General features: G+C 60.6%; 52 protein-coding genes (2 of these 52 cut by a window edge). 13 read left to right on the top strand and 39 right to left on the bottom strand.

Annotated elements, in window-relative coordinates; translation table 11 throughout:
- On the bottom strand, window positions 1–923 hold the 5' portion of the coding sequence (locus tag WNE31_RS15375; RefSeq protein ID WP_349980832.1) for an NADH:ubiquinone reductase (Na(+)-transporting) subunit B. Its footprint begins 286 nt before the window's first position; the window shows 923 of its 1,209 coding nt (coding positions 1–923); its start codon is at window positions 921–923; its stop codon lies beyond the left edge, outside the window.
- A 3-nt stretch (window positions 924–926) separates the two neighbouring features.
- Window positions 927–2,261, bottom strand: a complete 1,335-nt coding sequence (locus tag WNE31_RS15380; RefSeq protein WP_349980833.1) for a Na(+)-translocating NADH-quinone reductase subunit A — start codon at window positions 2,259–2,261, stop codon at window positions 927–929.
- Window positions 2,262–3,247: 986 nt separating this feature from the next.
- Here WNE31_RS15380 and WNE31_RS15385 point away from each other — a divergent pair.
- Window positions 3,248–4,459: a threonine ammonia-lyase gene (locus tag WNE31_RS15385; RefSeq protein ID WP_349980834.1), complete on the top strand. Its 1,212-nt coding sequence runs from the start codon at window positions 3,248–3,250 to the stop codon at window positions 4,457–4,459.
- On the opposite strand, the gene WNE31_RS15390 is transcribed toward WNE31_RS15385, so the two are convergent.
- The 7 genes from WNE31_RS15390 to WNE31_RS15420 form a co-directional block, all read right to left on the bottom strand.
- Window positions 4,456–5,694, bottom strand: coding sequence for an NAD(P)/FAD-dependent oxidoreductase (locus WNE31_RS15390; RefSeq protein WP_349980835.1), 1,239 nt, complete (start codon window positions 5,692–5,694; stop codon window positions 4,456–4,458). The two genes, WNE31_RS15385 and WNE31_RS15390, sit on opposite strands and share 4 nt — an antisense overlap.
- 10 nt (window positions 5,695–5,704) lie before the next feature.
- A complete protein-coding gene (locus WNE31_RS15395) occupies window positions 5,705–6,718 on the bottom strand; it encodes an Ldh family oxidoreductase (RefSeq protein WP_349980836.1) in 1,014 nt (337 codons plus the stop codon).
- A gap of 211 nt (window positions 6,719–6,929) precedes the next feature.
- Window positions 6,930–8,396: an aldehyde dehydrogenase gene (locus WNE31_RS15400; RefSeq protein WP_349980837.1), complete on the bottom strand. Its 1,467-nt coding sequence runs from the start codon at window positions 8,394–8,396 to the stop codon at window positions 6,930–6,932.
- Between the two features lie 9 nt (window positions 8,397–8,405).
- Window positions 8,406–9,443, bottom strand: coding sequence for an LLM class flavin-dependent oxidoreductase (locus tag WNE31_RS15405; protein WP_349980838.1), 1,038 nt, complete (start codon window positions 9,441–9,443; stop codon window positions 8,406–8,408).
- 3 nt (window positions 9,444–9,446) lie between these two features.
- Window positions 9,447–10,367 (bottom strand): flavin reductase family protein, encoded by a 921-nt coding sequence (locus WNE31_RS15410; RefSeq protein WP_349980839.1) that lies wholly within the window; start codon window positions 10,365–10,367, stop codon window positions 9,447–9,449.
- A complete protein-coding gene (locus WNE31_RS15415; RefSeq protein WP_349980840.1) occupies window positions 10,364–11,176 on the bottom strand; it encodes an alpha/beta fold hydrolase in 813 nt (270 codons plus the stop codon). Before WNE31_RS15415 ends, WNE31_RS15410 begins: the two co-directional genes overlap by 4 nt.
- A complete protein-coding gene (locus tag WNE31_RS15420; protein WP_349980841.1) occupies window positions 11,148–11,750 on the bottom strand; it encodes an amino acid synthesis family protein in 603 nt (200 codons plus the stop codon). Before WNE31_RS15420 ends, WNE31_RS15415 begins: the two co-directional genes overlap by 29 nt.
- Before the next feature lie 106 nt (window positions 11,751–11,856).
- On the opposite strand from WNE31_RS15420, the gene WNE31_RS15425 reads away from it, so the two are divergent.
- Entirely contained in the window at window positions 11,857–12,546 is a 690-nt protein-coding gene (locus WNE31_RS15425; RefSeq protein ID WP_349980842.1) for a GntR family transcriptional regulator, read from the top strand.
- Between the two features lie 18 nt (window positions 12,547–12,564).
- On the opposite strand, the gene WNE31_RS15430 is transcribed toward WNE31_RS15425, so the two are convergent.
- Genes WNE31_RS15430 through WNE31_RS15460 form a run of 7 tightly spaced genes read right to left on the bottom strand, consistent with a single transcriptional unit; the run spans window position 12,565 to window position 19,951 of the window.
- Window positions 12,565–14,415, bottom strand: coding sequence for a V-type ATP synthase subunit A (locus tag WNE31_RS15430; RefSeq protein WP_349980843.1), 1,851 nt, complete (start codon window positions 14,413–14,415; stop codon window positions 12,565–12,567).
- The gene (locus WNE31_RS15435; protein WP_349980844.1) at window positions 14,412–15,104 is read right to left on the bottom strand and encodes a hypothetical protein; all 693 of its coding nucleotides are present in this window, start codon (window positions 15,102–15,104) and stop codon (window positions 14,412–14,414) included. Before WNE31_RS15435 ends, WNE31_RS15430 begins: the two co-directional genes overlap by 4 nt.
- 1 nt (window position 15,105) lies before the next feature.
- Window positions 15,106–15,783: a hypothetical protein gene (locus tag WNE31_RS15440; RefSeq protein ID WP_349980845.1), complete on the bottom strand. Its 678-nt coding sequence runs from the start codon at window positions 15,781–15,783 to the stop codon at window positions 15,106–15,108.
- Entirely contained in the window at window positions 15,783–16,226 is a 444-nt protein-coding gene (locus WNE31_RS15445; RefSeq protein ID WP_349980846.1) for an ATP synthase subunit C, read from the bottom strand. The genes WNE31_RS15440 and WNE31_RS15445 overlap by 1 nt, the downstream gene beginning before the upstream one ends.
- Complete coding sequence (locus tag WNE31_RS15450; RefSeq protein WP_349980847.1) at window positions 16,223–18,019, bottom strand: V-type ATP synthase subunit I; 1,797 nt, start codon at window positions 18,017–18,019, stop codon at window positions 16,223–16,225. Before WNE31_RS15450 ends, WNE31_RS15445 begins: the two co-directional genes overlap by 4 nt.
- Window positions 18,016–18,612, bottom strand: coding sequence for a V-type ATP synthase subunit D (locus WNE31_RS15455; protein WP_349980848.1), 597 nt, complete (start codon window positions 18,610–18,612; stop codon window positions 18,016–18,018). The genes WNE31_RS15450 and WNE31_RS15455 overlap by 4 nt, the downstream gene beginning before the upstream one ends.
- Window positions 18,590–19,951 (bottom strand): V-type ATP synthase subunit B, encoded by a 1,362-nt coding sequence (locus WNE31_RS15460; protein ID WP_349980849.1) that lies wholly within the window; start codon window positions 19,949–19,951, stop codon window positions 18,590–18,592. The genes WNE31_RS15455 and WNE31_RS15460 overlap by 23 nt, the downstream gene beginning before the upstream one ends.
- A 235-nt stretch (window positions 19,952–20,186) precedes the next feature.
- On the opposite strand from WNE31_RS15460, the gene speB reads away from it, so the two are divergent.
- Together speB and WNE31_RS15470 are read left to right on the top strand one after the other, a co-directional pair.
- The gene (gene speB, locus WNE31_RS15465; RefSeq protein ID WP_349980850.1) at window positions 20,187–21,134 is read left to right on the top strand and encodes an agmatinase; all 948 of its coding nucleotides are present in this window, start codon (window positions 20,187–20,189) and stop codon (window positions 21,132–21,134) included.
- A gap of 116 nt (window positions 21,135–21,250) precedes the next feature.
- On the top strand, window positions 21,251–23,221 hold the full coding sequence (locus WNE31_RS15470; RefSeq protein ID WP_349980851.1) for an elongation factor G: 1,971 nt from the start codon (window positions 21,251–21,253) through the stop codon (window positions 23,219–23,221).
- A 13-nt stretch (window positions 23,222–23,234) separates the two neighbouring features.
- On the opposite strand, the gene WNE31_RS15475 is transcribed toward WNE31_RS15470, so the two are convergent.
- Genes WNE31_RS15475 through WNE31_RS15495 form a run of 5 tightly spaced genes read right to left on the bottom strand, consistent with a single transcriptional unit; the run spans window position 23,235 to window position 28,919 of the window.
- Entirely contained in the window at window positions 23,235–24,239 is a 1,005-nt protein-coding gene (locus WNE31_RS15475) for an Ldh family oxidoreductase (protein ID WP_349980852.1), read from the bottom strand.
- Window positions 24,240–24,254: 15 nt separating this feature from the next.
- Complete coding sequence (locus WNE31_RS15480) at window positions 24,255–24,830, bottom strand: DUF3726 domain-containing protein (protein ID WP_349980853.1); 576 nt, start codon at window positions 24,828–24,830, stop codon at window positions 24,255–24,257.
- Window positions 24,827–26,494 (bottom strand): hypothetical protein, encoded by a 1,668-nt coding sequence (locus tag WNE31_RS15485; protein ID WP_349980854.1) that lies wholly within the window; start codon window positions 26,492–26,494, stop codon window positions 24,827–24,829. The genes WNE31_RS15480 and WNE31_RS15485 overlap by 4 nt, the downstream gene beginning before the upstream one ends.
- A complete protein-coding gene (locus tag WNE31_RS15490; RefSeq protein ID WP_349980855.1) occupies window positions 26,491–27,474 on the bottom strand; it encodes a membrane dipeptidase in 984 nt (327 codons plus the stop codon). The genes WNE31_RS15485 and WNE31_RS15490 overlap by 4 nt, the downstream gene beginning before the upstream one ends.
- Window positions 27,474–28,919, bottom strand: a complete 1,446-nt coding sequence (locus WNE31_RS15495) for an aldehyde dehydrogenase family protein (RefSeq protein ID WP_349980856.1) — start codon at window positions 28,917–28,919, stop codon at window positions 27,474–27,476. The genes WNE31_RS15490 and WNE31_RS15495 overlap by 1 nt, the downstream gene beginning before the upstream one ends.
- Window positions 28,920–29,019: 100 nt before the next feature.
- Between WNE31_RS15495 and WNE31_RS15500 the strand changes: the two genes are divergently transcribed.
- Window positions 29,020–29,904: a LysR family transcriptional regulator gene (locus WNE31_RS15500; RefSeq protein ID WP_349980857.1), complete on the top strand. Its 885-nt coding sequence runs from the start codon at window positions 29,020–29,022 to the stop codon at window positions 29,902–29,904.
- Here WNE31_RS15500 and WNE31_RS15505 read toward each other — a convergent pair.
- Complete coding sequence (locus WNE31_RS15505) at window positions 29,901–30,554, bottom strand: TetR/AcrR family transcriptional regulator (protein ID WP_349980858.1); 654 nt, start codon at window positions 30,552–30,554, stop codon at window positions 29,901–29,903. The two genes, WNE31_RS15500 and WNE31_RS15505, sit on opposite strands and share 4 nt — an antisense overlap.
- Window positions 30,555–30,632: 78 nt before the next feature.
- On the opposite strand from WNE31_RS15505, the gene WNE31_RS15510 reads away from it, so the two are divergent.
- Entirely contained in the window at window positions 30,633–32,303 is a 1,671-nt protein-coding gene (locus WNE31_RS15510; protein WP_349980859.1) for an FAD-binding dehydrogenase, read from the top strand.
- Window positions 32,304–32,326: 23 nt separating this feature from the next.
- On the opposite strand, the gene WNE31_RS15515 is transcribed toward WNE31_RS15510, so the two are convergent.
- The 10 genes from WNE31_RS15515 to WNE31_RS15560 all read right to left on the bottom strand — a co-directional run bounded on the left by WNE31_RS15515 (window position 32,327) and on the right by WNE31_RS15560 (window position 39,956).
- Window positions 32,327–32,821, bottom strand: a complete 495-nt coding sequence (locus WNE31_RS15515) for a DUF2478 domain-containing protein (protein WP_349980860.1) — start codon at window positions 32,819–32,821, stop codon at window positions 32,327–32,329.
- Window positions 32,822–32,945: 124 nt separating this feature from the next.
- Window positions 32,946–33,203 (bottom strand): hypothetical protein, encoded by a 258-nt coding sequence (locus WNE31_RS15520; RefSeq protein WP_349980861.1) that lies wholly within the window; start codon window positions 33,201–33,203, stop codon window positions 32,946–32,948.
- A gap of 4 nt (window positions 33,204–33,207) precedes the next feature.
- Window positions 33,208–33,918 (bottom strand): NapC/NirT family cytochrome c, encoded by a 711-nt coding sequence (locus WNE31_RS15525; protein WP_349980862.1) that lies wholly within the window; start codon window positions 33,916–33,918, stop codon window positions 33,208–33,210.
- Window positions 33,919–33,950: 32 nt separating this feature from the next.
- Window positions 33,951–34,391, bottom strand: coding sequence for a nitrate reductase cytochrome c-type subunit (locus WNE31_RS15530; RefSeq protein ID WP_349980863.1), 441 nt, complete (start codon window positions 34,389–34,391; stop codon window positions 33,951–33,953).
- A 22-nt stretch (window positions 34,392–34,413) separates the two neighbouring features.
- Window positions 34,414–35,337, bottom strand: coding sequence for a quinol dehydrogenase ferredoxin subunit NapH (gene napH, locus WNE31_RS15535; protein WP_349980864.1), 924 nt, complete (start codon window positions 35,335–35,337; stop codon window positions 34,414–34,416).
- Window positions 35,337–36,197 (bottom strand): ferredoxin-type protein NapG, encoded by an 861-nt coding sequence (gene napG / locus WNE31_RS15540; protein ID WP_349980865.1) that lies wholly within the window; start codon window positions 36,195–36,197, stop codon window positions 35,337–35,339. Before napG ends, napH begins: the two co-directional genes overlap by 1 nt.
- A gap of 61 nt (window positions 36,198–36,258) precedes the next feature.
- Entirely contained in the window at window positions 36,259–38,760 is a 2,502-nt protein-coding gene (gene napA, locus WNE31_RS15545; RefSeq protein WP_349980866.1) for a nitrate reductase catalytic subunit NapA, read from the bottom strand.
- 16 nt (window positions 38,761–38,776) lie between these two features.
- Window positions 38,777–39,046: a chaperone NapD gene (locus tag WNE31_RS15550; protein ID WP_349980867.1), complete on the bottom strand. Its 270-nt coding sequence runs from the start codon at window positions 39,044–39,046 to the stop codon at window positions 38,777–38,779.
- The gene (gene napF / locus WNE31_RS15555; RefSeq protein WP_349980868.1) at window positions 39,040–39,543 is read right to left on the bottom strand and encodes a ferredoxin-type protein NapF; all 504 of its coding nucleotides are present in this window, start codon (window positions 39,541–39,543) and stop codon (window positions 39,040–39,042) included. Before napF ends, WNE31_RS15550 begins: the two co-directional genes overlap by 7 nt.
- Entirely contained in the window at window positions 39,540–39,956 is a 417-nt protein-coding gene (locus WNE31_RS15560; RefSeq protein ID WP_349980869.1) for a hypothetical protein, read from the bottom strand. The genes napF and WNE31_RS15560 overlap by 4 nt, the downstream gene beginning before the upstream one ends.
- A 181-nt stretch (window positions 39,957–40,137) precedes the next feature.
- On the opposite strand from WNE31_RS15560, the gene WNE31_RS15565 reads away from it, so the two are divergent.
- On the top strand, window positions 40,138–40,833 hold the full coding sequence (locus tag WNE31_RS15565; RefSeq protein ID WP_349980870.1) for a Crp/Fnr family transcriptional regulator: 696 nt from the start codon (window positions 40,138–40,140) through the stop codon (window positions 40,831–40,833).
- A 95-nt stretch (window positions 40,834–40,928) separates the two neighbouring features.
- On the top strand, window positions 40,929–41,720 hold the full coding sequence (locus tag WNE31_RS15570) for an enoyl-CoA hydratase/isomerase family protein (protein ID WP_349980871.1): 792 nt from the start codon (window positions 40,929–40,931) through the stop codon (window positions 41,718–41,720).
- Between the two features lie 16 nt (window positions 41,721–41,736).
- Here the strand turns inward: WNE31_RS15570 and WNE31_RS15575 are convergent, their stop codons facing one another.
- From WNE31_RS15575 to WNE31_RS15595, 5 genes are all read right to left on the bottom strand, one after another.
- A complete protein-coding gene (locus WNE31_RS15575; RefSeq protein WP_349980872.1) occupies window positions 41,737–43,173 on the bottom strand; it encodes a coniferyl aldehyde dehydrogenase in 1,437 nt (478 codons plus the stop codon).
- A 53-nt stretch (window positions 43,174–43,226) separates the two neighbouring features.
- The gene (locus WNE31_RS15580; protein ID WP_349980873.1) at window positions 43,227–43,661 is read right to left on the bottom strand and encodes a universal stress protein; all 435 of its coding nucleotides are present in this window, start codon (window positions 43,659–43,661) and stop codon (window positions 43,227–43,229) included.
- The gene (locus WNE31_RS15585) at window positions 43,658–46,255 is read right to left on the bottom strand and encodes a TRAP transporter permease (protein ID WP_349980874.1); all 2,598 of its coding nucleotides are present in this window, start codon (window positions 46,253–46,255) and stop codon (window positions 43,658–43,660) included. Before WNE31_RS15585 ends, WNE31_RS15580 begins: the two co-directional genes overlap by 4 nt.
- Window positions 46,256–46,352: 97 nt before the next feature.
- A complete protein-coding gene (locus WNE31_RS15590; protein ID WP_349980875.1) occupies window positions 46,353–47,324 on the bottom strand; it encodes a TAXI family TRAP transporter solute-binding subunit in 972 nt (323 codons plus the stop codon).
- Window positions 47,325–47,412: 88 nt separating this feature from the next.
- Window positions 47,413–48,303 carry a MurR/RpiR family transcriptional regulator gene (locus tag WNE31_RS15595; protein ID WP_349980876.1) on the bottom strand — a complete coding sequence of 297 codons (891 nt, stop codon included), beginning with the start codon at window positions 48,301–48,303 and terminating at the stop codon, window positions 47,413–47,415.
- Between the two features lie 138 nt (window positions 48,304–48,441).
- Between WNE31_RS15595 and WNE31_RS15600 the strand changes: the two genes are divergently transcribed.
- From WNE31_RS15600 to WNE31_RS15610, 3 genes are read left to right on the top strand one after another with little or no spacing between them, the layout of a single operon-like run.
- The gene (locus WNE31_RS15600) at window positions 48,442–50,835 is read left to right on the top strand and encodes a GcvT family protein (protein ID WP_349980877.1); all 2,394 of its coding nucleotides are present in this window, start codon (window positions 48,442–48,444) and stop codon (window positions 50,833–50,835) included.
- Between the two features lie 3 nt (window positions 50,836–50,838).
- The gene (locus WNE31_RS15605; protein WP_349980878.1) at window positions 50,839–51,597 is read left to right on the top strand and encodes a beta-keto acid cleavage family enzyme; all 759 of its coding nucleotides are present in this window, start codon (window positions 50,839–50,841) and stop codon (window positions 51,595–51,597) included.
- Entirely contained in the window at window positions 51,594–52,919 is a 1,326-nt protein-coding gene (locus tag WNE31_RS15610) for an aspartate aminotransferase family protein (RefSeq protein WP_349980879.1), read from the top strand. The genes WNE31_RS15605 and WNE31_RS15610 overlap by 4 nt, the downstream gene beginning before the upstream one ends.
- 51 nt (window positions 52,920–52,970) lie before the next feature.
- Here WNE31_RS15610 and dmdD read toward each other — a convergent pair whose 3' ends face one another.
- Both dmdD and WNE31_RS15620 read right to left on the bottom strand, forming a co-directional pair.
- The gene (gene dmdD, locus WNE31_RS15615) at window positions 52,971–53,783 is read right to left on the bottom strand and encodes a methylthioacryloyl-CoA hydratase (RefSeq protein WP_349980880.1); all 813 of its coding nucleotides are present in this window, start codon (window positions 53,781–53,783) and stop codon (window positions 52,971–52,973) included.
- Between the two features lie 53 nt (window positions 53,784–53,836).
- The gene (locus WNE31_RS15620) at window positions 53,837–55,609 is read right to left on the bottom strand and encodes an acyl-CoA dehydrogenase (protein WP_349980881.1); all 1,773 of its coding nucleotides are present in this window, start codon (window positions 55,607–55,609) and stop codon (window positions 53,837–53,839) included.
- Window positions 55,610–55,712: 103 nt separating this feature from the next.
- Here WNE31_RS15620 and WNE31_RS15625 point away from each other — a divergent pair, with 103 nt between their 5' ends.
- Window positions 55,713–56,747, top strand: coding sequence for an AraC family transcriptional regulator (locus WNE31_RS15625; RefSeq protein WP_349980882.1), 1,035 nt, complete (start codon window positions 55,713–55,715; stop codon window positions 56,745–56,747).
- A 77-nt stretch (window positions 56,748–56,824) separates the two neighbouring features.
- Window positions 56,825–57,671: the 5' portion of a GlxA family transcriptional regulator gene (locus WNE31_RS15630; protein WP_349980883.1), read on the top strand. It continues 140 nt past the right edge of the window; the window shows 847 of its 987 coding nt (coding positions 1–847); its start codon is at window positions 56,825–56,827; the stop codon falls past the right edge of the window.

Genomic DNA, 57,671 nt, shown 5'->3' on the forward strand with positions numbered 1-57,671 from the left:
CTATCCGACCCGATCAGGTTCAGCAGCAGCGAAAAGCCGATCATGCCGCCAAGGCAGCCCACGATCAGGCGGAAGTTGGCAATGCGTGTGGCAAGCAGGAAAGCCAGGCCAATCAAACAGGCCAGGGTCGAGGTTTCACCGAACGATCCCTGGACCGTCCCAATGAACGCATCCATCCAGGTGATGCCCTCGGCAGCCAGCGCCTGCACACCGTTTGCGGCGGTCACACCCAGCGCAGTTGCACCCGAGAAGCCGTCTACCGGTGTCCAGATCGAGTCACCCGACATATAGGCGGGATAGGCGAAATACAGGAACGCCCGCCCGGTCAGTGCCGGGTTGAGGAAGTTTTTACCGGTGCCGCCAAAGACCTCTTTCCCGATCACGACACCAAAGGCGATGCCCAGCCCTACCTGCCAAAGCGGGGTGCTGGCCGGGACGATCAAAACATAAAGCATCGAGGTCACAAGGAAGCCCTCGTTGACCTCGTGGCCGCGAACGGTTGCAAAGATCACCTCGATGATGCCGCCCACGACCAGAGTCGTGATGTAGATCGGCAGGAAGTACAGGAACCCGTGGAACAGGTTTCCGAACACGCCGCCCGGATCCATCGAGAACCCAAGCGCCTGCATGATCGCGATGCGCCAGCCGGTTGCGGCCTCGGGGCCCATCGCAGCCAGTGCGCTGTGCACCTGAAGGCCGGTGTTGAACATACCCCACAGGATACAGGGGATCGTCGCGATCACCACATAGGTCATGATCCGCTTCATATCCACGAAGGACCGCGCGTGCGGGGCGACCGTGGTTACCGTTTTCGGGGTATATAGCAGGCTTTCCACCATCTCGTAGATGGGGAAGTATTTCTCGTACTTGCCGCCCTTGGTGAAATGCGGCTCGACGTTGTCAAAGAAGTTGCGCAATCCCATGCATCAACCCTCCTTCTCGATCTTGGTCAGGCTGTCGCGCAGCGCCATACCGTACTCGTACTTGGCCGGGCAGGCGAACCCGCAAAGGCCAAGGTCTTCCTCGTCCAGTTCCAGTGCGCCCAACTGCTGGGCCTGATCCGTGTCCATGACCAGAAGTGCGCGCAAAAGCTGGGTCGGCAGGTAATCCTGCGGCATCAACGTCTCAAAAGTGCCGGTCGGCACCATCGCGCGGCGCCCACCGTTCAGGTTCGAGGTCAGCGGATGAAGCTTGTTGGCCAGTGCGGAAATCAGCACGGGCTGAACTGCGTATTTGTCGGGACGCGGGCGGATCCAGCCGAACACGGTCTGATCACGGTCCTCGCGGATGATCGACACCTGCCGGGCAAAGCGGCCCAGATAGGCAAATGGCCCTGTGGCGTGACGCCCTGACAGGATCGATCCCGAGATGACGCGCGGTGTCCCGGTTTCGATTTCTCCGGCGGTCAGTTCCTCGGTCGAAGCTCCCATCACGGTGCGCACAAGGCGCGGGTTGCGGGCCTCGGGGCCGGCAATCGCGACAACCATCGACGGGTCGAGGTGCCCGGTCTGCATCAGGCGACCGATGGCAATCACGTCCTGATAGCCGATGGTCCAGACTTGGTCTTCGCCCTGAAGCGGGTGCAGGAAGTGGATGTGCGTGCCTGCCAGACCCGCGGGATGCGGGCCTTCAAAGGTCGCAACCTCGACACCCGGCACATCGGCCAACGCGGCGCCGGGCGCCTGACAGAGCCATGTTGTGCCTTCGGTCAGCCGCGCCACCGTGGCAAGGCCTGCCGCGAACGCCTCGGAGGCGTCATTGATGATGACGGCGGCATCGGGCGATAGCGGGTCAGTTTCCATCGCCGTGACAAAGATCGCCTGTGGCGCCGTGCCCGGAACAGGCATCTTCGAATAGGGACGTGTGCGGAAACTGGTCCAGAGACCGGCCGCACATAGTTTTTCAGTGATGCCTTCGGCGGTATCGCCATTGCCGACACCACTGAAATCAACACCGGTGTCGGCTGCGTCGCTGACTTCAATGACAACGCTTTGCAACACGCGACGTGCGCCACGATTGACGGCGACCACCTTACCGGTGGCCGGCGCCACCATCTGGGCCGCCTCGGCATCCTTGTGGCAGAACAGGGGCTGGCCCCGTTTTACCTCGTCCCCTTCCTTGACGGCCATACGGGGCTTGAGCCCGATATAGTCGCCGCCCAGAACCGCGACATGTGCGATCGCGGGACCGTCACCTATCACCTGCTCCGGGGCACCTTCGACCGGAAGATCCAGTCCTTTTTTGAGTTTAAAGTTTTGCATTTCGCTTCGTTCTTCTCAGCCCGGCTACCTTTGCTAAGCGCCGACCCGGTACCGTCGGCGGCGCAGAATGTTCCGTCCGGGCATGGCAAAAGGCAGACCTTCGCGCCCGACGTCAGAATCTGAGGGTCTTTTAGGGGGGAATGGGGGGCGTTGCCAAGGGTATTCGGTGGTCAATTTACATTTGTGATCACTCAAAAAACGCACCCCGCCAGACTGGTGTTTTTTTCGAATTTCCGTGCGTAATTTTGGGAAACATCTCGAAACCGGCGTGTCGTTGCATGGACAAGATTTCCCCAATCTGGCGCAATTGAGGGGCAGCAAAAGGATGGGCGCATGTTGTGTGCGAAGCGATGCGTGCTGGCAGACAAGTGACGCGACGTCCTTTCAGTGCACCCATGGCCATGGCCCGTATTCCAGCCATCACTTGGCTTCCGAAAGAGGAAAGAACACTCTCAGCGGCAGTCCCACACAACTTTCTAACCCCCCTAAACTCATGGATTCTTCGCATTCGGCGCTATGCGTGCGACGACATGCAGAAAATTCAAACGCTCCTTTATTTTTGTGATCACAAAAAAACACAAACCTCACCAACCCTTTTGACACGTTTTTTTAAAGGCAACTATTTGCCCGGTCCGGAAGCAAACGTCATACGTCCTGACACCCATTTGAGGACCACAACCAGATGCAAGCCGATTACCCTTCACGTTCCCCGACCTTTGCTTCGATTTTCATTCGTGACTTTTCGCCGCTGTGAACCGCCCCAACAGCACTGCGGTTGCTGCAAGAGCGAGGTGATATGTCGCAGCCACAAAACTGTGCAAATTCAATCACATGCAAATCATAGAATGTAACACCCGCGCCACACTGCTGCGATGCAGCATTGTTTCCCAACCCCTCCAAAGATTGACATGTCCATCCGATCCTTGCAGGACTCTCCCACTGGCGCATGGGCGGCAGCGCAAATTCTCTCAGACAGGCACGCTTGCATGGTTTTGACACCTGACCTGATCCGCACCACCTATGATGCCATTCGTGACGCCACCATCCGCACCCCGATGGTCAAGGCCACACGCCTTTCATTGCATCTGGGCATTGAGCTGTATCTAAAGCTGGAAAACCTGCAGCACACCAACGCGTTCAAGGCCCGCGGCGCGCTGGCCAAGCTTTTGACCCTGAGCGATGACGAAAAGGAAAACGGCGTGATCGCCTGCAGCGCGGGCAACCATGCGCAGGGCGTGGCCTACCATGCGACCCGACTTGGCATTCCATCGGTCATCGTGATGCCCGAGGGCACCCCATTCAACAAGGTGAAGCGTACCGAGGATTTCGGGGCCGAGGTCGTGCTGCACGGGCATGGCTTTGACGAAAGCGTACAGTTCACCATGGACATGGCGCGGGATCGCAACCTGACCTTCATCCACCCCTTCGACGACGAGATCGTGGCCGCCGGACAGGGCACGGTTGCCATAGAGATGCTCGAGGACCACCCCGAACTGGATGTTGTCGTCGTGCCGATCGGCGGCGGCGGATTGATCGCGGGCATGGCAGTGGCTGCAAAGGATCTCAAACCCGAGATCGAAATCATTGGCGCACAGGCGGAATTGTTCGATGCCGCCAAGGCCCAGTTTGACATGGGCGCCACGAATTTTGGCGGGGCCACACTTGCCGAAGGCATCGCCGTGCGTGAACCGTCCCAGACCAATATGCAGATCATCGCGAAATACGTGGACCGGATCGACAGCGCCACGGAAAGCGAAATCGAAAAGGCGGTATTCGACCTGATCAGTCACGAAAAACTAGTTGCCGAAGGCGCGCCGGGCGCGGGTCTGGCCGTCATCGAGAAACACCTTGGACATTACAAGGGCAAGAAGGTGGGACTTGTGATTTGCGGAGGCAATATTGACTCGCGCCTTTTATCGACGCTGATCCTGCGCGGGCTGGTCAGCGATGGGCGCATCACGCGCTTGACCTTCGAAATCGACGATACACCCGGCCAGTTGTCAGATATCTCGCGGATCATCGGCGAAGGCGGGGCCAACGTGATCGAAGTGATCCACCAACGCATGATGCAGACCGTGGCCCTGAAACAGGCCGAACTGGAAGTGGTGATCGAGGCGCGCGACATCCATCACGTGCGCGATATCGTCACCCAGCTGCGCAATCACGGGTTCAAGGTCCGCACCGACAACGGCGTCTAGAAACGGTCCGGCCCGAACGCCGCCAGATCCATATTCGGCGCGCGCCCTGCGACCATGTCCGCGACAAGACGTCCGGTCGTGGCCCCCAGTGTGAGCCCCAACTGCCCGTGACCTGTTGCAAATGTGACGTTCGCAATTTTGTCGGACCGGCCAAGGATAGGACGGGTATCCGGGGTAAAGGGTCGACGCCCGATGCGCCGCTGCGCCCCTTCGACCTGCAATCCGGGCAAGACACGGTGCGCGCGTTTCACAAGCACATCCGCCCGTCGCCAGCGCGGGGCGGCATTTTCGCCTGCAAACTCGATGGTTCCGGCAATGGCAAGTTCGCTCTCGTAAGGTGTGATGCCAAAGCCGCCCTTGGCATAAAACACCGTGTGTTTGAGATCGACACCGGGATCGCTCAGCCCCGTGGAATACCCGATCACGCCTTCCAATTGCAGCTTGATGCCCAAATGGCGGGCCAAAGTCTTGGACTGTGTGCCCGCCGACAGCACCACCTCGTCTGCGGGCACCGTGCCGCCGTCGGAACAGGTCACGCCGGTGACGCGTCGATCTTCCCGTGTGAACCCCGTGCCCGCGACAGGTTTCACCACGCCACCACGCGCCACGAACGCGCGATGCAAATCAATGACCATGCGTCGCGGATCGGCCACAAAACTCCAGTCCCGCAGCACCGCCGCATGTTGGAAATCCGGCGCAATGGCGGGTTCCATTTCATGCGCCTCGGCGCCTGAAATCTCGTCAATGGTACAGCCCATCTCGCGCGCGAGATCAAAGGCCGCCCCCATCGTCGCCTTGTCCCGATCATCATCAAACATCTTCAGCACCGGCCGTTCGACCAGCATGTCCCGCACCTCATAGCGGCCCAACTGCGCCCGCAGATCATCCGTCGCGCGAAAGGTCAGCTTGGCCAGATCATCGGCAATGGCGCGCATCCGGAACGGGGTGGAATTCAGCGTGAACTGCGTGAACCAGGGCAGCAGGCGCAGGACGCTGGACGGGCGAAGCGAGAGAGGGGCCTCGGGATCCAGCAGCCAGCCCGGCACTTTCAGCAGCATACCCGGCTGCGACAGGGGCACGACCTCTCCTGCGGCAATGCAGCCGCAAGAGGCCCAACTGGCCCCCTCGCCCACCGCCCCCGGATCGAGAACGGTCACAGCATGTCCGTCCTCAAGCAGCGACAGCGCGCAGGAAATGCCCACGATCCCGCCTCCGATTACGACAACCTGTTTCATGCCCCAGTCCTCAGTTGTAATAGTCCAGCTCTTCCAACAAGGCTCTCGCCACGGTGACGCCGCCTTCCTGCGCCGTGGCGCGTTTGCCAAGACGCCCATCGCCGGGAACACGTGCCGTGCCATTCCCTTCGATCTCGGCGCAGATGCGCGCAATATACCCCGCAAACTGCGCATTGCCGAACCTGTCGGGGTCAATCGCGATCAGGGTGGCGCCACCTTTGACGTTAAGGGCACCATGCGCCTCACGCTCGGCATTGTCGACTGACAGGGTGCCGCCCGCAAGCGCCGCGCCCAGAACCTCGACCAGCATGGCAATCGCTGCGCCTTTGTGATCACCGAAGGGCAGCAGGCTGCGCGTTTCCAGAATGGCGTTCGGATCGGTGGTCGGCGCGCCGCTTGGGTCGAGCCCGCCGGGGCGCGGCAGGTCGTGGCCTTCGGCGGCTGCCATTTTGATATCCATCAGCGCCACCATGGAAGACGCCTGATCCCAGACGATCGGGGCCTTGCCGTCGCGCGGACAAGCAAAGGACATCGGGTTCGTGCCGAACGCCGGCCGCACCCCACCATGAGGCACCACCATGGACAGGGAATTCACCACCCCTAGCGCCACAAGACCGGCCTCGGCCAAAGGTTCGGTATCGAACCGCATGGCCCCAAGGTGGTGGCTGTTGGCGCAGGTAAAGGCCGCAATGCCGTTTTTCCGCGCCATTGCGATCAATTCGGCACGCGCCTTTTCCGCAGCAATCTGGAAGTAGCCGTTGTCGGCATCCCCGCGCAGCACGCCCGGGGCGATCCGGTCGATTTTCGGAGCGGCGGCAGGGTTGGCATAGCCCGAGGCAAAGCTCTGGGCATAGACGGGCAACATGCGCAGTCCGTGGCTGCGCGGCCCATCGCGTTCAGATTTCATGACGAGATCCGCCAAAACATCGCTGCCGTGATCATCCATCCCGGCCTTGATCAGCATGGACTTTGCGAAAGTCCGGATCTGATACAGAGATAGTTTTTCTGTCGGGATGTCGGTCATGGGAGCTCCAGTCCTGTTCAGGCGTGAATTGACCCGCACAAACGGGATACGTTCTTTGTGCGACGTCACGGCCCCCATGCCAAGCACCCGTGGCAAGAAAATTCTGATGGTGGGAAAGCTTGAGATCGTTCAGGATGAGGGCACTTTACGTGCCCTCATGCGAGGCTCTGCCTCGCGCTCCGAGGTATTTCTCGCAAGAAAAAGTAGGGGGTCAACGCATCACAAACGGATCAGGGATCGGGTCGTCGCTGGTGCGCAGCCAAACTGATTTGATCTTGGTGTATTCAAGCGCTGCCTCAAGCCCGCCTTCGCGCCCGTGTCCCGACAACCCGTGCCCTCCAAACGGGGCGATCGGGCTGACGGCGCGGTAGGTGTTGACCCAGACGATCCCGGCGCGGATCGCCCGGATCATGCGATGTGCGCGGGTCAGGTCTCGGGTGAACAGCCCCGAAGCAAGCCCATAGCGGGTGTCGTTCGCGATCCGGATGGCATCGGCCTCGGTCTCGAAATCGACCACCGACAGGACAGGGCCGAAAAACTCTTCGGTCACGCAGGGCGCTTCGGGCGCGTCAGAGCAATCAAGGATCGTGGGCGGGAAGTAGAACCCATCCCTGTCGGGCAAGGTACCGCCGGTGACAAGGCGTGCGCCCCTGTCGATGGATTGCGAGATCAGATCTTGTGCATGCTGGCGTTGTTTTTCGGTACAAAGCGGCCCGACTTCGGTCGCCATGTCGTCCGGCGGTCCGATCACCACGTTTTCGGCTTTTTCTTTCAGACGTTCCAGAAAAGCCGCCTTGATTGACCGCTGCACGACAAGGCGTGACCCGGCCACACAGCTTTGCCCCGTGGCCGCAAATATCCCAGACACCTGCGCGTTCACCGCGCTTTCGAGTTCGGCGTCTTCAAAGACGATGAAGGGTGACTTGCCACCAAGTTCTAGAGATGTCGACGCGAGATTCTCGGCCGAGTTACGCAGGATATGACGGGCCGTCGCGGGCCCGCCGGTAAAGGCCACATGCGCCACTTTAGGGTGGCTGGTCAGGACCGACCCGCAATCCGGACCGAACCCGGTGATGACATTCATCACCCCTTTGGGGAACCCCGCGCGGTCAAAGATACGGGCAAATTCCAAAAGCGGCGCCGGCGCTTCTTCCGAGGCTTTCAAAACCACCGTGCATCCCGCCGCCAGCGCCGGGCCGATCTTGACCGCGGACAGGAACAGTTGCGAATTCCAAGGCACCACAGCAGCCACTACCCCCAGAGGTTCGCGACGCAGCCAGACCTCCATGTCGGGTTTGTCGATGGGCAGATGCGCGCCTTCGATCTTGTCGGCCAGCCCGGCATAATACCGGTAGTATTCCGCGACATAGGCGATCTGGGCACTGGTCTCGCGGATAATCTTGCCGGTGTCGCGGGTTTCCAACTCGGCCAATCGGGGCGCGGCCTCGGCCACCAGGTCGGCCAGCCGCATCAACAGCTTGCCACGCTGGGTTGCCGTCATCGCGGCCCACTCGGGGCTGACAAAGGCCGTCTCTGCCGCGTCCACTGCGCGGTTCACATCGTCGGCACGGGCCTCGGGCATCAGCGCCCAGGCCTGCCCTGTTGCTGGATCAATGCTCTCGAAACGGGCGCTGCCATCGTCAAAAGCGCCGCCGATATATTGCTGGAACGTCTGCATGGTCGGTCCTTACTGAAACGCGGGCATCACATCACGAATAAAGCGTTCAAGCGAGGCTTTCTTCCGCTCGAAGCTCATCGAAGAGTCGATCCAGAAGGAATATTCGTCGTAACCCAGCGCCTCGTACTGTTTCAAACGCGCGATCACCGCGTCGGGTTCACCGATCACCAGATCACGCGCCATGGCCTCGGGGCTGTAGAAGGGATGGGCCGCGATTTCTTCGTCGGTGAGGGGCGCGATCAGACCCTGCTCGATCTCGCGCTTGTTCATGAACCACGCGCCGAAGTAATTGTAGAATCGGTTTAACTCTTCGGCGCCGCGCTTGGTGTCTTCGGGACTGTCGGACACGTAAGTGTGTTGCAGCAGCATGATCTTCGGGCGGGGCCGGTCGGGGAATTTTTTACAGGCCGCGTTGAATTTGTCCATAAGATCGGTGATTTCGGAGTCCCCCTTCCAAAGCGGCGTTACCTGCACATTGCAGCCATTCGCCACAGCGAAGTCATGGCTGTTGGGATCGCGCGCCGCAACCCAGATCGGGGGGCCGCCATCCTGAAAAGGCAAGGGTGCAGATGTGGTTTTCGGGAAGGACCAGAACTCGCCCTCATGCGTATAGTTGCCCGCCCAGAGGTTTTGAACCGCCGGCACCAGTTCGCGCATCCGCTGGCCTGCCTCCCAGGCATCCAGGCCGGGCAACATGCGTTCATATTCAAAGGAATAAGCCCCGCGCGCGACCCCCAGATCAAGGCGCCCACTGGTGATGATATCAGTCATCGCCGCCTCGCCCGCCAACCGGATCGGATGCCAGAACGGTGCGATCACCGTCCCGGTGCCAAGGCGGACGTTTTTGGTGTGATGCGCAAGATCAACGAGGTTCAGGAACGGGTTCGGCGCAATGGTGAAATTCATGCCATGATGCTCGCCGGTCCAGATGGCATGCATCCCACCGGCATCGGCCATTTTGCACAACGCAATGAACTCGTCATAAAGCTTCTTCTGATCCTGATCGGGCGAAATCCGCTCCATATGGGCAAACAAAGAGAATTTCATGGGTCAGTTCCTCTTGGATGCGACCGGGCGGACTTGGCCACGGGTCTGATTGCCGACATACACCCCGAAATTTCCCATCCGGCTTTCTTCGGCAAAGCGTGACAGCATGGTCTGCATGGCTGGATCTGCGATGGTGGACAGTGTGTCAGGGTCAAGATGTTTGAAGGTGCCGCAGGTTGGCGTGCCACCCTCCGATGGACAATGGAACGAAATATGCTGGTAGTCGCCCGCTTCGTCTTCATAAACGGAATAGATGAACCCGGGTTCGGCTGTCACACCACAGTCATCAATCAGCCGGGCAAGGGCGGCGGATGCGCCCCCCTTGCCGACCCGTGTTTCCGGCAGGCAGAAACCGCTCTGCCCGTCTTCGACAAGCAACACCCTGCCATTATGTTCGATCAGGGCCGAGACGGTCAGTTGCGCTGTGCCGCCCAGTGCCTCGGCCTCTGCCGCTGCAGTCACATAGGCGCCGTTGGCATATCCCAGCCCGGGCAAGGCCGCGTGATCAAACGCCTCGACCTTGCCGATCAGGATCAGGTGGTCGCCGGCCTCGACACGGTTGTGCATCGCACAGTCGAACCAGGCCGACACCCCGTCCAGCACGGGCGCGCCATGCGGTCCGTCACGCCAAACAACTTCGGCAAATCGGTCCTCTACGGGGCGGGCAAAGGTGTTGGACACCTCTTTTTGCCCTTCGGACAGGACGTTGATGGCAAACCCCGTAGCACTGGCGAAGATGGCAAAATTGCTTGATGTGTTCGCAATGCAGACCAGAACAAGCGGCGGGTCCAGCGACACCGAGGCAAAGGAGTTGGCCGTGAAGCCGACCGGCTGCCCTCCGGCATCCCGCGTCGTCACGACGGTCACACCAGTCATGAACGACCCAAAGGCATTGCGCAGGCTGCGCGGATCGAAGCGGCTCATGCGGTTTCCCTTTCGTCCTCGGATGTGGTCAGCCACGTATTCAGGGCAAGGTTCACGCGATCCGGGTGGGTCAGGTTGACCATGTGGCGCGCGTCGTCGATCACCACAGCATGCCCCCGTGGCGCGGCCCCAGCCATCGCACGGGACATCGCAGGAGTCGAATTGGGGTCCTCCGACCCTGTCAGGGCCAGCAGAGGGCATGTGATGCTGGGAAAACGGTCCGCGTAGGTCGCGTCGCCCCCGGCAAAGGCGGCATAGGCATCGCCATACCCCTTGGGGTCCACAGACGACAGCCAGCCAGCGACCAGATCGCGGCTGGCCTTGTCCTTGTCAGCATCCGTGAACCAGCGATCCAATGGGGCTTGGGTGTCGACGTCACCTGCACGAATAACCTCGGCACGGCGCTGCACCGCCGCGCGTGCCGCATCGTCGCGCCGGAACACCCCGTTCAACAGGGCGACCCGCCTGACTTGCGAGGGATAAGTGGCCGCATATCCGGCAGCGATCAACGCCCCCATCGAATGGCCCGCCAGATCGACCGGACCAGGGTCGAGCGCCTTCAGCACCGCGTGAAGCCAGGACACATAGTCGGGCAAAGCGGGCTCATCCGGCAGCGGATCGCTTCTGCCATGGCCGGGCATGTCCAATGCGATCACCCGCGCCCCCGATGACAACGCATTGATCTGTGGACCCCACGCTGCCGATTGCAAGCCGACCCCGTGCAGCAGGACCAAGGGCGCACCCTGCCCTGCGGTACGATAAGTCACGCACCCGAAGGGGTCAGACAGCTGCAGGGTTGTCAACGTCATGACCCAACTCCTTGAGATCCTGATACCGATCCCCGATCCGGTGATGCGGACGCCCGCCGACCGACGCCCCGAGGGCCACGACGATCTCGTCCGGGCCCGGCGCATCCGCCACAGACAGTTGAATCGTCAGATAGTGGCTGCGCCGTCCGCCGTCATTTTTGTCCATGAGTGGGATTTGCAACGGCGCATTCGCCGGGCCCCGCGTGTTCGTGAAGGCAAGGTAGGACTTTGCCCCGACCGCCTCGCGATAATGGTTGCCGAAACGCAGTGTGTGGATCAGAGCAGAGGCATGTTCCACCTCGCCGTTGACGCCGACAATTGCGGACTTGCCATAGCCTTCTACCTTGTCACCGCCTCCGGCTGCTTCAAGGATCATGCCTGTCAACATCGCGCCGAGGTCCGAGGCACACTCATGAATGCCGGGACGCAGGTCTTCGACAAAGCCCAGCCCCGCCCAGGGGCTCCTGATCACCGCAACGGCGGCGATCATTTTCAACGGCACCGGTGCGGGTTTGCCGCCCTCGATCAGCGTTTCTTCGACATGCAACAGGGTCTTTCGGATTTCCGCAGGCATTCGCGCACCTATGCTCAGTGATTCCAGTTGCCAGATTTATGGTATACCATAATATTGTATGTCAATAATTCTTGTTCCTGCCACGCGAGCCTGCTATCGCAAAGTTATGACCCATCCCGGCCTCAGCAAAATTCAGACCCCCCCCAAGACCCTGCGCGACATCGTGCAGGACCAGATGCGCGATGCCATCATTGCGGGGCATTTCAAGCCTGGTGAGCGACTGGTCGAGCGGCCCCTGTGCGATCAACTTGGGGTCAGCCGAACCGTGATCCGCGAGACCATCCGCTATCTCGAAGCCGAAGGGCTGGTCGACATCCTGCCCGGCAAAGGCCCGATCGTGGCCCGGATGAGCTGGGATGATGCCCGGCAGATCTATGACATCCGGCGCATGCTTGAGACCTCCGCTGCCATGACTTGTGCCCGTCAGATGACGCCGGATTTGGAAAACCGCCTCAGGGGGGCGCTGAAAGATTTGAAACAGGTGCTTGGATCCGATGCGCCCGCCGCCCTTTTTCAGGCGACCTCGGCTTTTTATCAGGTCATTTTTGATGGCGCAGGTCACAGCATTGCCTGGGAGGTCGTGCAACGTCTGAATGGCCGGATCAGCCGTCTGCGCATGATGACATTGTCCAGCACGGATCGCGACCAACCAGGCCCCGTGCATATGCAAGCGATTTGTGACGCCGTCACCTCGGGCGATGCCGAGGCAGCGCGGGCTGCCATCAACCGCCACCTTGACGACACAACCCGCATCGCCGAACATCTGCTTGCAGGGCAGGTATCCGAGAAGGCCTAAGCCTATCTCACGGCTGCTCTAGCCGTGAAACCCTGAAATACGGGACCGGCAGAGGGTGCGGATTTCCTCAAGCAGGCGTGCATATTCGGGCGTATCAAGCGCGGCATAATGAAAATTCTTCATCAACCCGGTGAGTTGCGTGAAAAACTGGCGCGCCTCGCCCTTGTCAGCGAATTTCGGGCGCGCGCTACACACTTCATAGATTAGCCCAAAGGTCAGTTTCTGCCGTTCCAGCGGCACCGTCGCATCCACATCGTCAAACGCGTCCTGCTGCAGATAGACCATGTCAAGGAACAGGGCGGCCTGCTGGGTGACGAAATCCTCAAGCGTCACGCCTTCCTCGCCGGTGACCTGCATCATCTGGCTGATCTGGTCGCCACGCTCCAGCAACGCCTGCATCTCTTTCACCCGCCCGACCCAGCCGGGTTTGACCTGTCGTTCGTACCAGTCGGACAGTTGGTCCTGATAGCGCGACCAGCTCAGCAGCGGATCAACGGCGGGGTAAAAGCGCTTGTAGGCCCTTTCCGAAGACAGCCCTAGAAAGCACTTGACCGTGGACAGGGTCGATTGCGTGACTGGTTCGTCAAAGTTGCCCCCCGCAGGCGACACGGTGCCGATCAGGGTCAGGCTGCCACTGTCGCCATCATTGGTACGGATCACGCCCGCGCGCTCGTAAAGTCCCTTGATCGAGCTTTCCAGATAGGCGGGGAACCCTTCTTCCCCGGGGATTTCCTCGAGCTTGCCCGAGGTTTCCCGCATCGCCTGCGCCCAGCGCGAAGTGCTGTCGGCGATCAACAGAACGTTCAACCCCATCTGGCGGTAATACTCGCCCAACGTGATGCCCGTAAAGATTGACGCCTCGCGCGCCGCAACCGGCATGGAAGAGGTGTTGCAGATAATGATGGTCCGGTCCATCAGGCTTCCGCCCGAGGTCGGATCGGTCATTTTCGGAAATTCGTTGATCGTCTCCACCACCTCACCCGCGCGTTCGCCGCAGGCCACAACGATCACGATATCGACCTTGGCATTGCGCGCAATCAGGTTCTGCAGCACGGTCTTGCCCGCCCCGAATGGTCCGGGGATGCAGGCCGTGCCCCCCCGCGCAATCGGAAAGAAGGTGTCAATCAGACGCTGCGACGTCAGAACGGGTTCGTTCGGATAGGTCCGCTGGGACAAGGCGCGCTTCAGAAGATGGCTGGGCAAAGGGCGGCGCACCGGCCACCGTTGCGACAGCGTCAGCGCATGTTCGCCACCATTTTCGTCCACCAGACGTGCCACGGTGTCATGCACCTGCGCCGCGCCTTCCTGAATCCAGACGACCTTGTACCGGCCGGGCCAGTTGAACGGTACCATGATCTTGTGGCTGAACCGCCCCTCGGGCACTGCGCCGATGCTGTCGCCGGCCTCGACGGTGTCGCCCACCTTGACCGAGGGCGCGAAGGACCATTTTGCTTGCTGGTCGATGGCGGGTACATCCACACCACGCGGAAGGAAGGTGCCATAGCTGGCCGCGACCTTGGGCAAAGGGGATTGCAGCCCGTCATATACCCGCCCCAGCAATCCTGGCCCCAGCTCGACCGACAGCATGAGGCCAGTTTGTGCAACCGGATCGCCCACCGCGACACCGGCCGTGCTCTCGTAGACCTGCACATCCGCCGTGTCGCCCCGTACCTGCAGCACCTCGGCCTTGAGCTGTTCCTGCCGTCCGCCTGGACCGGGGCGCGAAGGCAGAATGTAAACCACCTCGTTTTTGACCAGGTGCCCGGGCGTGCCGTCCGCTTCGGGCAGCGCCTGAATTTTCACAAGGTCTTCCTGAACTACAACGACGCGCGCGGTGGCAGTCTGTTCGGTTGATGTGGGGGCGTTCATGCATGCTCTCCCTGAAATCGGATTTCGCCGCGTTTGGCCATGGCCTGCGCGGCAAGGGTGTCAAATCGGTGGGCGGCGGCGGCGGGCACGCTTTGGGCCCAGCGGTCAAAAATGCTCCAGCTCAGCACGTAAATCGCGACCGCCTCGAAATCGAAAAGATGGCGGGTGGCGTGCCGTTTCAGCAGCCGATAGCTGGTTTCAAGGATATGCCGTTCCAACGCCAGAGGTTCGTCCGCCTCAAGCAGACGTTGGGCCTCGGGCAGCCAAGGCATCGCCCGCGACAGTCCAAAGGCCGTTTCGGACCAGTGCGCGGGAATGTGACGCTCCCACCGGCCCACGCCAAACGGGCCCGGCGGCGGGGTTTTCCCGTCGCGGCGCAAGCGCAGCGCCGCCATCGCCGTGCGCAAATCCATGCGTTCCAGCACAATGCGGCGCAAGGTTGGCTGCGGAATATGGGCAAGCGTGTCTTTCGCACGCTTTACCACCGCCGCCTCGGTCACATCCATCGCATAGGCATTCCAGCTCAGCACATGTTCCAGCCGCGCCAACACGGCCGCATCCTCGGGCGCGAGCGCCTTCAACCGCCGGTCCAGCCGCAGCCGCGACAGGGGCGGTTTCTTGGCGATGAACAGCCGCTCGGAACTGGGCAGGCTGCACATCAGCGCGGTATAGGCGTCGCGGTCAGACATGTTAGCGGATCACACCCTCAAGCACGGCCTGAAAGCGAGGCTGCAGGTGTTCAAGCAAGACAGACCCGACCGCCTTGTCGCTAAGGTCGAGCAACACACCGTCCCCGTCCGAACGCATCCGGATGCCTTCGCTCAGATCGTCCGCCACATGCAGGATCACATCTTCGCGCAGCATTTCTGCAGTCAGACCAAGCACATATTTGGTCAGCTTTCCGTGCTGGATATCATCGGCGTTCTTCTTGATGTCTTCGGGGGTCGCCGCCTTCTCTGGCAGGATCACCTCGACCTTGCCCTCAAGCCCGGCCTGACGCGCTGTAGAGCCGACAACCTCGAGGATCAGCTGTCGCAGCAGATCGGGATCGGCCATTTCCTGCGTCACCAGACGCTGCACATCGGCGGCAAAGCGGCGGGTGAGTTCGCTTTTCATCGACAACACCGCGTCGCGCATCGCGGTGTTCAGCGCCTCTTTGCCTGCGTTGACGTAATTGTCCGCCTCGGTATGCGCCTTGCGCAGATAAGCGGTAGCCTCTTTCTTGGCGTCGGCCACGATGCGTGCGGCCTCGGCTTCGGCCTCGGCCAGAATGCGGTCGGCCTCGGCACGGCCTTCGGCGATCCCGTCATTGCGCAGTTTCGCGATCAGTTCATCGACGCCATGTGAAACAATGCCCTCTTTCGACATCAGCCGATCCCCCCGCTGATCACCAGCGCAAAGACAAAGGCAAAGACGCCGAATCCTTCAATGATCGCCGCCGGAGCCAGCGCGAGGCCAAAGATCTCGGGCTTTTCCTTGGCGGCGTTGATGGCGGACGCACAGGCGCGCCCCTGCCAGATTCCGCAATACAGCATCGCGATCCCGGCCAGGATACCCACGCCAAACAGCCCGCCCGAGTTTTCTGGGGTCACCTCGCGGTTCAGTGTGAACATGATGACGATCCCGTAGATTACGAAGGTGGACGGAAAGGCCGAAATCCCGACGAAACGGCCATAGCCCCCGTCAGTTTCGGTCATGGCGCCGATACTGGCCTGCCCCGCAATCGCGCATCCCACAGCCGAAGCCACCGCACCCAGCGCCATCGGCGCGTAAATTCCAAGCCACCCAAGGGCCATGACAAGTTCATTCATTCCTGAACCTCCTTGCGGGCCAGCGGGCGAAAGGCAACGCCCTCGTCCGGGAGACCCCATTTGTAAAATTCGATGTAATTCAGTCGCAGCCCGTGCACGACGCCGCTCATCAGGGCGAGTCCGAAGTTGAGCGCGTGCCCCACCAGCATGATCAACAGCCCGAACAGTATTCCGGGACCTTCCATCGCGTGCATCACGCCGACAGCCAGATCGTTGAAGGTGATCGCCAGAGACGCCGATGCGAGGCCCAGCGCGAACAGGCGCATGTAGCTCAGCACATCGCCAAAAGCCCCCATGGCACCGCTAAGCGCCTTGGCCCCGTCCAGTGCCCGCCAAAGCCAGTCCACCGGCCCCTTGATGTCCCGATCGCTGGAACACAGGAAGACGGCCAGCAACCCGCCCGCAAGCGCGGCAACGGGCAGCCCCGTGTCCTGCCCGGCCATGCTGCCCCGCCACAGCATTAGTCCGGCGACAAGGGCCACAGCCCAGCCGAGATTGGCATAGGCGCGTCGTCGCCCGCGCGCGGCATAAGCCGCCAACAGGTTCGCAATCACGAGATGCAGCACACCGATCACAATCGACAGCAACATCATCGTGTCAAAGTCACCCAATGTCAGCACCTGCATCTGGCCGAGCAGTGTCTGCGGGTCGGGCGAAACCCCGAAATAGCTGCCGACAAGGACACCATAGCCAATTGTACAGACTGCAATGATGACCCCCAGCCTCCGCCAGGACCGGCGCGCAACACTTTTGCCAAGGCTGCGCCAGCCCAGAAGCAGCCCTGCCAGGATCAACAGGCCGTAGCCCGCATCCGCCACGATCATGGCAAAGAATATTGCAAATGAAATCAGCAGCATCACGGTGGGGTCCCAGCCACGGGCGCTGGGCACCTGATAGAACATGGCCAGATCGACACCGGCGCTGCGCGTGTCTGGCTGTTCCAGCAGTGTCGGAGGCAGCTCATCAGCCCGGGGATCTTCGATCGTGACAGCCAGCCCGCGCGCACGCGCCCCCGCCAGCACTGCTTCGACCCTGTCGACCGGCACCCAGCCCTGAACCGCGAACAGGCGGTCCTCTTCCAGAACCTGCTGCTCTGCATGAGCCAGTTCCGCACGGCTTTCGGCCTCGGACAGGTTTTTCCGCATCAGATCAAGATAGCGCGTGCAGGCCAGACGTTCGGCCTCCAGCGCCTCGAGCGCGATCTCGGTATCTTCGAGGTCTTCCTCGAGCTTGTGCAAGGGGCGTGCGCCGGTATGTGTGCGCGCCACGGGCAACACATCGTCGGGCGGTTCTTCCTGCGCGATCAGTACCACGTAGAGAAAACGGTGGTCGGTGCCTAGGATCGACCATGGATAGGCCACCGCGTCCAGCGCTTTACGGTGTTTGACCGGAAGGCGGTAGAACCACAGACGGTGGCCCGCCAGTGCATCATGGGGCGGGAAATCCAAATCCCACCACGGGCGCACCTCGCGGATGCGATGCGCCAGAAAGTCGCGCCGGTCACGGGTTTCGCGGATACGGTGCATCAGGCCCTGCACCTCGGCCACGAAGCGGGTCATGTCGAAATCGGGCGCGCGCCGTACCTGCCGGCGCGGATTGCCCACCTCGGCCAGAAAGCGCAGCGCGGCATAGGCATCCCTGGCCCCGCGTGCCGTGATCTCTTCGGGGGCGTCCGGCAAGGGCACCAAGGGCACAAGATGCATGCAGCCCAGCGCCTGCAGAAAATCCAGCGTGACCCGACGGTCGCCCGCATCTCCGATCAGGGTAAGTTTTTTCAACTGGGCTACTGTCATGATGCAGCCCTCTTTTTCTTGGATAGCTTCGAGCGCACGACCCCCTGAATCTGTTCGTCATTCAGGTAGATCCGGATGCGTTTGATATTCGCGCGGGTCTGCGGGATCAGGACCTTTTCGAATAGATTGACACGTTGCGTGATCGTATCCACCGCCTTTTCGAACAGCACAACGCGTTGCTCGGCCACGGCGACCCGAAGGCGGGCCTCGATCACCTGTTTCAAGAGGTCCGCTGCCGTGTCCACCCAATGCGGCTTGGCCATAGGAGAATAGGGACGGACCGCAATCTCGACACCGGAAAGTTCCGGCACCTTAACGCCGACCACGTTGACCTCGGCCAGATCATAGGCGGTCAATTCGACCAGCCCATCGAGGTCAATGTCTCTCTGAGCCAGCATCGGCAGACGTTCACCCACCTCTTGCACCAGCGCATCCACCTCGGCGCGCAGGGCTTTGGCCTCGGTTCGGGCACGGGCGCGTTCGCCCATGAGCTGCTGACGTTTCAAATCCAGCGAGGGCAGGAAACGCTCGTAACTCTGAAGCTGCGCCGCCTGACGCGCCAGAGAGGACTTATTCAGCTGCAGCCGCGCCATCGGACCCTTTCGGGAAATACTTGTCGATCAGGGATTGCTTCATCAAAAGCTGCTCGGCCTCGAAACACTCGGCCATCGTTGCCCAGCCAAGATCAAGCGCCTCTTCCAGCGGCATCGAGACATCCAGCTTCATGAACCGCTCTCGGAACAGCGCCCCGAACTTCAGAAGTTGCAGGTCATAGTCGGATAGATCAAACGCCATCGCCTGTTTCTGGGCCGCATCGCGCGATTCAGAATACAGGCGGATCATGGTGTTCATGATCTGGCCATGATCCTCGCGCGTGGTCTTGCCAATCACGTTCTGCTTGAGCCGCGACAGGCTGCCGAACGGGTCCAGCATGCCGGAATGCAGATAGAACTGCCCTTCGGTGATATAGCCGGTATTGTCGGGCACGGGATGGGTCACGTCATTGCCGGGCATGGTGGTCACCGCAAGAATAGTCACCGACCCGCCGCGGGAAAAGTCGCAGGCCTTTTCATATCGCCGCGCAAGCTGGGAATAGAGGTCACCCATGTACCCACGGTTGGACGGCACCCGTTCCTGGCTGATCCCGACCTCTTTCATGGCGTCGGCATAGGCGGTCATATCCGTCATGGCCACGAGCACACGCTTGCCCTCTTCTACCGCGAACTTCTCGGCCACGGCCAGCGCCATATCCGGAACCAGAAGGCGTTCAACCAGCGGGTCCATCGCCTGATTGACGAACATCACCGTGCGCGAGAACACGCCGGCATCTTCAAAAGCCTGACGGAAGGTGTGGAAGTCGTCAAAGATCAGCCCCAGCCCGCCAAACACCACGATATCGGCGTCGGCCTGAATGGCGATCCGGGACAGGAACGCATTGAACGGCTCGCCCGAGACCGAAAAAATCGGGATTTTCTGGCTTTCGACAAGGGTGTTGAACACGTCGATCATCGGCACATCAGTGCGGATCATGCGGTTGGGTACCGTGCGCTCGACCGGGTTGACCGACGGGCCGCCGATACTGACGCGCGGCTCGGCGCTCAAATCCGGCCCGCCATCAATCGTTTCGCCAGCCCCGTTGAACACGCGTCCAAGGATATTCCCGGAATAAGGCACCTGCATAGGGCGTCCCAGAAAGGTCGCCGTGGCCTCGGTCGAGATGCCCTTGGTGCCGGAATAAACCTGCAAGGTCACAACATCATGGTCGATAAAGATCACCTGCGCGAGGGACTTAATCCCGTCCACGGTTGCAATCATGGCAAGGTCCCCGAACCGAACCGCAACCGCGCGGTCATCGCCGGGGGGGACGCGCACCTTGATGGTGTCGCCTACGATTTCAAGAACGCGGGTATATCTGAGCAGATTTTGCGACATGGCAGACCCCTGTCACCAATGGTTTGTCCCGCCTTTTGGGGGATCCGGAGGCGAGTCGGAATGCTTTATCTCAGACTACCCTGCTGCTTCGGGTATACAAGCAAGACTTGGGGGAAGGCCCGAGTTTTCCCTGAACGGCCCCGCCCCTGCCCTGACCGCGGGCACCGCATGGGATTGCTCGACATTTTTGTGACGCGCGCCCAAGGTGACACGACGACGCGAAAAGGAGACACAGATGAATTTTAACCAGCCCCTTGGCGGAAACGAGATGCCCCGGTTCGGCGGGCTGCCGACCATGATGCGCCTGCCCCATCAGGACAGCGCGGCAGGGCTGGATGCCTGTTTTGTCGGCATTCCCATGGATATCGGCACCTCGCACCGGTCCGGCACGCGGTTTGGTCCGCGCCAGATACGCGCCGAAAGCGCAATGATCCGGCCCTACAACATGTGGACCAAGGTTTCTCCTTTCGATTCTCTCCAAATCGCAGATATCGGAGATGTCGCGATCGACACGTTTGACCTGAAAAGATCGGTGCAGATCATCGAAGAGGCGTATGACGAGATCTTAAGCCACGGTGCCATTCCCTTGACACTTGGGGGGGATCACACACTCAGCTATCCGATCCTGCGCGCGATGGCCAAGAAACACGGGCCGGTCGGGCTGGTTCACGTGGATGCCCATGCCGATATCAACGACCTGATGTTCGGCGAGAAACTCGCCCACGGTACCCCGTTCCGGCGCAGCCACGAGGAGCGTTTGATCGACCCCGCGCGAGTCTGCCAGATCGGACTCAGGGCAACCGGCTATGAGGCGGGCGATTTCGACTGGCCCCGCGAACAGGGTTGGCGCGTCGTTCAGGCCGAGGAAATCTGGTACAAGTCGCTTGCCCCACTGATGGAAGAGGTCCGCACCCAGATGGGAGATGGGCCTGTTTACCTCAGCTTTGATATCGACAGTTTCGATCCCGCATATGCCCCCGGTACCGGAACGATGGAACCGGGCGGGCTGACGTCCCATCAGGGCATTGAACTTGTGCGCGGGCTGGCGGGGCTGGACATCGTCGGTTGTGACCTGGTCGAGGTCTCGCCGCCCTATGACACTTCGGGTGCCACGGCCAATCTGGCGGCAAACATCCTGTTCGAGATGCTCTGTGTGCTGCCGGGCGTCAAGGCGCGCGGCTGATCTTGGGGCAGAGTTGACACAAGTCATGGACGGACCCTCCGCACGTCGTGGACTGTAGCCCAAACAGACAAAGCACGCAGCAAAGCAGGCCCGCGTCGGCTTGACGGAGGACGATCATGACCCAGCAATCCCAAGGCGCCAAGGTGGCGGCCCTTGTCGGCCCCTATTCCACAGGCAAAACCACCTTGTTCGAAGACATCCTTTTTGCCGCAGGTGCAATCCCGCGGCGCGGATCGGTCAAGGACGGCACCAGTGCGGGCGACACCGGCCCCGAGGCACGCGCGCGCAACATGTCGACCGAGATGAACATCGCCTCGTTCGACTATCTCGGGGATCCGTGGACGGTGATCGACTGTCCGGGGTCAGTCGAACTCATCCATGACGCGCAATGCGCCATGATGATCGCCGATGTGGTTGTCGTGGTGTGTGATCCGAAACCCGATCGCACCGTGACACTGTCGCCGCTGCTGCGTTTTCTGGATGAACGCAATATCCCGCACTTCGTCTATATCAACAAGATGGACCATGAAGAGGCGTCCGTGCGCGCCACTTTCGAGGCACTGCAAGGCGTGTCGGCACGCCCGCTTTTGCTGCGCGAAATCCCGATCCGCGACAACGACGGGCATGTGACCGGCATGGTCGATCTGGTCAGCGAACGGGCCTGGCGGTGGGAACCGCACAAGAAATCCGAGATGATCACACTGCCCAAGGACATGGTCGCAACTGAAGATGAAGCCCGCAATACCATGCTGGAAACACTGGCCGATTTTGATGACGATCTGATGATGGAACTGCTCGAGGACGTGGTACCTTCGACAGATGAGGTCTATGCCAACCTTGTGCAGGACCTGCGCGAAGACCTGATCGTACCGGTGTTCTTTGGTTCGGCCGAAAACGAAAACGGTATCAACCGCCTGATGAAAGCGCTGCGCCATGATGCGCCCAGCGTTGCGGATACCGTGGCCCGTTTGGGTCTGCCCACGTCCGGAAAGGTGGCGCAGGTGTTCAACACAGCCTTTGCCGGCAAGGCGGGCAAACTGTCGTTCGCACGGGTCTGGTCGGGCGAAATTGCCGATGGCGACACGCTGAACGGCACCCGCGTGGCCAGCGTGCGCAAACATGTCGGCGCAAAATCAGATCTGGTGGGCAAGGCCTCTGTGGGCGAGGTTGTATCGCTGGGCCGTATGGCGGACATCCACACCGGCGCGCTTCTGAGCGAAGACGGCAGCGCAACTGCTGACTGGCCCGCTCCACCGTCGCCCGTGTTCAGCGTTGCCCTGCAAACCGAACATCACGCCGACGAAGTGCGTCTGTCGGCTGCGCTGGCGCGGCTGAACGAGGCCGACCCCTCGATCAAGGCCGAACATAATCAGGACACCGGGGAACTCGTGCTGTCGGGTCAGGGGACGGTGCAGCTGCAAATCGCGCTCAAACATCTTGAGGCGGACGCGGGCCTGACCCTCACGCAATCCACGCCCGTCGTGCCTTTCCGCGAAACCATTGCCAAAGGCACCAGCCAAAAAGCCCGCCACAAGAAACAGTCGGGCGGACATGGTGAGTTTGCCGATGTCGAAATCGAAATCAGGCCGCTGCCCCGCGGCCAAGGGTTTGCCTTTGATGACAGGATCGTTGGCGGTGCGGTGCCGAAACAGTATATTCCCGCGGTCGAAAAAGGCGTGCGCGCCTTCCTTGAAAAAGGGCCCAGCGGTTATCCCATCGTAGATGTCGCCGTGACGCTCGTGGACGGCAAACACCACAATGTCGACAGTTCGGAAATGGCCTTCCAGAAAGCTGCCATCAAGGCGATGTCCGATGCCCTGCCGAAATGCAAACCCATCAAACTGGAGCCGATCCACAAGGTCAGCCTTGGGGTGCCTTCGGAATTCACGCCCAAAGTGCAACGGATCGTATCCGGGCGGCGCGGGCAGCTTTTGGGCTTTGATGCCAAACCGGGCTGGTCCGGATGGGACGAGGTGCAGGCCCTGATCCCGCTTGCGGAAATGGCCGACATCGTGACCGAACTGCGCTCGGTCAGCCTCGGAGTCGGGACGTTCGTGTCAGAATTCGACCACCTGCAACCGGCCTGACCCCCCCCGCCGGTCAGAGCAGGGCTTCGATCCGCTCAAGCGTCGCCACGTTGATCGCCACACCGCTAGCGGCGGCCGTGCGGCGTTTGCCGCCGCGCCCGTCTCCGGGCAGATGCGCCCCGTCCTGATCACGAATGGCGGCGACAAGATCGCCCATCCGGTCAGCAAACAGCCCGCCCGACGTGGCAGCGGGATCAATCGCAATGAAAAACTGGCCCGTGCGGGGCGGGCCACCCGCCGTGCCCGAGAACGGAGAGGCATGAATGCCCAGCGTTGCCCCGGTCATGGCCGCCGCCATGATCTCGGTCAAAAGGGCAATGCCCACGCCCTTGTACCCGCCAGACGGGGCCATGGACCCCTGCAATCCGACCTCGGGGTCGGTGGTAGGGTTGCCGTCACGGTCCAGCGCCCAGCCCACGGGGATGGGTTTGCCTTCACGCGCGTGTTTCATCACCTCGGACTTGGCGATTGTGCTGGCCGACTGGTCTATCAGGATCTCGGGCTGGCCATCCGCAGCGGGTGCAGCCACCGAAAACGGGTTGGTGCCGACTACGGGTTTCGATCCCCCCGACGGCGCGATGGAGGCAGGCGCATTGGTAAAGCCAAGCCCTAAAAGCCCGGCCTGCGCCAGACGAAAGGTGTGATACCCCAGGACGCCGCAATTATAGCTGTTCTCGATTGCCAGCGCCGCAATCCCCTGTTCGCGCGCCAGCGGGATCAGTCGCTCAAACCCCGCGTCAATCGCGGGATGCGCAAACCCCGTCGCCGCATCGACCTTGACCACCGCAGGGCGCGGCTGTGTCAAGACGGGGGTGGCCTGTCCATCAACCTTGCCGCATTGGACATGCTCGCAATAGATCGGGATATAGGCCAGACCGTGGCTGGCAACCCCGTCGGCCTCGGTCGCAGCCGTGGCAGTTGCCAGCGGGCGGGCGTTGGTCTCGGAAGTTCCGGCCGCCACCAGCGCGCGGAACGCCAGATCCTCGATTTCTGTGAGTGTCAGGGTACGTGTGTCCATCGGAACATCCTCAAGTCAGTCGTTATCAGAGAGGCCAGCACCGGCCCCAAGGCGGCGGCTTTCTTCGGTTGCGGGCGCATAGGTCCGGTGGGCGAAACTATCCAGAATTGCCCATGCCGCAGGATCAGGTCGCGCCCGTGTGGCCTTGGGGCCATCGGACTGCGCCGTGCCCGCTGCCATCACTCGGATTCGCGGGGCGATATCGGGCAACGCCTCTTCCATCCAAAGCGCCGCACCATCCGTAATCGCGCGAGCACCGCTACACTCGACTGTCAGCACCGTCTGCAACCGGCGCGCTGCCATAGCGACGAAGGGTAAGAGCACGAGCGGCTGCACAAGATTCACAACCGAAAAACCGTCTACCGGAATACGCGCTGCGCAATCGGACAGATGCGCCCCCTGCGCAATGGGACAGGATTCCGGCGCGGGCCTGGCCTCTAGCAAAACTGCCAAAACCCCAACCCCATCCTGACCTTGGGCACATAACCAGCGCGTCGCCTTTGCGGCCTCTTCGGCAAGGCCCCAGGAATACCCCGCCCCGCGTGCGGCGCGTTTGGCCATGGCCTCGACCTCGTTCAGGGCAAAGGTCATGGTGCCGCCTCGGGATAGACCCAGAAATCGGCGTTCGCCTCTGTCAATGCCTCGGGGTACGGGGCGCCTGCATACATGCAAATCCGGACCCAGCGGTCCGAGCGTGGATCGAAATGGGTCGCGCCAAAGAATGACAGCTTGGCGCGCAGCATATCGATGGGCAACACATCCTGCGAGATCGTGTTCGAGCGGATTTCCCCATAAGGCGCAAATTCCGAGATCTGGGCACGGCGCACGCTGTGGCGATGCTCGGGATGCATAAGCAACACCTCTGCGATTGGCGTTTCGGCGGCATATCCGGCCAATAGCATATGAAGCGCCGCCGCGTCCCGTGCAGGCGCGAGGGGTTGTTCATAAGGGGCGATAGGTTCCTCGAACCGTTCCCCAAGACGGGGTTCCAGCTTTTCCTCGGACACGTACCAGACCCGCGCGCAGTTGGCCGGTTCCTGCCAGTCGACATCCAGCGCCCAGCCGAAACTGTTTTCCAAAAGGCGTCGCACCTGTGCCACCGGCATCGCGCCGTCGATAATGTGCCGGTCCGACGCTGCATCCGCCATGCAATGACCCAGAGAGTCAACCATCGCGCCATAGGGTTCAAGGATGAGTGAGGCGACAAATTCCTGCCCTTCCTCGCTGAGATGACCCTGCGCCCAGACCATCAGGGCATCCCAAGGTTGAGGACCGGTCAGGTCTGTCTTGGCCAAATACCAATCCAAAGCAGCCAGATCACGCTTGAGATCGGTCAGTTTTCGGATTTGCACCGGATGTTCGGTGCGCCAGCGTGCGACCAGCGTTTTTGAACGCCGGAATATCTCTTGAAAGCAGGCAAGTTCGTCCTGCGATGCCGTCGGCAGGCTGCGAACCTGTGCGATGGCCTCTTCCCGCGCCATGATCCAGTTGTTGAACAGGACGGGATGGTTCACGATAAAGGGCGCCATCCCAAGCCCGGTGGAGTTCCCGATGCCAACGCGGTTGGCAATCGCAGGGTCCAGACCGATGGCGGCATCCCCTCCAACGGCGCTGGCCATGTGCTCGACCAGGTCGCGCACGAACCAGCGCGTCAGGTAGACAGATAGCATTTCAACTTGGAACGGGGCTTGCAGTTCAGCCCGCGCCGCGACCACTTCGCGATCTGCCGCGCCCAGCTTGCCCGATCCATAGACCGCCGTGGTCCGCATCAGGTATCCGACCTCTTCCAGCCGCGTCAGATCGGGCTGGCGGCCTTGGGACAGCGCCTCAACGAAATGCGCCCAAAGCCGCACCGACCGGTTGGCGCGGGACACAGACAGCTCTTTCTCGCTGACGCGTCCTGCCTCTTGTAGGGGAACATTCCGGGCCAGACGGTCGATATCCGCCGCCTCGGGGATACCATCAAACAGGGTAAAGGTCGCATCCCATGCCGTGGCGATCACCCGGTCCGACCGCAGGTGATCCGGCAGATCATGCGCAAAAGCGATAAGGGAATAGGCCCGCTCCGGCCCTGTGGCGGTATAGACCGCGTGGCCGACACCTTGGACGTCAATATCAAAGATCCGCCGTTCGAACGACCAGTTTTCACGCGCCATACGGCGGGTCAGCTGGCGCATGAAACTCAGGCGGCACTGATGCAACGAGCCCAGTCGCGACAGGTGCATGACCTCGTCCGGGGCACGCCGCGCGATCATCCCGCCACCCCTTGCTGGCCGAAGTTCTCGGCAAAAAATCGATACCAGTTTTTCCCCATCACGGCGGCGACCTCTTCGCTGTTCATACCCACAGACCTAAGGCCCTTTTCGATATTTCCAAAATCACGGTTGTCGTGGAACCAGTCCGGCATGGGCGGAAACCCGGGTTTATCGGCGGATCCTTCGCCATAGTCGATCTCTTTAGTCCAGCGCCCCACACGCATCCATTCGACCACGCTATCAGGCTGATCCTGGCACAGGTCCGTCCCGATCCCCAGATGTTCAACGCCATACTTTTCGGCCGTGCGCGCAATCATTTCGCAGAAACTATGCAGCGTGCATTGTGAGCCATCCCGCAAATGATGCGGATAAATCGAAAACCCCAGCATGCCACCATTCTGTGTGACTGCCCGGATCACGTCGTCACGCTTGTTGCGCATGGCGGGATGCCAGTCATGGGGGTTGGCGTGGGTGATGGCGATGGGTCGCTCGGACAGGTCCGCCGCTTCGATGGTTGACCGGTCGGCAGAATGGCTCATGTCCACGACCAGCCCGACACGGTTCATTTCCTTGATGACCTGCTTGCCCATGCGGGTGATGCCGCTGTCGTCGGATTCGTAACATCCCGCCGCCAGAAGGGACTGGTTGTTATAGGTCAACTGCATGAACCGTGCGCCCAGTGTATGCAGAATTTCGACCAGCCCGATATCATCCTCAATCGGCGAAGGATTCTGGAACCCGAAAAAGATGGCGGTGCGTCCAGTGGCGCGCGCCCTGTCGATATCATTGGCGCATTGGCCTTTGAGGATCAGGTCGGGGAACTGTTCGAACCAGCGGTTCCACCGTTCGAAATTCTGCACCGTTTCGCGAAAGCCCTCGTGATAGGCGATGGTGACATGCACCGCATCGACCCCGCCCTCGCGCATCTGACGAAAGATCTTTTCCGACCAGTTGGCATATTGCAGGCCGTCAATGCGCATCAGTCGGGATCCCCCGCCGCGATATAGGCCGTTTTGACCGTGGTATAGAATTCGGCTGCCGCCTTGCCCTGTTCGCGCGGCCCGTAGGAGCTGTCACCGCGCCCACCGAAAGGCACGTGGTAATCCGTACCTGCCGTCGGCAGGTTGACCGTGACAACACCCGTGCGCGCGTTGCGTCGGAAATGGGTTGCCCGCGAAAGGGACCGGGTCACGATACCCGAGGTCAGGCCGAAATTGGTATCATTCACCACGGCCAACGCCTCGTCATAGCCCTCAACCTTGATGACACTGGTCAATGGCGCAAACATTTCCTCGCGGTTGATGCGCATCGCGTTATGCGTGTTCAGAAATACGCCGGGAGACATGTAAAACCCGTCATGCGGCATCTCGAGACGCGCGCCGCCACAGGCCAGTTCGGCCCCTTCCGACAGGCCCAGCGCGACATAAGCAAGGTTCTCATCAAGCTGCTGCTGGCTGACGACAGGCCCCATCTGGGTGCCTTCTTCAAGGGCGTGTCCGACCTTGAGCGCATCAGTCCCCGCAACAAGTTTCTCGACAAAGGCGTCATGCACCGCCGCATGCACAACAAGACGCGAGGACGCCGTACATTTCTGCCCCGTACCGCCGAACGCGCCCCCAAGGGCCAGCGATACTGCGAGATCAAGATCGGCATCGTCCATTACCGCCAATGCGTTCTTAGACCCCATTTCCATCTGCACCTTGGTCAGGTTCTGGATCGCGGCTGCGGCAATACCCTTGCCCACGGGCACGGACCCCGTAAAGGAAATCGCATCCACCTTGGCGCTTTCGACAAGGCGCTGGCCGATGCCGCCGCCCGCGCCCATGACCAGACTGAACAAACCCTTGGGAATATCCTGACGGCTGATGATCTCGGTCAGGGCGACGGCCGAGGCCGGTGTTGCATTGGCCGGTTTCCAGACCACAGCATTGCCATAGCACAGGGCCGGTGCGATCTTCCACGATGCGGTCGCCGTGGGAAAGTTCCAGGGGCTGATGATCGCCACGGTGCCCACGGGTTCGCGGCGCACATCGACCTCGATCCCCGGACGGACCGAGTCCGCGTTTTCCCCGATCTGGCGCAGACATTCTGCTGCGTAATAGGTGAAGAACTGGCCAGCACGGTACACTTCGCCCTTGCCTTCAGCCAGAGGTTTGCCTTCTTCGCGCGACAGAAGCGTGCCCAGCTCTTCGGCGCGGGCCATCAGCTCACGACCGATCGCATCCAGCACCGCCTGCTTGCGCTCCAGCCCGTACGCTGCCCATTCCTGCTGGGCCACGCGGGCCCGATCCAGCGTGATCTCCAACTGATCGGGGCTCGCCTGTGTATAAAGGCCGATCAAGTCGCTTATGTCAGACGGGTTGCGGTTTTCAATTTCGGTTTCACCGGCCAGCCAATCGCCGGCAATCAGGTTTTTGTGGATCACAGGATTCTCCGGGGTCAGAGTCAGTTCACCACAGGATGGACACCCCCCCTAACATCAGTCAAACTCAAACTTCTTAATCAAACTTCAGGAATTCTGAAACGTGGCGATAAAACTCGAGATGTTGCGTTGTTTTTGCGAGGTGGCGAAGGCCGGCAACCTGTCGGACGCAGCCACGGCGCTAGTGCGCACGCAATCGGCGGTTTCGATGACGCTTAAACAATTGGAACAGGATTTCGGGCAGCCGCTTTTCGAAGGGGAACGCAAAAACCGACTGACCCCGCTGGGGGAACAGGTGCTCGCGCTTGGGACCAAACAGATCAAGCAGTTTGATACGACCATCCAGACCCTGCGCGACGCGGCCAAGGCACCGCACGGTGTATTGCGCATGGCCGCCGTGCCATCTGTTGCGGCGCTAGTTTATCCCCATGTCGCGGATTTCCTCAACGCACTCGCCCCCGAAATCCGCCTTGAACTGCGCGACATGGACACAGAACAGGTGAAAGAGGCGCTGGAACAGGGCTGGGCCGATATCGGGATCGCATCGCGTCACCTCGACATAAGCGAGGCCAGCGCAACACTGTTGTTCGAAGACAGGTTCGGTCTGGTGTGCGCCGAGACGCACGCCTTCGCGAACCGCGCTGGCGCGATCTCGCTCGCCGATCTGGACCCGGGTAAATTCCTGCGCAATGCCCTGTGCGACCGGATCGAAACGCCGTCGTTTCGCAACCGCCTGAACGATATGCCCCTGCTTCTGCACAACACCCATTCCTTGCTGGCCATGGTTCATTCGGGCCGATGGGTCACCATTCTGCCAAGGTCGGTGATGACCTTTGCTCCTGCGGGGCTGCGGTTCTTGCAGGTCCAGGACCTTCCGGATGCGCGGCAGGTCTATCTTTTTTCCAGACGCCACCTGCAACTGGGAGATATCCAGGACCAGATTTGCGCCCGTATCCGCGCGCAGGATTGGGCAGAAGACACCGACTAGGCCCGGTTGCGCGCCGCGATTCCGGCCAGAACCAAAGGTAGAAATTCGGACAACAGCGAAGGTGCATTTCCCTGCCCGGGATCAAGCCCCAGCTGGGTCAATTCGCCTTCGTGCAAGGCGATGATCATCCGGCACAGCCTGTCCAGTTGGGCCTTGTCCGATGCGAATCCCGGATCTAGCGACACAAGGATTTCTGCCAAGCGGGCCTTGCTGCCTGCGCGCGACTCCAAAAGCCGCGCGCGCGCCGCGTCGTTGCGCAGGGCATGCACGATGAATTCTTTGTTCAGGATATCCCAGCGCAACTCATCAGGGTCCGGGTCCCGCAGATGCAGGGCGACAGTGCCCCACGGATCGTCTGCGGATTTGACCAAATCCGCGATTTTCCCCAAACGGTCATAGAGCCGGTTAATGCGCTGATCGTACAACGCAAAGAACAGCGCCTCTTTGTCTTCGAAATTCGAATAGAATGCCCCCCGCGAAAACCCGGCCCGGGCGCAGATGAAGTCGATCGAACTGCCCGCAAACCCCTTGATCGAAAACGCCTCCATCGCGCCCGCGATCAGGCGGGCGCGGACCTCGGTCCGTTTCGGGCGGCGCTGGCGCGCGGGGGGCGCATCTGTATCGCTGACGTGGCGTAGGTCTTGACTCATGGTGGGCCTCGTTCAAATCTCGATACAGTATTGTATCGAATACACGGACGCAGTGAAACCTGCGATTGGGAGGACAACATGGGCAATCAAACAGACGTCATCGTTGTGGGCGGTGGCCTCGCAGGTCTTGTCGCGGCAACCGAAGCCGCCGACGCAGGCATGAAAGTCGTGATCCTGGAACAGGAAAGCGAGACCAATCTCGGAGGACAGGCGTTCTGGTCTCTGGGAGGATTGTTCATGGTCGACACACCCGAACAGCGCAGGTTCGGCATCAAGGATAGCTACGACCTTGCCCTCGCGGACTGGTTCGGCGCAGCGGGTTTTGACCGGGACGAAGACCATTGGCCGCAAAAATGGGCGCGGGCCTTTGTTGAATTCGCCACCACTGAAAAACGCGACTGGCTGCGCGGGATGGGACACCGGATTTTCCCCGTGGTGGGCTGGGCCGAACGGGGCGGCATTGATGCCTCCTCGCATGGCAATTCGGTGCCGCGGTTTCATATCACATGGGGCACTGGCCCCGGCATCGTGGAGGTCTTTGAAACCCGCGCTCGGGCGATGGCCGCCGAGGGCAAGATCACCTTCAAGTTCCGCCATCAGGTGGACGACCTGATCGTCGAAGGCGGTGCCTGCGTCGGCGTTAAGGGGTCGGTGCTGGCCCCGGATTCGGCGGATCGCGGCAAACCCACCAACCGCGATATGACCGGCGATTTCGAACTTCGCGCACCCGCCGTAATTATCTGTTCGGGCGGGATCGGTGGCAATCTGGATCTGGTACGGCAAAGCTGGCCCACGCGACTGGGCAAGCCCCCAGAAACCATGATCAAGGGCGTGCCCGCCCATGTCGACGGGCGCATGATCGGGATCACCGAAAGTGCCGGCGCCAACACGATCAACAAGGACCGGATGTGGCACTATGTCGAAGGCGTGCGCAACTGGGATCCGATCTGGCCGGACCACGCCATTCGCATTCTGCCGGGTCCGTCCTCGATGTGGTTCGACGCCACAGGCAAACGCATGGCCGCCCCCAACTATCCTGGGTATGACAGCCTCGGGTCGCTCGAGGCGATCATGAAAACCGGATATGATTACACGTGGTTCATCACCACGCAGAGCATCATTAAAAAGGAATTTGCCCTGTCCGGATCGGAACAGAACCCCGACCTGACAGGCCGCGACTGGAAAATGGTGGCAGGCCGCGCTTTTGGCCCCAAGGCCACCGGGCCGGTCGAGGCGTTCAAGGAACACGGCGAGGATTTTGTGGTCGCCGACACCCTGCCCGAACTTGTGCACAAGATGAACGGTGTGACCGGCAGCGACCTGTTGCAGGTAGACGACATCCTGCGCCAGATCGAAGACCGCGACCGCCAGGTGGACAACAAGTTCACCAAGGATCAACAGATCATGGGGATCCGGACCTTCCGCAACTATCTGGGTGACAAACTGATCCGCACGGCGAAACCGCACAAGATCCTTGATCCGAAACACGGGCCCCTGATCGGGGTGAAACTGAATATCCTGACGCGCAAGACGTTGGGCGGGCTGGAAACCGATCTTGGCGGGCGTTGCTTCCGGCAGGCAGTGGGGCGCGGTGCCGAGATCATGCCGGGGCTCTATGCTGCGGGCGAGGTGTCAGGGTTCGGCGGCGGCGGTTACCACGGCTATCGCGCCCTGGAAGGTACTTTCCTTGGGGGGTGCATTTTCTCGGGGCGTCAGGCCGGGCGGGCGGCAGCCTTGGACGTCAGGTAATCCGAACGAAGTATGGCGCGCGATCAGCGCGCCACCCACGCAAGCAAATCGTCCATGTCGGGCACGATCTCTTCGGCGGCATCGTCACAGAACAGGCGCAGCGCCTCGAGGTTCAGCTTGTTCGCGCCGACCAGAACCGGAATATCCTTTTCAAGCGCCATCGCGATCGCCGAGCGAAACCCCCGCCCGTCTGCCTCGTGTTTGCCGAACTTGTTGACGATCAGAAGGTCTGCGCCATGTTCCAACGCCCGCTCGGTCATCGATACCGCTGTTTCCAAGGCTTCAGGGTCCAGACGGCAGCCCCGCGATCCGGCCCCGAGGGATTGCGAAATCCGGATTGTGGGCCCTTGGGGCAGAACCATCACGTCCATATCACAGTGATGGTCATTTTCGCGTTCCGTGTCGACCTGCACCGTCCCGCACAAGCGCAGGCCACGGTCTGCAAGTGTCTTGGCCAATGCGCTTAGCACGAGGTTGGTTTCCCCGCGCCCCGGCGCGAGCGTGTAGGCGATCTTCATGATAGCAGTCCTTTTGTGACGGGGGCCGCGCAGGTCGGGTTCGCGTTCTGGTACCCCTTCAAGAATCGGGCCGCCCAAAAGTGCGACGGCCCGGCTTTCTGTTTTGCGACTTGGGAATATCCCGTCAGGCCATAGTGCCCTTGATGCGGATCCCGCAACCGATCATGCCAGCCAGAACACCCACCGCGACCGCGACAGACAGTTCCAGCATATCGACATAGGCCATCTGAAACTTGGCGAAGATCATCGTTTCGATCACCCCGACTAGCCCCCCGAGAATGGCTGCGACAAAGACGTTGCGGGTCATCATTCCCAGTGCCAGTCCCAAAATACCCGGCAGGCTAAGGATATTGCCAGCGATGGTGCCAAGAAGGTTCAGCATTGGATCAGCCTCCCGAGTTTTCGTTGGGGTTGAGATAGGTGCGGATGCCGTTCACGTTGATCATCGCGTCTTTCTGCGGGGTCGACATGTCCAGTTCCTCTACCACCCGCTTGTATTCCTGCAGATACCCTTCAGGCAGCTGGTGCGCGATACCCTGGTGACAGTCGATACAGGTCATGTTGGTGTCGATAGCGCGCTGGTGTTCCTTGGCTGCGCGGGTCTCTTGGATAGTAAAGTCCATGTATTCGAAGTTGTGGCAGTTCCGGCATTCACGGCTGTCGGACTGTTTCATCTTCTTCCAGGTCTGAGCGGCCATCGCCAGACGGTGATCTTCGTATTTCTCGGGGGTATCGATGGTGCCCATGAGTTCGTGATAGACGTCTTTCACCGCCATCACCTTGGCCTTGACCTTATGGTTCCATTCCTTCGGTACGTGGCAGTCCGAACAGATCGCCCGCACGCCCGAATGGTTGTTATAGTGGATGGTCTCGCGGTATTCGCCGAGATTGGTCTCCATCGTGTGACAACCGGTACAGAATTCCTCGGTGTTGGTGGCCTCCATCGACCAGTGGAACCCACCCCAGAACAGGATACCGGCCAGAAAACCGGCAATCAGGGTAAAGCCGACGCTGAGCACGGCCGAGGGAGTCCAGAACCAGTTCCAGATGCGGCGCAGAAAGCCCGGTCGCGGGTCCGGTGAGTTGGATTGTGTCATTGTTATATTCCTCGCACTGGGATCCGGCCGGATCAGTTGCTGCCGCTCGACGCTTCGAACGCATTGTCTACCAAGGCGGGGGCATCGGCCTGGGGCACATGGCACTGGTTGCAGAACCAGCGGGTGCCGGCCACGCGGTCAAGCTGATTGCCTTCACGGTCCAGATAGTGGGTCATCGAGAGGGTCGGTGCACCGCGTTCGCCGGCAGTGGTCCAGTCATGGCAGCGCAGGCACTGGTTCGCGTTGAGGTCGATCTGGTACTGGTCGATCGAATGGGGAATGAGCGGCGGTTGCTGGCGATAGTTTCTGGTGAACCGCTGCTTGTCCTGTTTGTAGACATCTTCGACCACGTTCTGGCTGTCGATATCAAAGCCGCGCAAGGTTTGAACCGTTGCCGATTGTGCAATCGCAAGACCAGCGACGGCGAACAATGCCGTTGCGGCGATGGCGCTGATAAGAGCTTGTTTCTTCATGGTTTTATACTCCGTTGCTTGCTCAGGCGGCTTTGCTGGCCCCGGATGCAGGTTGAGTTCTTTTGCGTTGCGCACGTCCCGGAACGGGCGTGTCGTCGAAACGGGTGGTGAATTTGAAAACGTCCATGGCGCAGACGTCGATGCAGCGACCGCAATTGGTGCAGTCGGGCGATAGGATCAAAGGTGTGTCCCCGTCCCCGCCGCGAAGCGCGGGCGAGATCACATGCATTTCAGGGCACACGGCGAAACAGTCCATGCAATCGTCACAGGCAGCGCGTTCCACGGCCGAGACACGCAGCACCGATTTGGCGCCAAGCAGGCCATAGAAGGTTCCGACCGGACACAGATGTCCGCACCAGCCCCGCCGAGAGACAAACACGTCGAACAGGAAGACCGCGACCACGAAAGCCCAGGCAAATCCCATCCCGAAAACCAGCCCGCGGTGCAACATGCTGATCGGATTGACGAATTCCCAGGCGATAGTGCCCGTCGCCGCAGATACGACGAGCACCATGCCGAGAACCCAATACTTGGTATTGTGTTTGGGTTGCCATCCCTTCTGCATGCCCAGCTTTTCGTGCACCCAATGCGCCCCGTCCGTCACCGGATTGATCGGGCAGACCCAGCTGCAGTAGACGCGTCCACCGATCAGCGCATAAGCCACCCCGACGATTACGGCCCCGATCAGGGCGGTCATCTCGGGCCAGTGTCCGGCGACCATGCCTTGCACAGTGATGAACGGGTCGGTCAGCGGCAGAAAATTGAATGTCAGGGATCCCGAAAGGTTGCCCTTGACCCACCAGATGCCGAACCACGGCCCCAGCAGGAACAAGGTCAGGAAAAATATCTGGCTGAACCGGCGCAGCAGTAGGAACCGGTGCGCCCGCAGCCAGCCGAATTTCTCGATCGCTTCCTGTCCGACGGGGTGCTTGGTCTTGGCGCTCATCAGTTGGACCCTCCCGTACCGGGCAGGGAGAAGGAAGGTTTGAAACCGCCTTCCATATTCGGGTCGGGCAGCGCGTCGGGCGCATATCCGCCGGGCGCGACAAGGTTGTCAGTGCCGGGTCCGGGCAGGCGATCGGGCAGGTCGATCAGGTCATCGACCAGCGGATTGTTTTCTTCCCAGCCCAGCTTGTAGTGATCCGCGGCCTCGGCCATGGCGAGACGGCGCGGCAGAACCTTGATTGCCGCCTCGCCAGGCAGGACGCAGGATTTTTCACACTTGCCGCATCCGGTACAGGCATCGGAATGCACGACAGGCATGAAGATGGCATGGTGCCCGGACCGTTCATTGTGGCGCCGCTCAAGCGTGATCGCCTCGTCAATGACAGGGCAGACGCGGTAGCAGACGTCACAGCGCAGGCCCAGCGCGTTCAGACACTTTTCCTCGTCGATCAGCACAGCAAGGCCCATATCGGCATCGTCGATATTGGTCAGGGTCTTGTCGAGCGCGCCCGTCGGGCAGGCCACGACACAGGGGATGTCCTCGCACATTTCGCAAGGCACATCGCGGGCCGTGAAATAAGGGGTGCCGGTGGCCGGCCCGTCGTAGCCCAGCTCGGCCAGTTTCAGCGTGTCATAGGGACAATCCCGCACGCAAAGGCCGCAGCGGATACAGGCCGCTAGGAAGTCATTCTCCTCCAATGCCCCTGGCGGACGGATGGCCTGCGCCGGCAGCGCCTGCGCATCCGTAATGAAATGGGACAGCGCCATGCCCGCCACCGCACAGCCCGTGGCACCGCGCGCAGCATCCTGAAGGAAGCGGCGTCGATCCATAGACTTGGGTCTGCTCTTGGCGGCGGACATTGGACTGATCCTTTCGTGTCAGGTCCGGTGGGCCGGTCTCCCGGCCCAGAGGTTTAGGGGATTAGGCGCGCTCAACCTTGCAAGCGCATTTCTTGAAGTCCGTTTCCTTGGAAATCGGACAGGTCGCATCCAGCGTCAGCTTGTTGGTCAGCTGGCCCTCGTCGAACCACGGCATGAACACCAGACCTTTGGGCATCTTGTTGCGCCCGCGGGTTTCGACACGGCTCAGTACCGTACCGCGACGGGTGGACAACTCGATCTCCTGCCCCCGACGCAGGCCGCGTTCCTTGGCATCGTCGGGGTGCATATAGACCACGGCGGCAGGGAAAGACCGGTGCAATTCGGGCACGCGGCGTGTCATCGAGCCGGAATGCCAGTGCTCCAGCACCCGACCGGTGACCAGCCACAGGTTATATTCATCATCGGGCTCTTCTGCGGCTGGCTCATAGGGCGCGAAGATGATGTTCGCCTTGCCGTCCGGCTTGCCATAGAATTTAACGCCTTCGCCTTCCTTGACATAAGGGTCATAGCCCTCGCGGAAGCGGTAGAGCGTTTCCTTCCCGTCCACGACGGGCCAGCGCAGACCACGCGCCTGGTGATAGACATCGAACTCAGCCAGATCGTGAGCCTTGCCACGGCCAAAGTCCGCGTATTCTTCGAACAGGCCCTTCTGGACATAATATCCGAAATGCTTGGCTTCCTGGTTTTCAAAACCTTCGGCGGTTTCAGACAGCGGGTACTTGTTGATCTTACCGTTCTCGAACAACACCTCGTAAAGGGTCTTGCCGCGATATTCCGGTTTCTGGGACAAGAGTTCTTCCGGCCAGACGTCTTCGATCATGAACCGTTTAGAGAATTCCATCACCTGCCAGAGGTCCGAACGCGCCTCGCCCGGGGCATCCACTTGCTGGCGCCAGAACTGGGTGCGGCGTTCCGCGTTGCCATATGCGCCTTCTTTCTCGACCCACATGGCGGTGGGCAGAATCAGGTCAGCGGCCAGCGCGGTCACGGTCGGATAAGGATCGGACACGGTGATGAAGTTGTCAGGGTTGCGATAACCCGGATAGCCTTCTTCGTTCATGTTCGGGGCGGCTTGCATGTTATTGTTGCACTGGACCCAGTGACAGTTCAGCTTGCCGTCTTTCAGCATCCGGTGCTGCAGAACCGCGTGATAGCCGGGCTTCGGGGGGATCGTGCCTTTGGGCAGGCCCCACTTCTCTTCTGAAAGGTCACGGTGCTTTTCATTCATTACGACCATGTCGGCGGGCAGACGGTGGGCAAAGGTCCCAACCTCACGTGCAGTCCCACAGGCCGACGGCTGGCCGGTCAGCGAGAAGGGCGAGTTACCCGGCTCGGAAATTTTCCCAACCAGAAGGTGCACATTGTACATAAGCGAGTTCACCCAGGATCCGCGCGTGTGCTGATTGAAGCCCATCGTCCAGAGCGACATCACCTTACGGGTCGGGTCGGCATATTGCTGGGCCAGGCGTTCCAGTTTGGCGGCGGGCACACCCGACAACTCGGACACGTATTCCAGCGTGTAGGGCGCCACGTACTCCTTGTACGCCTCGAAGTCGATTTTTTCTAACTTGCCGTGCTTGCCATCATGTGCGGGATTGGCCGCCGCCTGTTCCAGAGCGTGCTCGGGGCGCAGACCATAGCCGATATCGGTTGCGGTCTTGGTGAAATTGACGTTCTTGTTGACGAAGTCCCAATTCACCGCATCGTTCTGGATGATGTAGTTCGCGATGTAGTTCAGGATCGCCAGATCGGTTTGCGGGGCAAAGATCAGCCCGTTATCGGCCAGTTCGAAGGAACGATGCTCAAAGGTAGAAAGAACATGCACCTCGGCGCCTGGTTTGGTCAGTCGCGTGTCGGTGAGACGCGACCAAAGGATCGGGTGCATCTCGGCCATATTCGACCCCCACAGGACAAAAGTGTCCGCATGTTCAAGATCGTCATAGCAGCCCATCGGTTCGTCGATGCCGAAGGTGCGCATGAAACCGGCCACAGCCGACGCCATGCAGTGGCGCGCGTTCGGGTCGATGTTATTTGACCGCAGGCCCGCCTTCATGAACTTGGCGTTGGCATAGCCCTCCCAGACCGTCCACTGACCCGACCCAAAGATCGAGACGCCCGTGGGGCCTTTTTCCTTGAGCGTGGCCTTCCACTTCTCGGCCATCACGTCAAAAGCTTCGTCCCACGACACAGGCTCGAAATCGCCGTTCTTGTCGTAGACACCGTTCGATTTGCGCAAAAGCGGCGTGGTCAGGCGGTCCTGACCATACATGATCTTGGACAGGAAATAGCCCTTGATGCAGTTGAGCCCCCGGTTCACGGGCGCCTTGGGGTCGCCCTGCGTGGCGACGACGCGACCGTCCTTGACGCCGACCAGAACGGAACAGCCCGTGCCGCAGAACCGGCAGGCCGCCTTGTCCCAGCGGATGTCAGGTCCGTCCATTTGTGCGGCAGCGGCATTCGGCAGGGTGATCCCGGCTGCCGATGCGGTGGCCGCAGCGGCAGACGCCTTGAGGAATGAGCGGCGGGAAGTTGGCAGTGTCATGGCTATATGCTCCCGTTCAGTGAACTGTTTCAACGAGGGCGTCGGCGCTGTCGTCGAGCTCCTCGAAATGGTGGTAAGTCAGGGTGATGGTCAGCACGCCGGGGATCTGGTGCATGTCCATGATCTGGTCCGAAGCGCGCCGGGTGGGGGTGTCTTCGACGGTGATGACGATCCGCCCGTCTTCATGGGCGTGGACCTCACCCCCTTCAAAAGCGTTGATCGCGTCAATGACGGTGTCGACTTTTTCGGGCATCGTGTGGACAAGGCATCCGCAGATATTCAGCATGGGCTGGCCTCCGCTGGCTGGTGAATTTGTGTGAACTGGATCGCCCCGACTGGGCACGGCGCCACGCAGGCCCCGCATCCGGTGCAGGTTTCGAGATCGAACAGCGGCTCGGCATTCCCGCCCGGTTGCAGTCGGAACCGGATGGCCTGCTGGTCGCAATGGTCCTGACATGTGCGGCATTGCACGGCGTTGCGCGACAGGCACGCACCCGAGGCCTCGGCACGCCAAGTCCACGGCGTATCGGCGCGAAGGGCGCCGGCCTCGCAGGTATCAGTGCAGGCACTACAAAAGGTGCATTCACCCCGCGCCAGTGAGACGACCGGATATCCTTCCGCATCTTTCAGAACAATCCCCTCGGGACAGGCCCGCGCGCAATCTCCGCATTTGGTGCAGGCGTCTTCGAAGGCCATCACACCGATGGCCCCAAAAGGGCGCATCGGGTTCTGGCGGGTAAAGCCGCCGCGCAGGAATGCCCGTCTGCTGGTTTGAGAAGTCATGCCGTCCTCCTGAGAGAGAGCGTCGTCTGTCGCGCTGTTCCCTCTTTGAATAACGTCAAGACCCCTGCGACGAATTTGATCTGCGTCATTTTAGCGGTCGAATGCGTGAACTTTACAAAACTGCAAACATTTGATTTTGCGAATGTTTTTCCAAATATGCACGATTTTGCATCAGTTTTTAAACCGTTGTTTTCATATGCAAAACTTTGCTTTTCGCGACATGATCCGTAGCGCACGCTGCCCGACCTGATCCTGTCATTTTTTTGGGCCGAACCGGGGAAAAGTTTTTTCAGATTTGCGCCCCAAACGGTATTTTTCAGTGCAACTCCGGGCTGAAAAGGTGATTTCAGCACGCGACTCACAACTTTTTTTGAAAGCGTGGTAGGGCGCAAATCGCACGACCAAGACTGCATGCAACGGTCCCCGCATCGCGGTCTGAACGAAGTGTCCCCAGAGTTTGCAAGCTGCGTTGTCACGCTTTTTCACCTTATCTTTACCAAAGGTCACTTCGCGCGGCCCCCGGTTGCCCGATCCGGAAGATATCGCTAGCGTGGAAACCGCAGTTTGCGTTTCCACAAACTTTGGCCAAATTTCGTGAACGAACTCGACTTCTCGCTCCTGACCGACCTGCCACTCTTCGCGCAACTGAGCGAAGAGGATTGCCGCGCGGTATTGTCCAAGGCCCGCACGCGCTATGTCGAACGGGGTGACGACGTCTTTAGCGAAGGCGCCGAGGCGACACATTTCTTCCTGCTGTTGGATGGCCATGTACGTGTGGAACGCGTGACACCGGAAGGCGACCGGGTGATCCCGCTGCTTATCCCGCCGGGGCAATTGATCGGCATCGCGGCCGCTTTGGGCAAAGACACCTATCCCGCCACCGCTGTCGCCGCCTCGGACTGTTTCGTGCTGCAATGGCCGATGCGGCGCTGGTCAGAGTTTTCAACGACCTATCCCGGCTTTGCGACCGAGACATTCAAGACCGTGGGCTGCCGCCTGGATGAGATCAACCGCCGCGTCATGGAGCTTGCCACCCAGCGCGTCGAACAACGGGTCGCCAATGCCCTGCTGGGCATGGCCCGCAACAACGCCCGCCCGGACAAAGACGGGCTGGTGATCGGCTTCCCCCTGACCCGCAAGCAGATTTCCGAGATGACAGGATCGACCCTGCACACGGTCAGCCGGCTTTTGTCGCACTGGCAAAACGACGGCCTGCTAACCAGCACGAAAAAGGAAATCAGCATTCTCGACGTGCGCGGTCTGGAAAACCTCGCGTCGCGCAGCGCCTGACCCCCAAAGTTTCTGATCGCCTTTGGATCCGGGGACTTGACCGGTCCTACGGTACCTATTCTTGTGGTCACGCAAGGTAAACCGGAGGGTGGGAAATGGCAGTCTATCAACATCTTGAGGTCACGGAACAGGGCGAGATCACGACTGTTACAATGACCCGCACAACCCACCGCAATGCCTTGGACAAGGTATTGATGGGCGAGTTGACCCACTTCGCCCAAGCGCGGCGCTTGGATACCCGGACCAAAGTCATCATCCTGCGCGGCACCGATCACTATTTCTCGGCCGGTGCCGACCTGTCCCTGCTTGCCGACATTTCCGGCAAGACCGCCGGAGGCCACCCTGACCTTCTTGCCCAGCGGCAACTGGCCAAGATCGGCCCCGAAATGTGCAAGGCATGGGAGGAATTGCCCCAGATCACCATCGCCGCGATCGAGGGCCATTGTGTCGGCGGGGGGGTCGCGCTGGCGCTGGCCTGCGATTTCCGCATCGTGGCCGAGGGCACGACCATGCGCCTGCCTGAAATTCCGCTGGGACTGAACATGAGCTGGCAGTCCATTCCGCGTCTGGTCAGCCTCATCGGTCCTGCCCGTACCAAACGCATGGTGATCTATGGCGAGGCGCTGGACGCGCAAACCCTCACCGCATGGGGACTGGCCGAGGACTGCGTAGACGACCGGATGACGATGCAGGCCGCCTGGGACTGGGCCGAGAAAACCGTCACCCTGCCCGCGCTGGCCGTGCGAATGTCCAAGGAAGCCGTGACCGCCACGGCGTCGGCCCTGCACAATGCGGCCTCGTTCATGGACAGCGACCAGTTCCTGCTGGCCAGCCTGACGGAAGACCATGCACAGCGCGTGCAACAGGCCCTGAAGAAAAAGACCTGACCTTGGGGCGAACCAGTTAGGGCAACATCCGTTTGAGGATCGCCTTTGCCCGCGGACCATAGGGTGGATGCAGCAGCTTGACACCCGTAAACCGACCCGGTCCACGTTGTTCAAACACCGACTTCAGGTGTGAAAACGTGTCGAACCCTTCCGGACCGTGATAGGCCCCCTGTCCGCTGGCCCCCACCCCGCCAAAGGCCAGGTCCTCTTGCGAGTATTGCAATAGCGTTTCGTTGACTCCGAACGACCCAGAGACCGTATCGCGCTGCAACTGCCGGATCGTGGCCCTGTTGCGGGTAAAGCAATAGGCCGACAGCGGGCGATCCCCCGCGTTGATGTGATCGACCACCTCTGGCAGAGTGTTATAGGTCAGTACGGGCAGGATCGGGCCAAAGATTTCCTCTCGCATCAAACGGCAGGTCGGAGGCGCGTCCAGAACCAGCGTCAGCGGATATTTGAAAACACCACCGGCCTCGCTGGGCTCAGCACCCTCGGACCTCAGGATCTGTGCCCCGCCCGCACGCGCCTCGTCCACGAGATCCTGCAACCGGCGATAAAACCGTTCTGACACGATGGCGGTATAGTCGCGATCCGACACACCCGTGAAGGAGGTCGTGAATTTGTTCAGGGCCGCGTCCACGAAACGCGCGCGCTGCATACGTGGCACAAAGACGTAATCCGGCGCAATACAGGTCTGGCCCGCGTTGAAACATTTGCCCCAGACAATCCGCTCAGCGGCTTCTTCGACATCGAAATCCGGGGCCACCACGGCAGGGGATTTCCCCCCCAGTTCCAACGTAACGGGCGTCAGGTTGGGGGCCGCTGCCGCCGCGATCAACCGACCGACGTGGGTCGAACCCGTGAACAGCAGGTGGTCAAACGGCAACGCGGCAAACGCGGGCGAAAGCTTCTGTCCACCCTGAAACACAGTGACGAGATCGGGCGGAAAGGTCTCGGCAATCAGACCCGAGACCAAAGCACAAAGCTGTGGGGTTTCCTCAGACATGCAAAGCATTGCCCGATTGCCAGCGGCCAGCGCCGAAACCAGCGGCGCGATGGTCAGGTGCAGGGCGTAATTCCATGGCGACATTATCCCCACCACACCCAATGGCTGGGGCAGGATATAGGCCCTTGCCGGCAGCGACCAAAACGACACCTTGCGCTTGCGCTTTTGCATCCAGCGCCGCAGGTTTTTCCTGGCATAGTGGATGGCCCCGTGACAGCCCGCGATCTCGGCCAGCAGGGTTTCCGTTCGCGACCGGCACCCGAAATCGGCGTTCAGCGCCTCGACCAGCGCTTCGCGGTTCTCGAGGATCATCCTGTCCAGTCGCTGCAGCCGGTCTAGGCGGGTTTCAAGATCGGGAAAGCGATCCTTGGAAAAGGCGTCTTTCTGGTCGCGAAACGCTTGCGCAAGCCGATCCCCATCGTCTTGTGGCACCTCGTCAACGCTCATGGCTCCGCTCACCTTGTTCACAAGGATGTCCTTTCCACCAAGCCCCCCCCGCGTCAAGCCGTGCTGGGCCGTACCACAAGTACCGAACAGGGCGCATAGCGCGAGACACGTGCCGAGTTCGGCCCCTGCAATTTGTCCATGAGGTTGGGTTTATGCGCCCCCATCACGACCAGATCGGCCTGAGACCGCTTGATCGCGTCGAGGATCATTTCATAGGCTGTGCCCACTTCGACGATGTGCTGGACCTTGCCAAATTCAGGCAAGGTTTCCTTTACAAAGTCATGCAGCTGCACATTGGCCGTCTCGACGGCCGATTTCATCGTGCCTTCCTTGAAATATGAGCCGACGATAGACATCCCGTAATCCGGGATCACCGTCACTACGCTCAGCGCCGCGTCATAAAACTTGGCAAGGTCGGCGGCGGTGCGCAGCAGCTTGTCCTCGGACTCAAGGTGGGTCAGGTCGATGGCACAGAGAATATGCTTCATGCCGGCACTCCTTCTTCTTTACGTTTGCGGCGCATCTGCAAGAGATACACCAGCCCCAAGAGCAGGAAGGCAGGGAGATAGAATATCTCTTTCGCCATGCGGTCGGCCTCGACCTCCAGCTCGACAACCTCCCAGTCAAAGTCGATGCCCAGCTGTTCTGCCGGCCCGCCAAAGTTCAGGTTGTCGACGAAAATCTTACCGTCTTCCTCGCGGAACTCGATGCCCGCTCCGTCAAACAGGCGATCCGTGCCGCTGGCCCCGGATGGCCCAAGCGGCAACAGATACCGCGCATCGACCATGTCACCCTCAAGGTTTTCGCCCATCAAGCGCACCCGGATAGAACTGTCCGCCGCCGCGGACTCGGCCATGGTGAAGATCTGGCTGCCGGGACGTGTCTCGAATTCGGGCTGCAACTGGTTGAGGAAGAACCCTGGCTGGAACAGCGTGAACGCCACCAAAAGAAGCACCGCGCTTTCCCATATTCGGGATTTGACCATAAAGTAATTCATCGTGCCCGCCGCGAACAACAGCATCGCGATCAACGCGACGATAAAGACGAACACCGCTTGATAAGGCCCCACATCAATCAACAAGAGGTCGGTATTGAAGATGAACAGGAAGGGCAGCAAAGCGGTCCGGATCGAATAGAAGAACGCCTGGAACCCGGTACGCAACGGATCGCCCTTGGAAATGGCAGCGGCCGCGAAACTCGCAAGGCCCACTGGGGGCGTCACATCCGCCATGATCCCGAAATAGAACACGAACATGTGCACCGCGACCAGCGGCACGATCAGTCCCGCCTGCGCGCCCAGTTCGACCACGACCCCCGCCATGAGCGACGACACCACGATATAGTTCGCGGTGGTCGGCAGCCCCATGCCCAGCACGATCGAGATCAGTGCCACGAAAAACAGCATCGCCAGAAGGTTGCCGCCCGACAGGAACTCGACGAATTCGGCCATCACCTGCCCAATGCCGGTCAGGGTCACGGCGCCCACGATGATCCCGGCCACACCCATCGCAGCGGCAAGACCGATCATGTTGCGCGCGCCCACGATCAGCCCTTCGGCAATCTCGGAAAAGCCGCGCTTCAACTCGTCCAGCACGTTGTCCTGACCACGGAAATAGGCCTTGAGCGGGTTTTGCGTTGCCAAGATCACCAGCATACCGATGGCAGACCAGAAGGCCGAAAGGCCCGGCGATTTACGCTCGATCATCAAGAGATACATCAGCAGCAGGATCGGCAGGATATAGTGGATACCGGTCTTGAAGATCTCCCGAGCGGGGGGCAGGTGTTGCATGCTTTCAATGCTCATCTCAAGGTCAGGCCGCGCCGCCGCAAACCGCACCGCGAGAATGTAAAGCCCTGCCATGACCAACACGATCACCCAGACGGCAGCCCCGCCCAGAACCCCTTGCAGCGCATCGACGATCACACCGGTCAGGAAAAGGGTGCCGCCTGCAATCACGATCGAGGTCGCAATGATGAAGATCGCGCCCAGCATGAATTTCAGCGGGTGCATGCGGCTGGTGCCGGTCATGCCCATCTTCAGGGCTTCAAGGTGAACGATGTAGACCAGCGCGACATAGGAAATCGCGGCCGGTACAATCGCGGTTTTGACGACCTCGACATAGGAAATGCCGACATATTCCGTCATCAGAAAGGCCACGGCGCCCATCACCGGCGGGGTCAGAACCCCGTTGATCGACGAAGACACCTCGACCGCGCCCGCCTTGGTCGCAGGGAAACCAACCCGCTTCATAAGGGGAATGGTAAAGGTACCCGTTGTCACGACGTTGGCGATGGACGATCCGGAAATCAGACCCGTCGCCGCCGAGGCGATCACCGCCGCCTTGGCAGGCCCGCCCCGCAAATGCCCAAGCGCGGCAAAGGCCAGTTGCAGGAAATAGTTGCCCGCGCCTGCCTGGTTCAGCAGTGCACCGAACAGCACGAACAGGAACACGAACCCCGATGACACCCCCAGCGCGACGCCGAACACACCCTCGGTGGTCAGCCACATATGGCTCATCGCCTTGTTAAGCGAAGCACCTTTCCACTGCACCACTTCGGGCAGGCCGGACCATGACCCGAAGAACACATAGGCAAGGAAGAACAGGGCCACGCCCATAAGTGGGAATCCAAGCGACCGACGCGCGGCCTCGAGCAACAGGATAATACCGATCACAGACACGACGACATCGGTGGTATTGGGCGCACCGGACCGCGCTGCGACCCCTTCATAGGCATAAAACAGGTATGACGAGGCCAACGCCCCGACGATGGCAATCACCCAGGTGCCAATCGGAATGCGATGGCGAGGGCTGGATTTCAGACCCGGAAAGGCAATGAACGCCAGAAGAACGGCAAAGCCAAGGTGGATGGCCCGCGTCTGGGTGTCGTTCCATACGCCGATCCCCAGCATGAACGGCAGGGGGGACGCGATCCAGAGTTGATACACGGACCAGATCAGCGGGATATACCACAGCGCCGCCTTGCCAAAACCGTCGCGTGGCAAGCGCCCGCCGGTGTCGCTGTCGGCAATGAAATCTTCCAGATCACTGTTTTGCGGCGCGTGTTGTTTTTCTTCTGACATTGCTGGCCCCGTTTCCCGTCCCTGATGAAAAAGTACAAAAGCCTCCGGCATTCCGAGGGAACGCCGAAGGCCGAAAATTTAGTGAAGTTTCACGCGCTTATTTCCAGCCGCGCTCTTGATAGTACTTCATCGCGCCGGGGTGGATTTCCGCGGTCAGGCCATCCACGATCATTTCGCTTTCCTGCAGGCGGCCAAAGGCGGGGTGCAGTTTCTTGAAGGCGTCAAAGTTTTCGAAGACCGCCGAAACAACCGCATAGACAACTTCGTCCGGGGTGTCAGCCGAAGTTACAAAGGTTGCTTTCGGGCCCCAGGACGGAATGTCGTCGGGGTTGTTGGGATACATGCCACCGGGGATGGTCGCCGCCGCATAGGCCGAGTTATCGGCAAGCAGCTTGTCAATGCCGGCACCCGCCAGCGGGATGATCTTCACCTCGCAGGAAGAGGTGGCTTCCTGGCTCGACCCGTTCGGCAGACCTGCAGCCCAGATGGTCGCGTCGATCTTGCCGTCACACAGCGCTGCGGCCTGTTCCGAGGATTTCAGCTCGGCGGCCAGCGAAAAGTCATCGGCGGTCATGCCTTCGTATTTCATCAGGGTTTCCGCCAGAACGCGGGTGCCCGAGCCAGGGTTGGCGATGTTGACGCGCTTGCCCTTGAGGTCGGCGGTCGTCGCGATGCCCGCATCGGCACGCGCCATCAGGTGCATCGGTTCGGGGTGCACCGAGAACAGGGCACGCAGTCCCGGATAGGCCCCGTCATCTGCAAATTTGCCGGTGCCAGAGACGGCTGCGGCCTGAACGTCGGACTGTACGATGCCAAAGTCAAGTTCACCCTGACGGATGGTGCGGGTGTTGTAGACCGAACCGCCGGTGGATTCGACCGAGCAGCGGATGCCGTGTTCCTTGCGGCCCTTGTTGACCAAACGGCAGATCGCGCCACCGGTCGGATAGTAAACGCCAGTCACACCACCGGTGCCGATCGTCACGAAGGTTTGCTCTGCCGACGCCGACACACCCGCGACACCCATGGCCGCGGCCGCAACGAGGCCCAGAACTTTTTGTTTGTTGAACATATTTAACACTCCCAGTTTTTGTGTGCGCCCGTTCGCGCCAAGTGACAGCGGCAGAGTTGCGGAGGTTTTTTTGCTTGTCACCCTAAAACTAATGTTTTTTTTGCGCGATCCAGTACGCATTGTTGTCCTTGCGTAAATCCTCGTAGGACTTGATTCGGCGCCTCGCGGCGTCGCCTCCTTGCTTCACGAGCAGCGCCAGCAGGGTCTCGATGACCGCCATTGCCCCCGTGTAACATCCGAAATGATGCGTCGAAACCGTCGAAACAACAAGGGTCTCTTCGGCACGAAAATCTGTCGAGATCACATCGCTGTCGGAAATCATGATAAGTTTCACGCCTTTGTCGCGCGCGAATTTGCAGGCTTCGATGGTTTCGCGGGAATAGGGTGTGAAGGTGATCGCGATCATCACATCACCCTCGCCCGCATAGTTCAGCTCATCAATCGCGCTGTTCATGTGGCGCGGGATAAGTTGTAATGACGGCAAGGCCATACGCCCCACATAGTGCAGGTAATAGGCCAGAGCATAACTGGCACGCACCGCCGACAGATAAACCGTGTTTGCCGACAACAGCATCTCGACCACGCGGGCCATCTGGTCCGAGCTCTGCCGCTCGAGCGACCGACGGACGATGGCCATGGTATTGACCGACGCGTCCGCCTGCACCTGCCCCAGATCGCCATGGTTCCGCAGCGACTCGAGCCATTCGCGCTGATCCACGACTGCAGCGGTGGACACAAGCGCATGGCGGAAGGGTTCCCTCAGTTCGTCATAGCCTTCAAAGCCCAGCTTTTCGGCCATACGGACAAGGGTGTATGTGCTGACCCCCGCCTTGCGTGCGGTTTCCCGGATGGGGTCAAGTCCAAAGTCCGAAGGGTTGTCCACGATATACTTGGCCACCACGCGCAAACGCGGCGACAGAACGGGAATAGCTTCTTTGATCTTTGTAATCGTTCGATTTTTCAAAGTCGGATCGACCACGAATCGCACCTCTCTGCACCGACAAATCCAAAAACATCCGTTATTTTTTGGAAGTGTTGACTGGCAACGTGATTTTCTCAAGGATTTTTGCAACGTGACGTGGGGCCGTTCCACGTCTTTGGCACTTAGGAACCCAACATGACACATTCCCTGCCCGCTCATGCCTCGGTCGTCGTAATTGGCGGTGGCATCATGGGCTGTTCGACGCTCTACCACCTCGCAAAGATGGGGGTGTCGGACGCGATTCTGATCGAACGGAACAAGTTGACCAGCGGCACGACCTGGCATTCCGCCGCACAGGTGCGCGCCCTGCGCCATTCGCGCAACCTGACGCGCATGATCCAGTATTCGGTCGACCTCTATTCACAGCTTGAAGCGGAAACCGGCCAGAATGTCGGCTGGATCCAGAAGGGGTCGCTGTCGATTGCCACCAACCCCGACCGCCTGATCCATATCAAACGCCAAGAGGCCCTGGCCCATGCCTATGGGATCGACGCCACCTCGATTTCCGCAGACGAGGCCAGGGAACGCTGGCCCCTGATGAATGCCGAAGACGTGCTGGGTGCGGTCTGGTCGCCGGATGACGGGCGGGTATCGCCTTCGGATGTGTGCGCCGCTCTGATCAAGGCAGCCAAGGGGCTGGGCGCAAAACTGTTCGAGGATACGGGCGTGACCGGCATCCTGACCGAAAACGGACGCGTCAGAGGCGTGGAAACCACTCAAGGCACCGTTATGTGCGATGCAATCGCGCTATGCACCGGATTGTGGTCGCGCGAGGTGGGCGCCATGGCAGGGGCCGAGGTTCCGGCTCTGGCCTGTGAACATTTTTACCTTCTGACCAAGCCGATTGACGGCATCGTCGGCAACACCCCCACCCTGTCGGATCACGACAATCATCTCTACATCCGCGATGACTCGGGCGGACTGTTGGTGGGGTGTTTCGAACCCATGGGCAAACCCATTGCGCCCGGCGTCCTGGATGAAACCTTCGAATTCGGCCTGCTGCCCGAGGACTGGGACCATTTTGAGCCGATGATGATGAACGCCCTGCACCGGTTGCCTGCGCTTGAAACCGCCGAGGTCAAGATGCTGTTGAACGGCCCCGAGAGTTTCACGCCGGACGGCACCTTCATGCTGGGCGAAACCGCCGAAACGCGGGGGCTGTTCCTTGGTTGTGGCATGAACTCGGTCGGGCTGGCGTCGGGGGGCGGGGCCGGTATGAATCTTGCCCACGCCATCGTGCACGGGCGCACCGCTTATGACCTTGGCGAAGCCGACGCCAAGCGGTTTGCACCGGTTTTCAACAATATCGACCACCTGATGGCGCGGGCCCCTGAAATTCTGGGCACCCATTACGACATTGCCTTTCCGGGCAAACAGCTCTCGACCGCCCGGAGCCTGCGCGCCCTGCCGCTTGACACCGAATACCAAGCGGCAGGCGCGCATATGGGCCAATTCTATGGCTGGGAGCGCCCCCTTTATTTCGGCAAGACCAAAGACCCGCGCCTGACATTCGAGCGGCCGGACTGGTTCGAGAACGTTCGCGCCGAGGTCATGGCCGCGCATGAAAGTGCCGCGATTTTCGATGCCTCGCCCTTTGGCAAGATCGAGGTTCAGGGGCCGGATGCCGAAGCCTTCCTGCTACACAGCTGCGCCGGGTTCATGGGCCGCGCACCGGGATCGGTCATCTACACCTCGGTTTTGAACGAGCGGGGCACCTTCGAAAGCGACATCACCGCCCAGCGCATCGCGCAGGACCACTATCGCCTGTTTGTGGGCACCGCAGCCATCAAGCGCGATCTGGCGTGGTTCCGCCGGCACGCTGAAGGCTTTGACGTGACCCTCGCCGACAGCACCGAGGACTACGCCGTTCTGGGCCTGATGGGCCCCGAGGCCGCCCGGATCGTCGCGGACTGTGGCGCACCGGAACTCAACAACCTTGGGTATTTCAAGGTCGGACCGGCCCATATTGCAGGCAAACACGTGCGTGCCGCGCGCATGTCCTATGTGGGCGAAGCGGGCTGGGAAATCACAATGAAGTCCGAAAACGCCCCCGCGATCTATGCCGCCCTGACCGCCGCGGGTGCCCGTCCGGCGGGCCTGTTTGCCCAAACCTCGATGCGGATCGAAAAAGGGTTCTGCGCCATGGGGCACGAACTGGACAGCGACGTCAGCCCGATCGAGACCGGTCTCGATTTCGCCACACGCAAAAAAGGCGGCTTTATCGGGGCCGAGGCGCTGGCCGAACGTCGCGCAAACGGAGCCGTTCCGCAAGTCGTGTCGCTGAAGCTGGATGATGTAGCCGCCGTGCCGCTGGGGCACGAACCGATTTATCTGAACGGCGAAATCATCGGGCAAACCACGTCCTGCGCTTTCGGGTATCGTGTCGGGGCGCCTGTGGCATTGGGGCACGTGCATGGTGCCATCGCTGACGGCACCCGCGTTCAGGTCGATATCGCGCGCACTCTGTTTGACGCGACCGTGGTGATCGGCCCCCTGTTCGATCCCAACGGGTCGCGGATGAAAGGATAACCGATGACACCCCCCTATATCCTTGTCGCGCCCAACGGGGCCCGCCGCAGGCGGAACGACCACCCTGCCCTGCCGTTGACCACCGAAGAGATCGCACAGACCTCGGCCGATTGCCATGCTGCGGGCGCGGACGGACTGCACCTGCATGTGCGTGACGCTGACGGCGGACATTCATTGGATCATGGTCGCTATCGAGAAGCGATCGACGCGATCCAAGAGACCGCGCCCGGGCTGGATATCCAGATCACGACTGAAGCCGCCGGCATCTATGATGTGCCGGCGCAACTGGCCTGTCTGGAACGGGTCAAACCGGCATGGGCGTCGATCTCGGTTCGGGAAATCTCCCGCAACCCTGACCTTGCGGATCGGGTTTATGGCCTCTGTGCCGCGCAGGGGACGCGCGTGCAGCATATTCTTTATGATCCTGAAGACGCACGGTTGCTGGATCACTGGCAGGCGATTGGCGTGGTCCGTAATACACAACAAGACCGCCTTCTGGTGCTTGGGCGGTATGCCAAGGATCAAACATCGTCGCCCGCTGACCTTGAATCTTTCCTCACGGGTGCGCCCCAATCCAGCCGCTGGATGACATGCGCCTTCGGCCCCGGCGAACACGCCTGCCTTGCCCATGCCGCCAAACGTGGCGCAGATGTCAGGGTCGGGTTCGAAAATGGACTGACCGACGCCTCGGGCACACCCTGGGCCAATAACGCCGCTTCGGTCGCGGCCCTTGCCAAACAGCTTCAGGGAGACTTCTCATGAGCCATGTTTTTCCCCGACACACCAAGGCCCAACTGCCCACCGCCGTTGGCGGCGACGGCGTGTATCTGATTGACGCAGACGGCAAACGTTATCTCGATTGCGGAGATGCGGCGGTGTCCTGTCTGGGGCACTCGGACGCCGCCGTTGTGCAAGCGGTACAAGATCAAGTCGCCAAGATCGCCTTTGCCCATACGGGATTCATGACCTCGGAACCGGCAGAGGCCCTTGCGGATCTGTTGATCGCCCACGCCCCCGGCGACCTGGACCGCGTCTATTTCGTTTCTGGCGGGTCCGAGGCCACGGAAAGCGCGATCAAGCTGGCACGGCAATATTTCGTGGAAACCGGTCAACCCCAGCGCCACCATGTGATCGCCCGCAAGCAAAGTTATCACGGCAATACAATCGGCGCGCTGTCTGCGGGCGGGAACGAATGGCGCCGCGCACAGTTCGGCCCGCTTCTGGTCGAGATGAGCCATATCGCCCCGTGCTATGAATATACCGGCAAGGTCGAGGGCGAAAGTAGCTATGACTATGGCCAACGCGTCGCCAACGAGCTTGAGGCCGAAATCCTGCGACTTGGCGAAGAGTCCGTGATGGCTTTCATGGCCGAACCCGTCGTCGGCGCGACCCTTGGCGCCGTGCCCGCCGTCGAGGGCTATTTCAAACGCATCCGAGAAATCTGTGACCAGTACGGGGTTCTTCTGATCCTTGACGAGGTCATGTGCGGCATGGGCCGGACCGGTACGTTGTTTGCCTGTGAGCAGGACGGCATCGCGCCCGACATCCTGTGCATCGCAAAGGGGCTGGGCGCCGGATACCAACCCATCGGCGCCATGCTGTGCACCGACAAGATTTATGCCGCGATTGAGAACGGATCAGGGTTCTTTCAGCATGGCCACACCTATCTGGGGCATCCCGTCGCCACGGCGGCGGCGCTTGCCGTGGTGACTGCGCTGACCACCCGCGATTTGCCCGCCCGCGCGGGCGTTATGGGTGAGAAACTGCAATCGGCGCTTGAGGCAGCTTTCGGCCAGCACCCGCATATCGGCGATATTCGCGGGCGCGGCCTGTTCCGCGGGGTCGAGATCGTCGAGGATCGCGACACCAAGGTCCCCTTCGATCCGGCGCTGGGATTGGCCGGAAAGATCAAGAAGGCCGCCTTCGGAGAAGGGCTGATCTGCTATCCAATGGCAGGCACCCGCGATGGCAAACATGGCGACCACATCCTTCTGGCCCCGCCCTTTATCATCGAGGACGCCCAAATCGACGAATTGGTGGAAAAGCTGTCGCGTGCCATCACGCAGGTTTTGCCCGCCGCCTGACGGGCATACAACAAACCCGCCAGCGCGGCATGACGCGCTGGCGGTCTGAGATCACTTGTCTTCGTTCGGGCGCACCCGCGCAGCGGTCTTGTTGGCAAAGGCTTCCAGCCGTGCGCGCGCCGCCGGTTGCGTGTTCACCACACCCGCGACAACCGCCTCGGCATAGGCCGCATCCATGCCCGACATGTTGTTCAGGTGGCTGATGGCCGAACAGATCGCATAGTTGGTCAGCGGCAGGTTCTGTGCCACCTTGTCGGCCAGTTCCATCGCCTTGTCGAAACTCGATCCCTCTGTCAGGTATTGCGCCAGCCCAAGGTCAACCGCCTCTTGTCCCTGATAAACACGGCCGGTCAGGATCATGTCGATCATGCGGTATTTGCCAATCATGTCGGACACGCGGATCGTCGCGCCCCCGCCGGTAAAGATGCCGCGCTGGCCTTCGGGCAGGGCAAAATAGGTCGTGTTGTCCATCACCCGCACATGGGCGGCGCTGGCCAGTTCAAGGCCACCCCCGACAACTGCGCCTTTCAGCGCCGCGATCACCGGCACCCCGCCATATTCCATCTTGTTGAACGCCTCGTGCCAGCGCAGGCAGACATGCATGAAATCATCCGGGCTGCGATCCGCCTTCCAGTGCTCGACCAGATCCAGGCCCGCGCAAAAGTGATCTCCGGCCCCGGCCAGAACCACGGCCTTGACCCCGTTCTGGTGCGCACTGCTAAAGAAATTCACGAGTTCTTCAATTGTGGCCACGTCCAGCGCATTGCGCTTGGTCGGACGGTTCAGGGTAACGACATAGACACCGTTGTCACGGATTTCGATATCGAGGTTTTCATAGCTGTGAGAGCCGATAACTTGCGCCATGAGAGAGCCTTTTCTGTAGTTGGGGCACAATCCCGTGCCGGATCAATTTGGGGTCAGACGGTGAGGACGGCATCCATGACGCTGGCACTGCCGCCCAGAACACGCGCACGTTCCGCCGCGCAATCCGCAAGGATATTTTGGGCATAAAACAGGGCGGTATCGATTTTCTGGGTCATGAACGCCGCGTCTTCGCCTTTAGCCAGTTCCGCCTCGGCAGCGAGGGCCGACCGGCCCAGTTGCCAGGCAACCGCCAGGTTGCCGCTCAGCATCAGGAAGGGTACCGCGCTGGCGAAGGCCGCGTTGGGGTTCTGCGGCGCCGTGTCCAGCATCCAGTCCAGACAGTCTTCATACCCTGCGCGAGCTTCGGACAGGCGTGCGCCAATGGCCTGCGCCTTGGCGCTGCCCGCCGCGAGGGCCATTTCGGTGTCGGCCACCAGCCCGGCAAAGATGCGGGCCGTTTCGCCCTTATCGCGCATGATCTTTCGCCCCAGAAGGTCATTCGCCTGAATTGCCGTGGTGCCTTCATAGATCGGCAGGATGCGGGCATCGCGATAGAACTGCGCCACGCCGGTTTCCTCGATAAACCCCATGCCGCCGTGGATCTGGACACCCGTCGAGGTGACCTCCAGCGACCGTTCGGTGCAATAGCCCTTGACCATCGGCACAAGGAATTCCGCCATGTCATGGGCAAGGCGCGCCTGTTCACCGGTGCCGTGATGGGACAGGTCCAACCATCCCGCCGTGGCCATGGCCAGCGCACGCCCGCCTTCGGTCAGGGCGCGCATCCGCATCAGCAAACGGCGCACATCGGGGTGGGCGATGATCGCCACCGCATCGCGGGTGCTGCCATCCACCGGGCGGCTTTGAACGCGGTCGGCGGCATAGGCCAGCGCATGTTGATAGGCCCGGTCGGAAATGGCGATCCCCTGCACACCCACGGCAAAACGGGCTGCGGTCATCATCACGAACATGTACTCAAGGCCGCGGTTTTCCTCGCCTACGAGGAACCCGGTCGCGCCGTCGTAATCCAACACCGCCGTGGGGCTCGCGCGGACGCCAAGCTTGTGTTCGATGCTGACGCATTTCACGCCGTTGCGTGCACCCAACGTGCCATCTTCTTCGACAAAGAATTTCGGCACGATGAACAGACTAAGCCCCTTCGGCCCCTCGGGCGCACCGGGCGTGCGCGCAAGAACGAGGTGAATGATGTTCTCGCTCAGATCATGTTCACCGTAAGTGATGAAAATCTTGGTGCCGCTGACCGCATAGGTACCGTCGCCCTTGGGTTCGGCCTTGGTGCGCACACGGCCCAGATCACTGCCGGCCTGTGGTTCGGTCAGGTTCATGGTACCGGTCCAGCGGCCCGCAATCATCGGTTCAAGATAGCGTTGCTTTTGGTCATCCGAACCCGACAGCAACAGCGCCTCGACCGCGCCGTCGGTCAAAAGCGGACACAGGCCAAAGCTCATATCCGCCGCGTTCAGAATCTCGGTGGCGGCCGCGCCCACCGCCTTGGGCAGACCCATGCCCCCGAAATCGGCGGGGTGGGACAGGCTTTGCCAGCCCATTTCAACGAATTGGTCATAGGCGGCCTTGTAGGCGTCCGGCTGGATCACCCGTTCTCCGTCAAACCGTGCACCGGTTTCGTCACCGACAACGGACAGGGGAGAGATCACTTCGGCGCAGAAGCGCCCCAGACCTTCCAGCGCCGCTGCCGCATCGTCTGAGTCGATCCCTTCATACGCATCAAGAGCGGTAACGTCGCCCCAGGACGACAGATGTTGAATGTTGAAAAGGATATCCCGCACAGGGGCCTGATAAGCCATGTCCAGCTCCTTGAGCTATTGTTTCTTCATGCCAACTATAGCTTGTGATTTACAGAATCCACGTTCAATAAGGACAAAATCTTTTCCAAAAGTGACAACCAGCGTGCCAACTCCACCGATATACGCCGCGAACCCGACCCAACTGGCCACGGTTTCGTGGGCCTTTGTTGAGGACTGGATCGCGGGATTGCAAACCTGCTGCAACGCGGCGCACCTGGACTCGATCCTTGAACGCGCCGGATTGCAATCCAGCAGCGGGCAACATGCACGGCGCGTGACGCTGGATCAAATGGTGCGGCTTTACCAGATTGCCGCGATTGAGACCGAAGACGAGATGACCGGCCTCTGGAGCCGCACCATCCGTCCCCGCGCCTTGCAGCATCTTTTGACCACGATCCGCGAGTCCACCTCGCTTGCAGCGGCACTCTATCGTTATTCGACCTTCTGGAACCTCTTGCTTGACGATTACCGGTTCGAGCTGGAAACAGGGGATGCCACCACAGCACTGCACCTATTGCCGCGCGGGCGCCAACAGTCGCAGCGGTTTGGGCACATGCTGATCCTGAAGCTGGCGCATGGGTTGGCATCGTGGATGGCCGGTTACGAGGTACGGGTTCAGGCGGTCCAGTTCGGATTTGGACGTCCGCGCTTTGCGCCGGATTACAACGTCATCTTCCCCGCCCCGGTCCGTTTCGGCGCGCCGCATTCGGCCATTGTCTTTGCCGCACGCACGATTGACCCGTTCGGGCCACGCACCAACGCCGATCTGCACGCCTTTCTGGAAAGCGCGCCCCGTGACTGGTTGTTCACCGGCATGCGCGAACATACCCAATCCCTGCGCGTGCGCGAATTCCTCTACCGCACCGACTGGCAAGAGGCGTATCTCGAAAATGCCGCGCGCGCGCTCAAGGTCACGCCCCGCACGCTGATGCGCCGCCTGTCCGCCGAAGACAGTTCCTTTCAAGCCATCAAGGACGACCTGCGCCGCGATCTTGCCATCCGAGGTTTGCAGGCCGGGGACAAAAGCATCGAAGAAATTTCTCAGGATGTCGGCTTTTCCTCGTCCGCGAATTTCCACCGCGCTTTTCTCCGGTGGACCGGCGTCACCCCGAGCAGCTATCGCCAGTCGATGAAATAGGTTGCGGGCAAGGGTGCTCACGACTTTTTTTGCCAAAGGCCCTAACCCATTCTCGCGCGAGTTGCTAAGAAACCCCAATGGCGTTTTTTGACAATCTCCGCGCGACCGCGATGCCCTCTGACACCGACCCGGCCACCCCCGTGCCGGTCCGGCTTGAGATCTTTGTCCAGTCGCGGTTTTCGCAGCTCGAACTGTCCTCGGTCACGGCCGCGCTTGAAATCGCCAATGATGTGCAGCCTCGCTTTCGGTTTGAATGGAGCTTTGTCTCGGATACGCCGGGCCTGATCTCGAACCGCAACATTCTGGTGCGGGCGGAACCAGCCATCGACGGTGAATTGCTCAAGGATTGCCTGATCGTGCTGGGCGGGGCGGGTTGTGTTGCGGAGGGCTGGATGCGGCGGGTGCGCGCCATGCAAATACAAAGCCGACCCGTGGTTCTGTTTTCGGACGCCGCTACCGAATATGCCAAGCAAAAGAAGACAGGGTTCTATCCGGCCACGACCCATTGGCGCGATATTCCGATCCTGAACGAAATCGGGGACTTTGCGGATATGTCTACTCAATTAGGGGAATACACCACCGGTATTCTTACATGTGCGGGACGCGGGTTTGCCATCGAGGCCGCGTTCAACCTTGTCGCAGAGTGTCTGAACCCGCAGGAACGCGCGGAAATGGCCAGTCTTCTCATGCTGGATCGTGTGCGGGGGTTTGACCGCGAACAGCCGATCCATCAAGAACAAGGCAACACCTTCCTTGAAGGGCCCTTGCAGAAAGCCTTGCAATTGATGGAAGAAACCATCGAGGCCCCTTTGCAGATCAGCGAATTGACGCAACAAATCGGGGTTTCGCCACGACAGTTGGAACGCCTGTTCAAGATCCAGCTGAACAGTTCGCCCGCCAAGACCTATAAGATGCTCAGATTGA

This window comes from Shimia fortis (genome assembly GCF_040225985.1).
Taxonomy (GTDB): domain Bacteria; phylum Pseudomonadota; class Alphaproteobacteria; order Rhodobacterales; family Rhodobacteraceae; genus Shimia.

Bases quoted from the DNA above. Each gene is read 5' to 3' on its own strand.
- WNE31_RS15570 (WP_349980871.1), top strand. From the start codon at position 40,929: ATGGCAGTCTATCAACATCTTGAGGTCACGGAACAGGGCGAGATCACG.
- WNE31_RS15480 (WP_349980853.1), bottom strand. From the start codon at position 24,830: ATGACCTTTGCCCTGAACGAGGTCGAGGCCATGGCCAAACGCGCCGCA.
- WNE31_RS15510 (WP_349980859.1), top strand. From the start codon at position 30,633: ATGGGCAATCAAACAGACGTCATCGTTGTGGGCGGTGGCCTCGCAGGT.
- WNE31_RS15505 (WP_349980858.1), bottom strand. From the start codon at position 30,554: ATGAGTCAAGACCTACGCCACGTCAGCGATACAGATGCGCCCCCCGCG.
- WNE31_RS15550 (WP_349980867.1), bottom strand. From the start codon at position 39,046: ATGCTGAATATCTGCGGATGCCTTGTCCACACGATGCCCGAAAAAGTC.
- WNE31_RS15410 (WP_349980839.1), bottom strand. From the start codon at position 10,367: ATGAGCCGCTTCGATCCGCGCAGCCTGCGCAATGCCTTTGGGTCGTTC.
- WNE31_RS15445 (WP_349980846.1), bottom strand. From the start codon at position 16,226: ATGAATGAACTTGTCATGGCCCTTGGGTGGCTTGGAATTTACGCGCCG.
- WNE31_RS15425 (WP_349980842.1), top strand. From the start codon at position 11,857: ATGACCCATCCCGGCCTCAGCAAAATTCAGACCCCCCCCAAGACCCTG.
- WNE31_RS15575 (WP_349980872.1), bottom strand. From the start codon at position 43,173: ATGAGCGTTGACGAGGTGCCACAAGACGATGGGGATCGGCTTGCGCAA.
- WNE31_RS15455 (WP_349980848.1), bottom strand. From the start codon at position 18,612: ATGGCGCGGCTGCAGCTGAATAAGTCCTCTCTGGCGCGTCAGGCGGCG.
- WNE31_RS15620 (WP_349980881.1), bottom strand. From the start codon at position 55,609: ATGGCTTATCAGGCCCCTGTGCGGGATATCCTTTTCAACATTCAACAT.
- WNE31_RS15490 (WP_349980855.1), bottom strand. From the start codon at position 27,474: ATGCGCATTGACGGCCTGCAATATGCCAACTGGTCGGAAAAGATCTTT.
- WNE31_RS15380 (WP_349980833.1), bottom strand. From the start codon at position 2,261: ATGCAAAACTTTAAACTCAAAAAAGGACTGGATCTTCCGGTCGAAGGT.
- WNE31_RS15440 (WP_349980845.1), bottom strand. From the start codon at position 15,783: ATGTCGAAAGAGGGCATTGTTTCACATGGCGTCGATGAACTGATCGCG.
- WNE31_RS15515 (WP_349980860.1), bottom strand. From the start codon at position 32,821: ATGAAGATCGCCTACACGCTCGCGCCGGGGCGCGGGGAAACCAACCTC.
- WNE31_RS15590 (WP_349980875.1), bottom strand. From the start codon at position 47,324: ATGTTCAACAAACAAAAAGTTCTGGGCCTCGTTGCGGCCGCGGCCATG.
- WNE31_RS15485 (WP_349980854.1), bottom strand. From the start codon at position 26,494: ATGATCGCGCGGCGTGCCCCGGACGAGGTCATGCACCTGTCGCGACTG.
- WNE31_RS15525 (WP_349980862.1), bottom strand. From the start codon at position 33,918: ATGACACAATCCAACTCACCGGACCCGCGACCGGGCTTTCTGCGCCGC.
- WNE31_RS15450 (WP_349980847.1), bottom strand. From the start codon at position 18,019: ATGACAGTAGCCCAGTTGAAAAAACTTACCCTGATCGGAGATGCGGGC.
- WNE31_RS15530 (WP_349980863.1), bottom strand. From the start codon at position 34,391: ATGAAGAAACAAGCTCTTATCAGCGCCATCGCCGCAACGGCATTGTTC.
- WNE31_RS15415 (WP_349980840.1), bottom strand. From the start codon at position 11,176: ATGACGTTGACAACCCTGCAGCTGTCTGACCCCTTCGGGTGCGTGACT.
- napH (WP_349980864.1), bottom strand. From the start codon at position 35,337: ATGAGCGCCAAGACCAAGCACCCCGTCGGACAGGAAGCGATCGAGAAA.
- dmdD (WP_349980880.1), bottom strand. From the start codon at position 53,783: ATGGCGCAAGTTATCGGCTCTCACAGCTATGAAAACCTCGATATCGAA.
- napA (WP_349980866.1), bottom strand. From the start codon at position 38,760: ATGACACTGCCAACTTCCCGCCGCTCATTCCTCAAGGCGTCTGCCGCT.
- WNE31_RS15385 (WP_349980834.1), top strand. From the start codon at position 3,248: ATGGTTTTGACACCTGACCTGATCCGCACCACCTATGATGCCATTCGT.
- napG (WP_349980865.1), bottom strand. From the start codon at position 36,197: ATGTCCGCCGCCAAGAGCAGACCCAAGTCTATGGATCGACGCCGCTTC.
- WNE31_RS15585 (WP_349980874.1), bottom strand. From the start codon at position 46,255: ATGTCAGAAGAAAAACAACACGCGCCGCAAAACAGTGATCTGGAAGAT.
- WNE31_RS15460 (WP_349980849.1), bottom strand. From the start codon at position 19,951: ATGTCGCAAAATCTGCTCAGATATACCCGCGTTCTTGAAATCGTAGGC.
- WNE31_RS15435 (WP_349980844.1), bottom strand. From the start codon at position 15,104: ATGTCTGACCGCGACGCCTATACCGCGCTGATGTGCAGCCTGCCCAGT.
- WNE31_RS15390 (WP_349980835.1), bottom strand. From the start codon at position 5,694: ATGAAACAGGTTGTCGTAATCGGAGGCGGGATCGTGGGCATTTCCTGC.
- WNE31_RS15430 (WP_349980843.1), bottom strand. From the start codon at position 14,415: ATGAACGCCCCCACATCAACCGAACAGACTGCCACCGCGCGCGTCGTT.
- WNE31_RS15520 (WP_349980861.1), bottom strand. From the start codon at position 33,203: ATGCTGAACCTTCTTGGCACCATCGCTGGCAATATCCTTAGCCTGCCG.
- WNE31_RS15395 (WP_349980836.1), bottom strand. From the start codon at position 6,718: ATGACCGACATCCCGACAGAAAAACTATCTCTGTATCAGATCCGGACT.
- WNE31_RS15605 (WP_349980878.1), top strand. From the start codon at position 50,839: ATGACACCCCCCTATATCCTTGTCGCGCCCAACGGGGCCCGCCGCAGG.
- WNE31_RS15400 (WP_349980837.1), bottom strand. From the start codon at position 8,396: ATGCAGACGTTCCAGCAATATATCGGCGGCGCTTTTGACGATGGCAGC.
- WNE31_RS15580 (WP_349980873.1), bottom strand. From the start codon at position 43,661: ATGAAGCATATTCTCTGTGCCATCGACCTGACCCACCTTGAGTCCGAG.
- WNE31_RS15560 (WP_349980869.1), bottom strand. From the start codon at position 39,956: ATGCAGTCTTGGTCGTGCGATTTGCGCCCTACCACGCTTTCAAAAAAA.
- WNE31_RS15420 (WP_349980841.1), bottom strand. From the start codon at position 11,750: ATGCCTGCGGAAATCCGAAAGACCCTGTTGCATGTCGAAGAAACGCTG.
- WNE31_RS15405 (WP_349980838.1), bottom strand. From the start codon at position 9,443: ATGAAATTCTCTTTGTTTGCCCATATGGAGCGGATTTCGCCCGATCAG.
- WNE31_RS15600 (WP_349980877.1), top strand. From the start codon at position 48,442: ATGACACATTCCCTGCCCGCTCATGCCTCGGTCGTCGTAATTGGCGGT.
- speB (WP_349980850.1), top strand. From the start codon at position 20,187: ATGAATTTTAACCAGCCCCTTGGCGGAAACGAGATGCCCCGGTTCGGC.
- WNE31_RS15470 (WP_349980851.1), top strand. From the start codon at position 21,251: ATGACCCAGCAATCCCAAGGCGCCAAGGTGGCGGCCCTTGTCGGCCCC.
- WNE31_RS15610 (WP_349980879.1), top strand. From the start codon at position 51,594: ATGAGCCATGTTTTTCCCCGACACACCAAGGCCCAACTGCCCACCGCC.
- WNE31_RS15475 (WP_349980852.1), bottom strand. From the start codon at position 24,239: ATGGACACACGTACCCTGACACTCACAGAAATCGAGGATCTGGCGTTC.
- napF (WP_349980868.1), bottom strand. From the start codon at position 39,543: ATGACTTCTCAAACCAGCAGACGGGCATTCCTGCGCGGCGGCTTTACC.